Raw genomic sequence first — 55429 nt, forward strand, 5'->3', positions numbered from 1 at the left:
GGTCGGCAGCGGGCGCGGCGGCAGGGGCAGTCTGGCCCCACGCGCCGGGCGCCGCCAGGCACAGCGCGACGGCGGCCAGCGGGGTCAGGCGGACGCCAAGCCGATGCGTCAGGTGTTGCAGAAGATCGTACGTCGGGCGGGCGGATTGGCGCACGGATTGGCGCACGGATTGGCGCGCGGTGTTGCGTTGCAGGGTCGAATTCATGGCTCGCGATGCGAAGAACATCGGGGGGCGATCGGTCGTGATCGGTCACGATGCGTCGTGCACGGCGCGGCCGGCGCAGCGCGGCGCGCCTCGCCGCGATGGCATGGGAGCGCCGGCGTATGACCGGTCAGCGTGAACGAACGTCGGGATCGCCGGGATCGTCGACAACCGGCCGCGGGGCGGCCGGGCTCAGGCGAAGGCGAGCGAAGAGGGCGGGGCGCGCGTCAGGAAACTGCGCTGTGGCGGCAGGTGTGGCCAACGCCAGGTGATGCCGGGCGGCACCAGCGGCTTGCCGTGCGACAGCAGCGGCATCGGCGGTGCGCCGCAGGCGCCGGCGGCTTGCGTGGCGGCGTCGAACAGCACACAGGAGTGAGTCAGCAGGCGCGGGCTGTCCGAGGCATGGCCGTCGGTGCTTGTATCGGCGGCGGCGACAGTATTGGCAGCAGTATTGGCAACGGTATCGGCAAGCCAAGCGTGATCCCGCGCGGCCGGCGCCGTTGCAGCGAGAGCCTGCAATGTCCGGCCGGTCAAAGCCAGGCCGGCAGGCGAGCCACCATAGCCGCCGTGCTGAACGCGGTGAACCAGGCCGGCGTGCTGCGCCAGCAACAGGCACAGCACCAGCCAGACGGCCCACAGCCCGCCGGTCCGGCGGTCCGTGCCCCGGCGCCGCAGCGCGCGCAGCCAATCAGTGCGCATGACCGCCATCGGGATCGCAGTCGCAGGGGCCGCCATCGTGGTGATGGTGCTCGTGATCCCCGTCGTCGAAGGCATCTTCCCAGCTGGGGAACGGATCGTCGTAAGCGGCCCAGACCTCGGGACCGGCCGCCATCTCATCGTCGGTCAGCAGGCAGGCATCGAGCGCCGCCTCGAGCGCGGCGCGGTCCATGTTCTGGCCGATCAGCACCAGTTCCTGGCGCCGGTCGCCATAGGGTGCCGGCGCCCCGTCGACCTGTGAGTCGGCGCGGATCGCCGACAGCGTCTCGTCGTCCTGCGGCCAGTCGGCGGGATCGACCGCCGCCCACCAGGCACCGGCACCGCCGTGGCGGCACACGCCGCCCGCCTGGCTCCAACTGCCGGCCGCGTCCATGCGGCTCGCCAGCCAGAAAAAGCCCTTCGAGCGCAGCACGTTGCCGTGCTGACGCAGCCATTCCGTATGGATCAGATCGGCGAAACGCAGCGGATGGAACGGGCGCCGGCGCCGGTAGACGAAGCTGCCGATACCGTAGGCCTCGGTCTCGGGCACGTGTTCGCCGCGCAGCTCCGCCTGCCAGCCGGGCGCTGCCGCGGCGGCTTCGAAGTCGAAGCGGCCGGTGTCCAGCACCTTGTCGAGCGGCACGCGGCCGAAGCTGGCCGGCACGATCTCGGCGCGCGGGTTCAGCGCATGCAGCAGCGCCATCAGCCGCTCGCGTTCGGTTTCGTCGATCAGATCGATCTTGTTCAGCACGATCACGTCGCAGAACTCGACCTGCTCGATCAGCAGATCGACCACGGTGCGGTCGTCCTCGTCGTCGCGTGCCTGGCCGCGGTCGCGCAGATAGTCGGCCTCGTCGAAGTCCTGCAGGAAGTGCGCGGCGTCGACCACGGTGACGATGGTGTCGAGCCGGGCCAGACTGTCGAGCGCATGGCCGTGCTCGTCTTCGAACGTGAAAGTCTCGGCGATCGGCAGCGGTTCGGCGACGCCGGTCGATTCGACCAGCAGATAGTCGAAGCGGCCCTCTCGCGCCAGTGCGGCGATCTCGACCAGCAAGTCCTCGCGCAGCGTGCAGCAGATGCAGCCGTTGGACAGCTCGACCAGCCGCTCGCCGGCGTGCGCGAGCACGCCTTCGCCGACCAGGCGCGCATCGATGTTGACGTCGGCCAGATCGTTGACGATGACCGCCACGCGCTTGCCTTCGCGGTTGGCCAGCACATGCTGCAGCAGCGTGGTCTTGCCGGCGCCGAGGAAGCCGGCCAATACGGTGACGGGAAGACGGTCGGCCATGGCGATCTGGAGGTGGGGGATGTCGCGCGGCGACGCGACAAGGGCCGCGGTCAGCTTATTGCAACAAGGTTGCGACTGTAGCAGAAATGCGCTGCCACGGCACTCTTGCTGTGGCCTCGCGGCGACGCATCGGGCTTGTGTCGGGCTTGTCGGGCTTGTCGGGCTTGCGTCGGCTGCGCGTCGCGCTCAAAAGCAAAACGGCCCGGTGTTCCGGGCCGTCGTCAGCGCAGAGCGAGGGGCGCAGGCCTCAATCGCCGAACAGCTTCTGGCGCAGTTCGCGGCGCTGCTGCGCTTCCAGCGACAGCGTCGCGGTCGGACGGGCCAGCAGCCGCGGCACGCCGATCGGCTCGCCGGTTTCCTCGCACCAGCCGTATTCGCCCGATTCGATGCGGGCCAGCGACTGTTCGACCTTCTTCAGCAGCTTGCGCTCGCGATCGCGCGTGCGCAGCTCCAGGGCATGTTCTTCTTCGATCGTGGCGCGGTCCGCCGGATCCGGCACGATGACCGTTTCGCGCAGATGTTCGGTGGTCTGGTCGGCGTTCTTCAGGATTTCGTCGCGCAGCTGTTCAAGGCGGTTCTTGAAAAAGGCCAGTTGGGCCTCGTTCATGTAGTCCTTGTCGTCCATCTTCAGGATTTCAGCTTCAGTCAGAAGTTTATTGCTGCTCATGGTTGCTGCTGATTCTCTTGTTGATGCGACCGGCGGCGTCGTGTTCCGCGCGGATGCAGTGTCGGTCCGCTTGCGCGGTTCGACCGTTTCACTCTGGCTGGCTGCAGTCTTGCTGCTTCGCGTGCCTCCCTTTGCCGCTCCGGTACCGGCCTGCGCCGAGCCGTTCCGGGGGGTAGGCGCAGCTTGCTGTCCCTGCGCCTTTGTCGTGTCGGCCGCAGCACCAGCGGTCTTGCTGCGGCTTTCTTTGGTTTTTGCTGCGGCTACCATGGGATCCCTTTCTCGGCGTCGGTCGACATCGGTCGGCGTCGTTGCCCCAGCGGCAACGCCCTGAACGTTGCGGCACGAGATCCCGCGCGTCGACGGCCATCGCACGAGCACAGCGGCCGCACCCGAGGACGGCCGTCTGATGCTGACGACAACCGCCGTCCTGCATACGACACGGGCGGCGGCAAGACCGCGCTGCCCGCATCACATCCGGCTTATTGTACTTGAACAAATTACCAGGAGATACGGTGGAAAACCGGACCGGATATTCGGTGTTTCACCGAGCGGCGCGCCCCGCGTATGACCATGCGGCAGCGGCGCCGTGTCACCCGTCCGGGTGCCGCAGCGCGGCAAGCAGGCCGCCCGCATGGCCGGAACCGAGGCCCGGAGCGGGTCTGCGGCGGTCACCGATAATCAGGCGAGGCAGTTGGCCAGGCCCTTGAGAATGGCGTCCTTGGGCAGGTCGACGCCGATGAACACCATTTTGGTGCCGGGCGTTTCGTCTTCCCATTTGCCGCCGATGTCGCTGCCCATCAGCTGGTGCACGCCCTGGAATACCACCTTGCGGTCGACCCCTTCCATATAGAGCACGCCCTTGTAGCGCAGCAGCTTCTCGCCGTAGACGGTCAGGATCCCGGACAGGAATTCCTCGAGCTTGCCGTAGTGGAACGGCTTGTCGCTGCGGAAGACGAACGAGCCGATGCGGTCGGTGTGGTGGTGGTGATGGTGGTGGTTGTGCGCGTGACCGTGGTCGTGTCCATGGTCATGGTTGTGGTCATGATCGTGGTCATGGCCGCAGTCGGTGCCGCAGTGCTCGCCATGCTCGTGGTCATGGTCGTGCTCGTGCTCCTCGGCGCGCAGGAAGTCGGGGTCGATCTCCAGCTTGGCGTTCAGGTTGAAGCCGCGCAGGTCGAAGATCGAGTCGATCGGCGCCTCGCCGAAATGCGCGGTGCCGATCGGCGCGCGCGGATTCATCTGCAGCAGGCGGTGGCGCAGGTCCGCCAGCTCATGCTCCGAGACCAGATCGGCCTTGGTGATGAAGATCGCATCGGCGAAGCCGACCTGGCGCTGCGCCTCTTCCTGCTTGTCGAGCTGCTGGTTGCCGTGCTTGGCATCGACCAGCGTGACCACCGCGTCCAGCAGATAGCGCGAGGCGATCTCGTCGTCCATGAAGAAGGTCTGCGCCACCGGGCCCGGATTGGCCACGCCCGTGGTTTCGATGACGACCCGATCGAAATCGATCTCGCCGGCGTCGCGGCGGCCGATCAGGTCCGACAGCGCCTGCACCAGATCGCCGCGAATCGTGCAGCAGATGCAGCCGTTGCTCATCTGCACGATCTGTTCGCGGCCGTCCTGCACCAGGATCTCGTTGTCGATGTTTTCCTCGCCGAACTCGTTTTCGATCACGGCGATCTTCATGCCGTGCTGTTCGTTGAGGATGCGCTTGAGCAGCGTGGTTTTGCCGCTGCCGAGAAAGCCTGTCAGGATCGTGACCGGGATCAGTTTGGACATGTTGGTTCTCCGGGATTGGGGGAAGCGTCAGCGGCACGGTCAGTGCCGCCATCGGCGGCACCGTGCGCGGGCGCATCGGCCACGGTGTGCGCACCGCATTCGGCGCAGATGCCGTTGACGGTCAATTCGACGTGTTCGACCGCGAAGCCGCTCGGCACGCGCGGCGCGGCCTGTCGGGGCGGCGCGCTTTCCGCGTCGAGGCAGAAGGTGCGGTCGCAGCGGCTGCAATGGAAATGGCTGTGCCGCCGATGGACCTCGGCGCGCGCCGCCTCATGTTCGATCAGGCTGAAGCGGAAGACGCGGTCGTTGCCGGCGCGCTTCTGCGCCAGCCCCTGCTCGACCAGCCAGTCCAGCACCCGATAGACGGTGACGCGGTCGATCGCGTCGGCGCCGCCCGGAAGACGGTCGATCACGGCCTGATGGGTCAGCGGGAGGCCGCTGTCGATCAGGCACGCCAGGATGCAGACGCGCGGTTGCGTGACGCGCGCACCCAGCGCCCGGAGGCGCTCCTGTGCCGCATCGACGGCGGCCGGCAGGCTGGGAGTGGGCGTAGACATGGGGGCGATTTAACCATAGTGCCCACGGAGATGCAATTCAGTTGCGACAACGGGCGACCCAACAGACGCGCGACGGCCGTGCCGACGCCTCGTCGCGCCCTGTAGTTTTGACAAGGCTGCCGAACCGGTAATGGCAAATATGGGAAGCGGCGACCCCGCTTCATGGCATGCGCGCGGGCATGCGCCGTGCTCCGCACCATCGTTTCCACACGGGAGTGCCGCACGCCATGTCCAATCACACCATCAGCGAAGGCTTGCCGTTTCCCCTGGGCGCCACCTGGGACGGCGACGGCGTCAACTTCGCACTGTTCAGCGCCCACGCCACCAAGGTCGAGCTGTGCCTGTTCGACCAGAACGGAGAACGGGAGATCGAGCGCATCGCGCTGCCCGAATACACCGACGAGGTCTGGCACGTCCGCGTGCAGGGACTGGCGCCGGGCGCGGTCTACGGCTACCGCGTGCACGGGCCGTACGATCCGGCCAACGGCCATCGCTTCAATCCGAACAAGCTGCTGCTCGACCCGTATGCCAGGGCCTACGTCGGCGAGCTGCGCTGGGACCCGGCGGTGTTCGGCTATGAAATGGGCCAGGACGACCTGAGTTTCAGCGAGAGCGACAGTGCGCCCTTCATGCCCAGGTGCCAGGTCGTGGACCAGGCCTTCACCTGGGAGCACCCGTTGAGTGTGCGCGTGCCCTGGGAGCGGACCATCTTCTACGAGACCCATGTGCGCGGCTATACCAAACGGCATCCGGCGGTGCCCGAGGCGATGCGCGGCACCTTCGAGGGGCTGGGCCAGCGCGCGGTGATCGACCATATCAAGGCGCTGGGCGTGACCTCGGTCGAGCTGCTGCCGATCCATGTCTTCCTGAACGACAGCCACCTGCTCGACAAGGGCCTGACCAATTACTGGGGCTACAACACGATCGGCTTCTTCGCGCCCGATCCGCGCTACTTCGCCCGCGGGCCGGGCGCCGTGGCCGAGCTCAAGCAGATGATCGACCGCTTCCACGAGGCCGGGCTCGAGATCATCCTCGACGTGGTCTACAACCACACCGCCGAAGGCAGCGAGCTGGGCGCGACGCTGTCGTTCCGCGGCATCGACAACCTGTCCTATTACCGGCTGATGCCGGACGAGAAGCGCTACTACATCAACGACACGGGCACCGGCAACACGCTGAACCTGTCGCATCCGCGCGTGCTGCAGATGGTGATGGACAGCCTGCGCTACTGGGTCACCGAGATGCAGGTCGACGGTTTCCGCTTCGACCTGGCCACCATCCTCGCGCGCGAGCCCGGCGGCTTCGACTACGGCAGCGGCTTCCTGAAGGCCTGCCGCCAGGATCCGATCCTGTCCAGCGTCAAGTTGATCGCCGAGCCGTGGGACTGCGGCCCCGGTGGCTACCAGGTCGGCGGCTTTCCGCCCGGATGGGCCGAATGGAACGACAAGTTCCGCGACACGGTGCGCGACTTCTGGCGCGGCGAGGAGGGCGTTGCCCCGGAACTGGCGGCGCGGGTGACTGCCTCCGGCGACAAGTTCAACCACAGCGGGCGCCGGCCCTGGGCCAGCGTCAACTTCATCACCGCGCACGACGGCTTCACGCTGCACGACCTGGTCTCGTACAACGACAAGCACAACGACGCCAACGGCGAGGACAACAACGACGGCACCAGCGACAACCGCTCCTGGAACTGCGGCGCCGAAGGGCCGACCGACGACCCCGACATCGGCGAGCTGCGCGAGCGCCAGAAGCGCAATCTGCTGGCCACGCTGCTGTTCTCGCAAGGCACGCCGATGATGGTGGCCGGCGACGAGTTCGGCCGCACCCAGCAGGGCAACAACAACGCCTACTGCCAGGACAACGAGATCAGCTGGGTCGACTGGGAGATCGACGAGCGCGGCCGCGCCCTGATCGAGTTCGTGCGCAAGCTGACCACGCTGCGGCGCGCGCTGCCGGTGCTGCGGCGGGGCCGTTTCCTGACCGGCGAGGTCGACGAGGAACTGGCCATAGCCGACGTCAAGTGGATCAGCGCCGCGGGCGACGAACTGACGCCGGAACACTGGGACGATGCCTCGATGCGCTGCTTCGGCCTGGTCATCGACGGCCGCGCGCGGGCCACCGGCATCCGCCGGCCGGCCTCGGACGCGACGCTGCTGCTGGTATTCAACGCCTATCACGACATGGTCGAGTTCACCTTGCCGCAGATTCCCGGCAGCGACCAGTGGACCTGCCTGATCGACACCAATATGCCGGTGCGCGAGGAACTGCCGGAGTTCTCGTCCGGGGACGTCTACCAGGTCACGGGGCGCTCGCTGCTGCTGTTCGCCCTCGAGGCGCGCGGCGCGACGCGGCGGGTGTTCGAGCGGCTGGAAGGCGTGCTGACCGAGGACGTCGAGCCAGGCCGCGGTACGCAATGACATCGATCCGGGGCCGACTCGGGGAGCCGGCGTGCGACCCGCTTCGGCCCTGCCTCGGCCTTGCCTTGGCCCTGCTTCGGCCTGTTTGGTCCTGATTCGCCCCTGATCTGGTCCTGATTCGCCCCCGCTTTGGCTGTCGTTCCGTACCCGCTTCGGCCCCGCTTCGGCCCCGCTTCGGCCCGGGTATTTCCTGATATTTCGGGTAAGTCGCCGTTGATAGCATGGCGGCTCCAAGCCGCGGCCTCCGGTGAGGCGGCCCACGCCGCCACGGTGGCTGGGCGGCATGGCAGTCTGCACGACGGGAAGTCGGGGAAATCAGGAGAAATAATGAAACACGTTGCAAAAACCGTGGCCGCCGCCCTCGCGGCCGCCGCATTGGGTCTGCCTGGCGTGGTACAGGCGCAGGATTACCCGGGCAGCCGGCCGGTCTCGGCCGTGGTGCCGTTCGCCGCGGGCGGCCCGACCGACAAGGTGGCGCGCGAGCTGGCGCAGGTCATGTCCAAGCATCTGGGCGCGACCATCGTGATCGAGAACCTCGGCGGGGCCGGCGGCACGATCGGCGCGAAGAAGGTGGCCCAGTCGAAGAACGACGGCCACACCGTGCTGATCCACCATATCGGCATGTCGACCGCCCCGGCGCTGTACCGCAACCTGGGCTTCGATCCGCTGAAGGACTTCGAGTACATCGGCGAAATCGCCGACGTGCCGATGGTGCTGGTCGGCAACAAGAACCTGCCGCCGAACACGCTGAAGGACCTGCTGCCGTACATCAAGGCCAACGCCAGCAAGCTCTCGCTCGCCAACGCCGGCATCGGCTCGGCCTCGCACCTGTGCGGCCTGCTGTTCCAGAGCGCGATCCAGACCGAACTGACCACGGTCCCGTACAAGGGCACCGCGCCGGCGCTGACCGATATCCTGGGCGGCCAGGTCAACCTGATGTGCGACCAGACCACCAACATCGCCGGCCAACTCAAGGCCAATGCGCTCAAGCCCTATGCCGCGATGCAGCCGCGCCGCGTCGAGGCGTTCAAGGACATCCCGACCGCTGCCGAGCAGGGCCTGTCGAACATCGAGGTCAAGATCTGGCACGCGATGTACGCACCCAAGGGCACGCCGCAGCCGGTGATCGAGAAGCTGTCGGCGGCGCTGCAGAAGTCGGTGACCGACCCGGGCTTCCGCGCCAAGATGGCCGAGCTGGGCGCCGAAGCGGTACCGGCCCAGCGCGCCACGCCGGATTCGCTGAAGACCTTCCTCGGCAACGAAATCAACAAGTGGACCCCGGTGATTCGCAAGGCCGGCGTCTATGCGGACTGAGTCGAGGCGACGCTGACCGATTCGCCGCCGCTGCGTTCCGCGCAGCGCGGCGGCGGAACGGCATCCGAGGCCACGCGGCAGCGCGTGGCCTTTTTGTTTGCCCATCTCGCCGATTGCGCTACAAGCCGAGCTCGCTATGTGAGCCGAGCCGGACCAGCTGCAGCGTATCGTCGTCGGGCTTGCTGTAGATCAGCACCAGGTCCGGGCGGATGTGGCAATCCCGAAAATCCTTCCACTGGCCGGTCAATGCGTGGTCCCGATGTCTGGCGGGCAACGATCGGTCGTTTGCCAGCGCTGTGACCACTTCCTCGAAATCCGCATCCAACGTCGCGCGATACGGACCTCTCTTCTCTCGCTTGAAATCCCGTTTGAACTGCCCTGTCAGCTCAATCGTCCTCATTCTCCAAATCCGCCATCAATGCCTCGACGGACGAGAATTTGCGCAGGCCACGAGCCCGCGCTTCCTTCATCGCCGCGATCGTCGTCGGGTTGGGCGTCACCAGTTCGAAGGGAAGGGCCTTGTCATGCGCGACGCGGGTCAGCGTCATGCGGACGACGTCCGAAACGGACAGTCCCATTGCTTCCAACACGATCGAGGCTTCCTCTTTGATATCCGCGTCGACGCGAGCGCGGACAAACGTAGTGCTTGCCATGGTGGTTTCCCTTTGCTGCTTGGTCGTCGGTAACGGAATCCCTCGGAATAGATAGGGATGAAGTCGAAAGAAGCCAGGTGCGGCGATGGATCGACGGGGATTCCTGAGGCGCAGTGTAGCTCAATTGAGCAACAAGGCAAGGGAAGTTGGGCGGAGCCGCCGCGGGCTTGGGATCACACTTTGCGCCACAGGACCGGCGTCTATATTGGTGGAACCCACCCGGCGCCCGCCTCTTGAATTCGACGACGGCGCCGCCAAGTAGCTGCCTGAAACCAACTCAGAAGCCACCATGGAACAGTATCACGGCACTACCATCGTCAGCGTCCGGCGCGGCAACCAGGTTGCCCTGGGCGGTGACGGCCAGGTCACTCTCGGCAATATCGTGATGAAGGGCACCGCGCGCAAGGTGCGCCGCATCTACAACGGCAAGGTCCTGGTGGGCTTCGCCGGCAGCACCGCCGATGCGTTCTCGCTGCTGGACCGCTTCGAGGCCAAGCTGGAGAAGTACCAGGGCAATCTGACGCGCGCCGCGGTCGATCTGGCCAAGGACTGGCGTTCCGACCGCGCGCTGCGCCGGCTCGAGGCGATGCTGATTACCGCCGACCGCGACACCACGCTGGTGATCACCGGCAACGGCGACGTGCTCGATCCGGAAGGCGGCATCGCGGCGATCGGCTCGGGCGGTGCCTATGCCCAATCGGCCGCCAAGGCGCTGGTCGAAAACACCGAGCTGCCGCCCAAGGACGTGGTCGAGAAATCGCTGCGCATCGCCGGCGAACTCTGCATCTACACCAACACCAATTTCGTCATCGAGACGCTCGAGTGAGCGTTCGCATGACGCTTCACGCGCGTGAGGCAGGCCTGGCGCACCACCGCGCGGCAGTGCGCCGTGGCGGCGCACCGACCGGCCTTCATTGAACGGATACCCGGATACCGAGACCCATGTCCCACACCATGACTCCGTCGGAAATCGTTTCCGAGCTCGACAAACACATCATTGGCCAGAACAAGGCCAAGAAGGCCGTGGCGGTGGCATTGCGCAACCGCTGGCGGCGCCAGCAGGTGGCCGACCCGCTGCGCCAGGAAATCACGCCGAAGAACATCCTGATGATCGGCCCGACCGGCGTCGGCAAGACCGAGATCGCGCGGCGCCTGGCCAAGCTGGCCGACGCGCCCTTCATCAAGATCGAGGCCACCAAGTTCACCGAGGTCGGCTATGTCGGCCGCGACGTCGACACCATCGTGCGCGATCTGGTCGAAATGGCGATCAAGCAGACCCGCGAGTCCGAGATGAAAAAGGTGCGGACCAAGGCCGAGGATGCCGCCGAGGACCGCCTGCTCGACGTGCTGCTGCCGCCGCCGCGCGACATCGGCTTCGCTCAGCCCGAGGAAAAGGACTCCAACACCCGCCAGGTCTTCCGCAAGAAGCTGCGCGAGGGACAGCTCGACGACAAGGAAGTCGAGCTCGAGGTTGCTGCCGCGGTGCCGAGCCTCGACATCATGGGCCCGCCGGGCATGGAAGACATGACCGAGCAGCTGCGCAGCATGTTCGCCGGCCTGGGGCAGGGCAAGAAGCTGCGCCGCAAGATGAAGGTCAAGGAAGCGTTCAAGCTGCTGATCGACGAGGAAGCGGCCAAGCTCGTCAACGATGACGATCTGAAGCACAAGGCGCTGGCCAATGTCGAGCAGAACGGCATCGTGTTCCTCGACGAGATCGACAAGATCGCCAGCCGCAGCGAACTGGGCGGCGGCGAGGTGTCGCGCCAGGGCGTGCAGCGCGATCTGCTGCCGCTGGTCGAAGGGACCACGGTCAGCACCAAGTACGGCATGGTCCGGACCGACCATATCCTCTTCATCGCTTCGGGCGCGTTCCACCTGTCCAAGCCGAGCGATCTGATTCCCGAGCTGCAGGGCCGCTTCCCGATCCGCGTCGAGCTCGAATCGCTGTCGGTGGCCGACTTCGAGGCGATCCTGACGCAGACCGACGCCAGCCTGACCAAGCAGTACCAGGCGCTGCTGGCGACCGAACAGGTCGAGCTGGTGTTCGCGCCGGACGGCATCCGCCGTCTCGCGGAGATCGCCCACTCGGTCAACGAAAAGGTCGAGAACATCGGCGCGCGCCGGCTGTACACGGTGATGGAACGGCTGCTCGAGGACCTGTCGTTCCACGCCACCCGCTCGAGCGGCGAAACCGTGACGATCGACGCCGCCTATGTCGATGAACGGCTGGGCGATCTGTCGGCCAACGAGGACCTGTCGCGCTACGTGCTGTAACCGCGACGGGCGGGCCGACCTGAAGCCCGCTCCAAAGTCGCTCCATGAGGTAACGCGATGAAGTGCGCCTTCTCAGCAATGAGAAGGCGCATTTTTTTGTCTGTTCCGCTCGCCAGTGACGAGTTCTACCCATGTGGGAATCGTCTTACTCGCCTTTCGGAAGCCCCCGCCTGCTTGCAAAAGCGCACCGCACATAACCTTCATATACGACGAGACAGCAAGGCGAACGTCGTCGTCGTCCTTGCGAACTCAAACCGATCGACAACGACAGGAGCGCGACATGATGAAGAAATGGCTGTCTGCTGCAGTGTGTTCGATGATGGTTGCCGCACCGGCAGGCTTTGCGCTGGCGCAGAGCGCGCCGTCGGGTGCCCGCGCCGACTATGACGCCGCCGTTTCGCGGGCGGACGCGGACTACAAGAATGCGAAGACGAAGTGCGATGCCCTGAAGGACAACGCCGAGGACGTCTGCGAGGCCGAGGCGAAGCGCGATCGCGACGTGGCGAAGGCCGAGGCCGAAGCGCGCCGCGACGGTACCGAGGCCGCCCGCGCCAAGGTGCTCAAGGTCAAGGCCGACCGCGAATACGAAGTCGCGAAGGAACGCTGCGACGACAAGAAGGGCAATGACAAGGACGTCTGTGTGAAGGAAGCCAAGACGGCGCACGAGAAGGCGCTGGGCGAGGCCAAGACGACCCGCGCGGCTGCCGGCGGCGGTACGCGCACCGACGTGGCGGAAGCACGCCGCGAGGCTCGCAAGGACACCAGCGACGCCGCCTACAAGGCGGACAAGGAGAAGTGCGACGCGATGTCGGGCGACGCCAAGGACCGCTGCGAGGCCGACGTCAAGGCGAAGTACAACCGCTGATGCATTCCGGCCGCGGCTGATGCGGCCGGCTGTAGCGATGGCGAGCAGTGGGCGCGCAGGCGTTGCGAAGGCTCCCGCGCGCTCCCATCGCCTTGTCCATCGACGTATCCATCCAGATTGAGGAGCAGATCATGAACTGGGACCAGATCGAAGGGAAATGGGAGCAGGCCAAGGGCAAGGTCAAGGAGAAGTGGGGCCAGCTGACCGATGACGATCTCACGCAGATCAACGGCAAGCGCGATCAGCTCGCCGGCAAGATCCAGGAGCGCTATGGCTACACCAAGGAGCGCGCCGAAGAGGAAATGCGCGAGTGGGAGCGGGATACCCGCTGGTGACACCGGCCGGCGACATCGGCCGGTGGTGACATCCGTTGACGGCAGGTAAGCCAGGTAAGCGTTGGTAAGCAGGCTGGCACGGTCGCCGCGACGATGAGAAGCTTGCGCCTCGTTAGCGGCTGCAGGATGGCCGTGAGAGCAGGAGGTCCAAAATGAAGCATATCGGGTTGATGTCGGCAGCCGTTCTGGGCGGGCTGGCCGCGGCAACAGCGTTCCTGTGCGCCGTGCCGGATCGCAGCGAGGCCACGCGAATCGACGGCACCGCGGCCGACGGCACCGTCAAGGTCTCGCATGCAGTGTTCGTCAGCGAGTCAGCCGAGTACGGCGCACGCTCGAACCGGCATGCGTTCGACGCGCTTCGGGTTGGCACCACCGGCGCGGCTGGCACGATCGGCACGACCGGCATCGCCAATCGTGCGGCCAACGACGGCGACGACCTCGGCTGGGACTACGTGCAACTGCGCCTGTGAACCGGCGGGCGGCGATGGCCGCGATGCGATGCAAGAAGGGCCTGCGATTGCAGGCCCTTTTTTCGTCCGCTCGATGCCCTAGCGCGACACCGGCCGCTTGGCGAGCTTGCGTTGCAGCGTGCGCCGATGCATGTTCAGCGCGCGCGCCGTCGCCGAGATATTGCCGCCATGTTCGGCCAGCACGCGCTGGATATGCTCCCACTCGAGCCGCGGCACCGATAACGGCAGCGGATCCTCCAGCGCTGCCTCGGCAGCAACCTCCGACACGCCCGACTTGAGCGCGGCAAGGATCGAATCGACATTGGCCGGCTTGGCCAGATATTCGTCGGCCCCTTGTTTGACGGCGGCCACCGCGGTGGCGATGCTGGCGTAGCCGGTCAGCACCAGGATGCGCGCCCTTGGCAGCATCGCGCGCAGCGGCGCCACCAGCTGCAGGCCGGAGTCCGCCGGCGCGGTCACGCCGGCCGCGGGCGCGGCGGCCAGATGCAGATCCAGCGTGACATAGTGAAACGCCGTCTTCTCGGCCATCGCCAGCGCCTGCTGGCGATGGTGTGCGACCTGGACCGCGAAGCCGCGACGCGACAGCGCGCGTGCGAGCGTGTCCGAGAACACGGGGTCGTCGTCGATCACCAGGAAGGGCGCGCCGGCGTCGCTATTGTCGGCGGGGACAGCAGGGGAAAGGGAAGCGCTCGATGTCAGGCTCATGCCGCATGCTCCGATGCATCGGGGTTTGCCGGTAGCCGCAGCTCGGCCACGGTGCCGCCTTCGGGGCGATGCTGCCACAGCAGCCGCCCGCCCATCTGGCGCGCCACGCTCTGCGCCAGATAGGCGCCGATGCCCTGGCCGCCGTGCGTGCTTGCCACCGGCGCCTCCCCCAGCCGCGCGCGCAACGCTGCGGGCATGCCGGTGCCATGGTCGATCACCCGCAGCACCAGTTCGCCGGGTTCGCCGCTCGGTTCCCGCGCGATCGACAGGCGCAACGGCAGATCGCCGCGACCGGCGGCCTGCTGGCTGAGCGCCGCATTGTCGAGCAGGATGGTCAGCATCTGTCCGGTCCGCGCGGGCTCGATCGGCACATATGCGGCCTCCGCGGCGATCGCGGTCTCGACCCGCACCTGCGGATGGCGCAACTGCCAGCCGTCGGCAAAGGCGGGCAGCCACTGCCCTACCGGCTGCAGGGCACTGGCGCGGTTCGCTTCGCGCAGGCGCGCCAGGATGTCGCGGCATAGCGCCAGTTGCTGCTCGACCGTATGCAGGTCGGGCAGGTAGTCGCGTATCGCGGTATTGCCCCGCGTCGGATCGGCGGCGTCGGCGCGCAGCTCGCCGGCGATCACGGCCAGCGTTGCCAGCGGCGTGCCGATCTCGTGCGCGACCGTCGCCGCCTGCGCGTTCAGCGACTCGACCCGCGCCTCGCGCAGCAGCCGCTCGCGCGCGTCGGCCAGTTGCCCTTCGCGCTCGCGCAGCACGCCCGACAGCCGCGCGACGAACAGTGCGATCATCACCGCGCTGGCCACGAAATTGAGCCACATGCCGACCAGGTGGTAGACCACCGCATTGTCCGGGTCGTGCAGATGCAGGGGCACGTATTCGAACAGCATCAGCGAATAGCAGGCCAGCGCGTACAGCGCCAGCGCGACCACCTGCCGCCACGGCACGATCGCTGCGGCCAGTGCCAGCCCGGGCAGATAGAAGGAGACGAAAGGGTTGGTGGCGCCGCCGGTGAAGAACAGGATCGCCGACAGCGCGGTCAGGTCGACCAGCAGCTGGCCCATCAGCTCGGCATCGCCCGGCACCGAGCCGGCGCGCGCATGTTGGCGCAGCCGCCACGCGGTCAGCAGATTGAAGACCGCCTGCAGCACGAAGATCGACAGCAGCGGCCGATAGGGCAACTCCAGCCCGGCCAGCGTTTCGGCCCAGACCAGCAGCAGCCCCTGTCCGCTGAGGATGGCCCAGCGCAGCCAGTACACCCGGCGCAAGCTCAGCAGGCCGTCTCTGCCGGGGCCGGGTGCTCGGGGGGCATGGCCGTCGGAGGCGGCGGCGTGGGCGGCAGCGTGGGCAGGCATCGTCATGCCGCGAGTGTAGCAACGGTGCTGCCCCCGGCCGCCTCGTGCGACACCATGCCGCATTGGTCGCCGCGCGGGGCACTGCCAGACTGGCGGACTGCGCCGCATGCGCCCGTGCATCGTCCCCGTCCCGGTGCCCGTGGCGCGGTGGCCCCGTGGCGGTTCATGTTCTAATCCCGTTTCTACGCGGACTTCCTGCTGCCGCTGGACCGTTTTTCGTTTGAACGAATTGCACCGAGAAAGGATAGAGATGCAAGCCAAGCTGTTCGTCGCCGCCGCCTGCTGCGCGCTGTTTTCCACCGCTGCGCTCGCCCAGGTCGACATCCGCAATGCATGGGCACGCGGCACCGTGCCTGCGCAGACGGCCACCGGCGTCTTCATGACGCTGCACGCGCACCAGAACGCGCGCCTGGTCGGCGTGTCGACGCCCGTGGCGGCGACGGCCGAGGTGCACGAGATGAAGATGGAAGGCAACGTGATGCGGATGCGCGCGCTGGATGCGCTGCCGTTGCCGAAGATGGAAGACGTCGAACTGAAGCCCGGCGGCTATCACGTGATGCTGCTGGGTCTGAAGGCGCCGCTGAACGCCGGCGACAAGGTGCCCGTGACCCTGAAGATCGAGCAGGGCGGCAAGCTGATCGAGCAGCGTGTCGAGGCCGAAGTGCGCGGGCTGACCGCACCGGCCCAGGGCGGCGGCGCGGCCGGCAACCACAAGCACTGAAACAGCGAAACCCCCCGGCCCGCGCATCGTGCCGGCATGTGCGCCGGCACGATGCGCCTGCATCAGCGCCTGCATCAGCGCCTGCATCAGCGCCGGCATCACCGCCGGCCGAGCCGCCGCTCAACCGCGCAGGCTGATCGCCTGGTCCAGTCCCTGACCCGCGCCGACCGACAGAAGCCGCTCGCGCAGCCACGCATGGCCCGGATCGGCATCGTTGCGATCGTGCCAGATCGCGCTGAAGGTGAAGCCCGGAAACGCGAACGGCGGCTCGAACACCGCAAAGCGCGGGTCGTCCTCCAGCGCCGCTAGGCTGCGGCGCGCCGTGGTCAGGACCAGATTGGTGCCGGCGATCAACGCCGGCGCGACGCTCCAGTGCGGCACCACGCAGGCGATCTTGCGGCGGCCGCCATGCTTGGCGATGGCGGCATCGATAGGGTCGACCCGGTCGCTGTGGGCGGCCACCAGCACGTGCGAGCGGGCCAGATAGGCGACCTGGTCCAGCCGCCCATGGTCGCGCACCGTCGCGGCATCGACCGCGCAGCCGTACTCCTCGTCGAACAGCGCGGCCATCTTCACGCCCTCCGGCTGATAGACGAACACGCCCAGCGCCAGATCGACCTCGCCATCGGCCACCTGCGCCAACATCGCTTCGCGGCTGCCCTGCGTCACCACCAGCTCGATGCCGGGCGCGGCCTTGCGGACCGCGCGCAGCAGGTTCGGCAGCACCACCATCGCGCCGTAGTCCGACATCGCCAGCCGGAAGGTGCGCCTGGCCGTGGCCGGCTGGAAGCCCGACGGTCCCAGCAGGATGCGCACCTGCGCCAGCGCCTCGGCCAGCGGCCCCGACAGTTCGTGCGCCCGCGCGGTCAGCACCAGGCCGCCCTGGCCGCGCACCAGCAGGGGGTCGTCCAGCAACTGCCGCAGCCGCGCCAGCGCATGGCTGACCGCCGGCTGGCTCAGATGCAGCCGCAGCGCGGCGCGGGAGATATGACGCTCGGCCAGCAGGGCCTCGAGCACGACCAGCAGGTTCAGGTCGACGTTGCGCAGATTATTCATCCGGCGAATATTAAACGTTCGAAACCAGAATTGGAAATCCATCCGGCGTAGGGGCAGACTGGCGCGGTCTCTTTTTTCTCCAACCGACCACGGAGGTCGCGCATGTTGTCTTCGTCCCATCCCGTCGGCCCGGCGCTCGCTGCCGCGCTGCCCGTGCTGATCGCCGCGCTGGCCGGCGCGATGATTCCGCTGCAGGCCGGCGCCAATGCCGCCCTGGCCCGCACGCTCGGACATCCGCTGTGGGCCACCCTGGTGTCGCTGCTGGTCAGCCTGGCGGTGGTGGTGGCGCTGATGCTGGCGCTTCGGGTCGGTCCGCCGCCCACCGGCTGGACCACCGGGCCCGCGTGGATATGGATCGGCGGCGCGCTCGGCGTGTTCTATCTGACCGCCGCGCTGATGCTGGCGCCGCGGCTGGGCGCCAGCGGCTTTATCGCGGCGGTGGTTGCCGGGCAGATGCTCGCCTCGCTGTGGATGGACCATGCCGGCCTTGCCGGCTTTGCGGTGCGCGAACTGACGGCGCCGCGGCTCGGAGGCGCCGTGCTGATCGTGCTCGGCGTGGTGGCAATGCAGTGGAGCGGATCGGCGCGCGTCGCGGGTGCGCTGGATTGACACGGCCGCTGACATGGGCCACTGACGTAATTCGCTCACTCCCCCGCCTGCGCCTGCCGGCGCCGCAGGCAATCCGGACACAGGCAGTGCTGCCCCGGCACGATCAGCCGCGCCGGCAGCAGCGGCATCGTCGCGCACCAGCAATGCGGCAGGCCGGCCGCGTGGCCGCAGACGAAACGCGCGCCGCAGGCCGCGCACTGCTCGACCGGCCGCAAATGGCCGGTCAGCACGGCAGCGGGGCCGGCGCCTGAGTCCGGGCTTTTGCCGGCGCCTTCTCCTGACATCGCAGTGGCTTCCGTTGGCGTGGTTGTTGCATGAAAAGAACGGCCGATGGGCCGTCGGACGCACCGTTGGCGCCCCATGCGGGCCCCGGTCTGCCGTCTCGCTAGCGTGGGACCCCGTTTCTTGTAAAATTCGGGCGCCTGCCGCGGGGCGCCGGATGCGCCGCGTTGCCATGATACCTGTCGAATTTCACGGATTGCCATGACCTCCGATACCTCCGGGCCCACCGCAACCGCAGTGGCCGCCATCGCCCCCGCCCTCAAGGCCGAGATCCTTGCCGAGGCGCTGCCCTATATCCGCAAGTTCCATGGCAAGACCATCGTGGTCAAGTACGGCGGCAATGCGATGACCGAGGAGAAGCTCAAGCACGGCTTCGCGCGCGACGTGATCCTGCTGAAGCTGGTCGGCATGAACCCGGTGGTCGTCCACGGCGGCGGCCCGCAGATCGACGAGGCCCTGAAGAAGGTCGGCAAGGTCGGCACCTTCATCCAGGGCATGCGCGTCACCGACGAAGAGACCATGGAAGTGGTCGAGTGGGTGCTCGGCGGCGAGGTCCAGCAGGACATCGTGATGCTGATCAACCAGTACGGCGGCCAGGCGGTCGGCCTGACCGGCAAGGACGGCGGCCTGATCCGCGCCAAGCGGCTGAAGATGCCGGACCGCGAGAATCCGGGCGCGTTCATCGATATCGGCTATGTCGGCGACATCGAGGCGATCAACCCGGCCGTGGTCAAGGCGCTGCAGGACGACGCCTTCATCCCGGTGATCTCGCCGATCGGCTTCTCCGACGACGGCCAGGCCTACAACATCAATGCCGACGTGGTGGCCGGCAAGATGGCCGAGATCCTCAAGGCCGAGAAGCTGGTGATGATGACCAACATCCCCGGCGTGATGGACAAGAAGGGCAATCTGCTGACCGACCTGTCGGCGCGCGAGATCGAAGAGCTGTTCGCCGACGGCACCATCTCGGGCGGCATGCTGCCGAAGATCTCGTCGGCGCTCGACGCCGCCAAGAGCGGCGTGAACTCGGTGCACATCATCGATGGCCGCATCGAACACTCGCTGCTGCTGGAGATCCTGACCGAGCAGGCGTTCGGCACCATGATCCGCTCGCACTGACGCATCGCAACCAGGCGCGCGCCGTCGCTTCGGCGGCGCGGCGCCTTCCCCTCGTGCCTTCCCACGCCTCCCGCCGCTCCCCCTACCGCCTGCGGCATCGCCCGGCCGGCAACAACGCCGGCGACACGGTCTGGCTGTTCGATCTCGACAACACGCTGCACGACGCCTCGCACGCGATCTTCCCGGCCATCAATGCCGCGATGACCGCGTACGTCGCGCGCGTGCTCGCCTGCGACGAGCCCACTGCCAGCCGCGTGCGGGTCGACTACTGGCAGCGCTATGGCGCGACGCTGCTCGGCATGATCCGCCATCACGGCGTCGACCCGGCCGACTTCCTGCGCGCCGCGCACGAATTCCCCGACCTTGCGCGGATGGTGCGCGTGCGCCGCGGCCTCGCCGCTCGGCTGCGCCGCCTGCCCGGGCGCAAGGTGCTGCTGACCAACGCGCCGCAGGACTACGCGCGCGCGGTGCTGCGCGTCGCAGGCATCGAACACTGTTTCGAGCGCGTGATCGCGATCGAACAGATGTGGGTCCATGGCGATCTGCGCCCCAAGCCCGATCGGCGCATGCTGCGCCGCCTGCTGGCGAAGCTGCGGATCGCGCCGGGCCGCGCGGTGCTGGTCGAGGACACGGTCTCGCACCTGAAGCGCTATGCAGGCCTGGGCATCCGCACCGCGTGGATCACCGGCTATCTGTGTTCGACCACGCCGAGCCGGCCGCATGACGTGCCGGCCGGCGCCGCGCGCGATGCCGCCCAGCAGGCGGCGCTGCGCGCCGAGGCGCAACGCCATGCGCACGACCGCGATGCCGACCACGCGGCCCGGCAGCAGGCGGTGACGCTGGTGGCCGCCGAGAACCAGGCCCCCGCGCCGCGGCTTTCGCCGGAAGCGCAGCAGGCGGCCCGCAACGCGGGTCGCAACCTTGGTCGCCAGCGGGCCCGCATGGTGCACCGGCCCGGCTATGTGGACATAAAAGTACAATCGGTGCATCAACTCCATCGACGAATGCGGAGAAACGGGTCATGACGCAGAGCAACGAGGCAGCCGCGCCGGCCGCGAACGCGGACGAGCGGAGCGGGCAGGGCGAGGGCGGTGGCGCGGCCGAGGCAGTGGTCGCGCGCAAGCGGCCGCGCCCCGGCGAGCGCCGCGTGCAGATCCTGCAGACGCTGGCCAGCATGCTCGAGCACCCGCGCTCCGAACGCATCACGACTGCCGCGCTGGCGGCCCGCCTCGGCGTCTCGGAGGCCGCGCTGTATCGGCATTTCGCCAGCAAGGCGCAGATGTTCGAGGGCCTGATCGCCTTCATCGAGCAGACCGTGTTCGGCCTGATCAACCAGATCACCGCGCAGGAGGAGCATGGCCTGCGCCAGGTGCAGGCGATCGTGCGGATGCTGCTGTCGTTTGCCGAGAAGAATCCGGGCATGACGCGCGTGCTGACCGGCGAGGCGCTGGTCGGCGAGCACGAACGCCTGCAGGAGCGCATCAATCAGCTGGTCGACCGCATCGAAGCGTCGATCCGCCAATGCCTGAAGGTCGCCGCGACGCAGGGCGCGTTTCCGCCCGACGCCGACGTGTCGGCACGCGCCGCGCTGATCGTCGCCACGGTGCAGGGACACTGGCATCGCTACGCCAAGAGCGGCTTTCGCAAGCTGCCCGCGGGGCAGATCGACGCGCAGCTGCGCGTGCTGCTCGGCTGAGCCACGGGGCGGAAGTGCGAGACGGAACCGCGGTCTCGATGTGCCGTTCGAGCGTGCCTTTCGCTGGTGTCTTTCGCTTTGCTCTATAATCTGCCGGTCGCGCCGATTTGATGACTGGCTTGCGGGCGCGCGGCGGGGGAAATCCTCGCCACTATAAATGCGGCTAAAGAGGTTGGTCGGCGCCCCTCTCCGATAGAACCGATAAAACGGATTCCCGGGATGACGCCACCGCGCGGCGGACAGCGAAGCATCCGGCGCGACAACAACCCGACTTGGCTGCGTGATTCCAGACGCAAGACCGGTCGGGTTTTTTTTTATGCCCGCTTCGCGCGGGCCCGCCTACATGACTGACGTTGCCCTGCCGTCCGCAAACGCGGAACCGGCCGCTTCCCCCGCCGACGCTGCCGCCGCGCTGCATCTGCCCCTGCCGCCCGACTCCGTCGGCATCGTGACGCCGCAGCGCATGCATTTCGCCGAGCCGCTGCCGCTGCGCAACGGCTCTTCGCTGGCCGACTACGACCTGATGGTCGAGACCTACGGCACACTGAACGCCGCGCGCACCAACGCCGTGCTGGTATGCCACGCGCTGAACGCTTCGCACCACGTGGCGGGCGTCTACGCGCACGATCCGCGCGACGTGGGCTGGTGGGACAACATGGTCGGCCCCGGCAAGCCGCTCGACACCAATCGCTTCTTCGTGATCGGCGTCAACAATCTGGGCTCGTGCTTCGGCTCGACCGGTCCGATGAGCCTCAACCCGGCCACCGGTCAGCCCTTCGGCGCGACCTTCCCGGTGGTCACGGTCGAAGACTGGGTCAATGCGCAGGCGCGCGTGGCCGACGCCTTCGGCATCGAGCAGTTCGCCGCGGTGATGGGCGGCAGCCTCGGCGGCATGCAGGCGCTGGCCTGGAGCCTGATGTATCCGGAGCGGCTGCGCCATTGCATCGTGGTGGCCTCGACGCCGAAGCTGTCGGCGCAGAACATCGCCTTCAACGAGGTCGCGCGCAGCGCGATCCTGTCCGACCCCGACTTCCACGGCGGCAACTACTACGCGCATGGCGTCAAGCCCAAGCGCGGCCTGCGCGTGGCCCGGATGATCGGCCACATCACGTACCTGTCCGACGAGGACATGGCGGCCAAATTCGGCCGCGAGCTGAAGGCCGAGGACATCCGCTTCTCGTTCGATGTCGAGTTCCAGGTCGAGAGCTATCTGCGCTACCAGGGCGACAAGTTCGCGGAGTATTTCGACGCCAATACCTATCTGCTGATCACGCGCGCGCTCGATTACTTCGACCCGGCGCTGACCTTCGGCGGCGACCTGACGCGCGCGGTCGCGCATACCAAGGCCAGCTTTCTGGTCGCGAGCTTCACTACCGACTGGCGCTTTGCGCCGAGCCGCAGCCGCGAGCTGGTCAAGGCGCTGCTCGACAACAAGCGGCCGGTCAGCTACGCCGAGATCGATGCCCCGCACGGCCACGACGCCTTCCTGCTCGACGATCCGCGTTATCACAATCTGATGCGCGCCTACTACGAACGCATTGCCACGGAGATCGGCGCATGAATGCCAAGTCCATCACCGAAGCGGCCAACGGCGTACTGGCACGGCGGCCGGATTTCCGCGCGATCGCACGCTGGATCGAACCCAATGCGACCGTGCTCGATCTGGGCTGCGGCGACGGCAGCCTGCTGCGCGTGCTGCAGGACGAGCTCGACGTGCAGGCGTACGGCATCGAGATCCGCGACGAGGGCGTGCTGGCGTGCGCGCAGAAGGGCGTGCATGTCATCCAGCAGAACCTGGAGGGCGGCCTCGCGCTGTTCGAGGACAAGAGCTTCGATACCGTGATCCTGTCGCAGACGCTGCAGACCATCCACAACACCGCGCAGGTGCTGCGCGACACGCTGCGGGTCGGGCGGGAGTGCATCGTGTCGTTCCCGAACTTTGGCTACTGGCCGCACCGGCTGTCGGTGTTCCGCGGCCGCATGCCGGTGTCCGAGTCGCTGCCTTACCAGTGGTACGACACGCCGAACGTGCGCGTGCTGACGATCAGCGACTTCGAGGCGCTGGCGCCCAAAGTGGGCTTGCGCATCCTCGATCGCGTGGTGATGCACGAGGGCATCACGGTGAACTGGGGCGTCAACTGGCGCGGCAGTCTGGCGGTCTATCGGGTCTGCTCGGCCTGATCCGTTCGGGCTGATCCATTCGGCTTGGTCCGTTCGGGCTGAGGATGGCTTCGGAAAGGACGGCCGGCACTTGACGAGCGGCCACCCGGGCGACTACCGTACGGAAATTCCGAACGATCGTTCGCTTTTTCGGCGAGGCCACATGTCCGCGACATCCGAGCTGCATCCCTTCGACGACGCGATTGCGTTGACGCCCGCCGGCGAGCACCGCTATGCCGGCCGCACCACCGAGTCGTACTGGAACATGATCGGGCCGTACGGCGGCATCACCGCGGCGACGCTGCTGCAGGCGGCGCTGCAGCATCCGCAGCGGCTCGGCGACCCGATCGCGCTGACCGTCAATTTTGCGGGACCGATCGCCGAGGGCCCGTTCACGATCGAGGCGCGGCCCACGCGTACCAACCGCTCGACGCAGCACTGGTCGCTGGAACTGGTACAGAACGGCGAGGTGGCGACCACTGCCAGCGCGGTGTTCGCGGTGCGGCGCGATACGTGGGGCTGCGGGGAGGCCGTCTTTCCCGACGTGCCGCCGGCCGACGCAATCGCGCCGCTGCCGACCGGCTTTGCGCCGGTGCGCTGGCTCAAGTCCTACGACATGCGCCCCGTGCGCGGCGCCAAGCCCGCCACCGCCGAGCCGGGCACCGAGCATCCGGACAGCCTGACGCAGTTCTGGCTGCGCGACCATCCGGCGCGCACGCCTGACTTTGCGTCGATCGCGGCCTGGTGCGACAGCTTCTATCCGCGCATCTTCCTCAAGCGCGCCGGCTTCGTGCCGGCCGGCACGGTGTCGCTGACGACCTATTTCCACGCGGATGCTGCCACGCTGGCGGCGCTGGGCGAGCGCCACGCGCTGGGCAGCGCACGGGCCCAGGTGTTCCGGCAGGGTTTCTTCGACCAGAGCGCGCAGCTGTGGAGCCCGGACGGCGAACTGCTCGCGAGCTCGCATCAGATCGTCTACTACAAGCAGTAGCCGCCCCGCTGCCCTCTCCCCGGCCCTCTCCCGCAAGCGGGAGAGGGAGCAAACCGGCAGTGCTGGCAGTGGTAAAGAGGTTGGCCATCGGCTCCCCTCTCCCGCTTGCGGGAGAGGGGTTGGGGGAGAGGGCTGCGGCGCCCGCTAACCCACTACCGCATCAGCCCTTCCGAACACCGTTGCGCTCTCCCCGGCCCTCTTCCGCCAGCGGGAGAGGGGGAACACTGCCGGCCTGCACGGGCGTCGTGCGCGTCTGGTTCTCGTAGCGCTCGACGGTGCCGCGCATCGCGCGCAGCAGGAACAGCCCCGGCAGCGCGACCAGAACCGTGCCGAGATAGAACGGCGCCCACCCGTACGATTCGACCAGATACCCAGAGGTCGGCCCGACATAGACGCGCCCGACCGAGGCCAGCGCCGACAGCAGCGCGTACTGCGTCGCCGAGAAAGAGCGGTTGCACAGCGCCATCAGCAGCGCGACGAAGGCGGCGGTGCCCATGCCCCCGCACAGGTTCTCGACCGCGATGGTCGCGCCCATCGACCACAGATGGGCCGGGGTCACGGCCAGCAGCCAGTAGCCGAAGTTCGAGACGGCCTGCAGCACGCCGAACAGCATCAGCGAGCGGTACAGGCCCAGCCTGACCATCAGCGTGCCGCCGAACAGCGCGCCGATGATGGTCGCGGCCAGGCCGAGCGTCTTGTTGACGAGCCCGACCTCGCCGGCGGAGAAGCCGACGCCGCGGATCAGGAAGGTGGTCGACAGGCTGCCGGCGAAGGCATCGCCGAGCTTGTACAGCACGATCAGGCCCAGCAGCCACCAGGCGCCGGTGCGCCCGAAAAAATCACGGAGAGGGCCGACCACCGCCTCTTCCAGCGAACGCGGCGCGCGCGGCGGCGATTCGGCGCGCGGCGCCCACGGCAGCGTCAGCAGGCCGACGGCCATCAGCGCCGCCATCAACAGATACATCTGCTGCCAGCCCAGCACGCGGTCCGCCAGCCACAGCGCCAGGCCTCCCGACACCAGCATCGCCAGCCGGTAGCCAAGCACCTTGACCGCCGCGCCGGCGCCGCGCTCGGCGGGCCGCAGCACGTCGGTGCTGTAGGCGTCGAACACGATGTCCTGCGAGGCCGACAGGAAGGCCACCAGCGTGGCCAGCCCCGCCAGCAGCCACAGCGCCTCGCGCGGCGGGCAGAACGCCATGCCGGCGATGCCGAGCACCAGGCCGATCTGCGTCAGCAGCAGCCAGCCGCGCCGCCGGTCCAGCAGCGGCGGCGTGTAGCGGTCCATCAGCGGTGCCCACAGGAACTTGAAGATGTACGCCTGGCCGACCAGCGAGAAGAAGCCGATGGTCTTGATGTCCAGCCCTTCGACCGTCATCCATGCCTGCAGCGTGCCCGAGGTCAGCGCCAGCGGCAGCCCCGAGGCGAAGCCAAGCGTCAGCATGGCGCCGATGCGGCGGTTGCGGAAGATATCGAGATAGTCTTGGAAGGTCATGAAGGCGGGAGCAGGGGCCGGGCCGGAACAGGTGCCGGAGTCGCCATAGGGCGCCGTGTATTATTGCATCAGCCTTCGTGATGTCTGTCGCATTCTCGTTGAAACGATGTCCCTCCCTTTGCGTCTGGCCATGTCCGCTCCCTCCGTTGCCGTTACCTCATCGTGTTCGCTTGCTGTCGCCGCGCCGCTGCGCCGGCTGACGCTGGCAGTGCTCGGCGCCGTTGCGCTGCTGGGCTCGCCGGCCATACAGGCACAGTCGGATGGCATCAATGTGCAGCGCGGCGGCGGCATGGTGCGCGAACTGGTGCCGGCCGATGCGATCGAGCAGCAGGCCTCGCAGGAATACGAGCAGATCAAGCAGGAGGCGCGCGCCAAGGGCGCGCTGGCCCCGTCCAGCGATCCGCGCCTGGCGCGCCTGCGCACCATCACCGAACGCATCCTGCCGCAGACCGGCCGCTGGAACGACCGCGCCCGCAACTGGAAGTGGGAGATCAATCTGATCAAGGCCAAGCAGGTCAACGCGTTCTGCATGCCCGGCGGCAAGATCGCGGTCTACACGGGCTTCCTCGATCAGATCAAGCCGACCGACGACGAGCTGGCGATGGTGATCGGCCACGAGATCGCGCACGCGCTGCAGGAGCATGCGCGCGAGCGCGCCGCCAAGGCGGAGATCACCAACCTCGGCGCCAACGTGATTTCACAGCTGTTCGGCTTCGGCAATCTCGGCAATCTGGCGCTGGGCACCGGCGCGCATCTGCTGACGCTGAAGTTCTCGCGCTCGGACGAGACCGAGGCCGATCTGGTCGGCATGGATATCGCGGCCCGCGCGGGCTACGATCCGCGCGCCGCGGTGACGCTGTGGCAGAAGATGGGCAAGGTGTCGCAATCGTCGGCCGCCGGTGCCAGCATGGATTTCCTGTCCACGCACCCGTCGGGCCAGTCGCGCATCGCCGAACTGCAGCGGCATCTGCCTGAGGTGCTGCCGCTGTATGCGCGCGCGATCGGGACCACGGTCGAGCGGCTGCCGGCGTACCGGACCAATATGGGGGGCCTCGCCAACGCGCCGGTCGACCGCGGCGACGAGGACAAGCAGCAGCCGCTGAAGCGGTAGCGGCTGTCGTTGCCGCGCAGGCGGGAATCGCGCGTGCTGCGAAGTCCCTGGGTCCCGCACTCGTGGGGACGACAAAGCGGTGCACAAAAGAAAACGGCCCCTGATCGGGGCCGTTGCGCGTTCTGCAGGAAGGCGTCAGGCCGTCAGCCCGGTGGCCTCGTCCGCGCCGATATGCACGTTCATGCATTGCACCGCGGCGCCGGCGGCGCCCTTGCCGAGGTTGTCCAGCCGCGCGATCAGCACGATGCGCTCGGCCGAGCCGAACACGAACAGGTCGACGCGGTTGGTGTCGTTGTTGGCCTGCACGTCGAAGAAGCCGTTGTCCAGATGCTCGTCGCTGGCGGCCGGCATCACGCGCACGAACTGCTCGCCCTCGTAGTGCTTGCGGTAGATCTCGGCGACTTGCTCCGGCGTGACCTTGCGCGCCAGGCGATCCGGGAACACCGGCACCGTCACGGCCAGGCCCTTGTAGAACTTGCCGACGATCGGGCTGAAGATCGGCGCCTGTGCGAGGCCGGTCTGCACGCGCATCTCGGGCAGATGCTTGTGCTCGAGCCCCAGCGCGTAGGCGCGCGGGCTGTCGAGCTTCGGATTGCCGCCCGCCTCGAAGTCCGCAATCATCTTCTTGCCGCCGCCGCTGTAACCGGTCAGCGAGAACGCGGTGACCGGGTAGTCGGGCTGCATCACGCCGGCATCGACCAGCGGACGCACGGCCAGCACGAAGGCGCTGGCGTGGCAGCCCGGCACGGCGATGCGTTTGCTGGCGCGGATCTTCTCGCGCTGGCCGCGCACCAGCTCGGGCAGGCCGTAGGCCCAGTTGTCGGCGGTGCGGAACGCCGTACTGGCGTCGATCACGCAGGTATTCGGGTTGGTTACCAGCGACACCGCTTCGCGCGAGGCCACGTCCGGCAGGCACAGGAAGGCCACGTCGGCGGCGTTCAGGAAGCGTGCTCGCTCGGCCGGATCCTTGCGCTTGTCTTCCGCGATGCGCAGCAGTTCGACATCGGAACGGCCGGACAGATAATCGAGCAGCCGAAGGCCGGTGGTGCCTTCCTGGCCGTCGACGAACACTTTGAATGCCATGGTGGACTCGCTTGGTAATACGGTGAGTGGTGCATTGTAGCGAGGAAGCTCAGGCACCGCAGCGGCAATGCGCCCCGGCGCCGGGCGTCCCCGTTACAGCGGGAAGTCGTAGTCGATCGACAGCGGCGCGTGGTCGCTGAACTTCTCGTCCTTGTAAATCGAGCAGGCCTGGGCAGTGTCCGCGATCCTGGGCGTGGCCAGGTGGTAGTCGATGCGCCAGCCGACGTTCTTCGCGTAGGCCTGGCCGCGGTTGCTCCACCAGGTGTATTGCTCGGGCCGCGGGTCCAGCTTGCGGAACACGTCGACATAGCCGTGCACGTCGAACAGTTCGCCGATCCAGGCGCGCTCCTCGGGCAGGAAACCGGAGTTCTTCAGGTTGCCCTTCCAGTTCTTGATGTCGATTTCCTTGTGCGCGATGTTGACGTCGCCGCACAGCACGATCTCGCGCCCGCTGGCCTTGAGTTGCAGCAGATGGGGCAGGAAGGCCTCCATGAAGCGGTACTTGGCCATCTGCCGCTCCTCGGAGCTGGAGCCCGACGGCACGTAGACCGAGATCACGGCCAGGTGCGGGTACTGCACTTCGACATAACGCCCCTCGCTGTCGAACTCGGCATTGCCGAAGCCGGTGATCACGCGCTCCGGTTTGTGGCGCGTGTACAGCCCGACGCCGCTGTAGCCCTTCTTCTCGGCGTAATGGAAGTAGCCGTGATAGCCATGCGGGGCCAGAAAGGCCTCCGTCATGTCCGCGGCCTGGGCCTTGAGCTCCTGCACGCAGACCATGTCGGCGTCCTGCTTGCCCATCCAGTCGAAGAAGCCTTTCTTGGCCGCTGAGCGGATGCCGTTGAGGTTGGCACTGATAATCCGTAACATCTCGGGAAATTTTTGGAACAGAGAGAAAAGATGACGCAGCAGACCACGCCGGCGGCGGACGACCTCAGCCAGACCTTCATCCGCTTCGCGCTGGACGCGGGCGTGCTGTCCTTTGGCGAGTTCGTCACCAAGGCGGGACGGAAATCGCCGTATTTCTTCAACGCGGGACTGTTCAACCAGGGCGCCACGCTGGGCCAGGTGGCGCAATTCTATGCGAAAACCCTGCTGGCCTCGGGTGTCGCATTCGACATGCTGTTCGGGCCGGCCTACAAGGGCATCACGCTGGCGTCCGCCACCGCGGTGGCGCTGGCGGGCATGGGCCGCAATGTCGGCTTCGCCTACAACCGCAAGGAAGCCAAGGACCACGGCGAGGGCGGCACGCTGGTCGGCGCCAGGCTGCAGGGCAAGGTGGTGATCGTCGACGACGTGATCTCGGCCGGCACCTCGGTGCGCGAGTCGGTGCAGATGATCCGCGCCGCCGGCGCCGAGCCGGCCGCGGTGCTGATCGCGCTGGACCGGATGGAGAAAAGCGGCACCGCCGAGCAGATCGGCCAGCATTCCGCGGTGCAGGACGTGCAGCGCGAATTCGGCGTGCCGGTGATCGCGATTGCCTCGCTGGCCGACCTGCTGGCGTATCTGGACGCCGGCAAGGATCCCGCGCTGTCCGCCTCGCGCGATGCGGTGGCGGCGTATCGCCAGCGCTACGGGGTCTGATTCCCCGGGCCCCTTCGACGGGCCCACCTCTGGCGGGCTACTCGACCTGCAGCTTGTCCAGCCCCGGCGCGGACGGCGGATATGCCGGCTTGAGCCGCGCGAAGGTCTCCCGCAGGATCTCCGCGACCATCAGATTGCGGTGCGTCTTCGAATCGGCGGGAATCACGTGCCAGGGCGCGTCCGGCGTCGCCGTCGCGGCGATCGCGTCCTGGTAGGCGTCCATATAGGCGTCCCAGTGCCGGCGCTCGGCCAGGTCGTTGGGGTCGAACTTCCAGTGCTTCTGCGGATCGGCAAGCCGCGCCTCCAGGCGCGCCTTCTGCTCGTCCTTCGAAATATGCAGGAAGCATTTGACCAGCGTGGTGCCGGTCTCGGCCAGCAGGCTTTCGAAGTGGCGGATCTGCCGGTAGCGGCGTTCGCACTCGGCCGCGTCGATCCAGCCGTGCACGCGCGTGATCAGCACGTCCTCGTAGTAGCTGCGGTTGAACACCGCGATTTCGCCGGCGCGCGGTACCTGGGCATGGACGCGCCACAGGTAGTCGCGCGCCTTCTCCTCCGAGGTCGGCGCCTTGAAGCCGACCACGCGCAGCCCCAGCGGATCGAAGCTGCGGAACACGCCGCGCACCGTGCCGTCCTTGCCGCTGGTGTCCATGCCCTGCAGGATCACCAGCAGCTTGCGCGAACCTTCGGCATAGAAGATGTCCTGCTGCTCGTCCAGATGCGTCGACAGCTCGGTCAGACGGGCGCGGTCGCTGGTCTTGTCGCCGCTCGAGAACGGCTTGGCGCCCGCATCGAAGCGGTCCAGGCGAAAGCCGTTGCCATTGGCGATGCAGTAGGGGTCGAGCGGCGTGGCCGGCATGGGCGCTTCTCCTGAAAAGCGCTGGAATCAGCCGCGCGGCTGCAGCGCGTCCAGATCGATCGAGCCTTCGAATACCGTGGTGGCCGGGCCCGTCATCCGCACCGGCGCGCCGTCGCCGTCCCAGGCGATGGTCAGATCGCCGCCGTGCGTATGCACCTTGACCGGCGAATCGAGCAGGCCGCGCCGGATGCCGGCGACCACCGCCGCGCAGGCGCCGGTGCCGCAGGCCAGCGTCTCGCCGGAGCCGCGCTCGAACACGCGCAGCCGGATCGTATTGCGGTCGACCACCTGCATGAAACCGGCATTGACCCGCTTCGGGAACGCCGCATGGTGCTCGATCACCGGGCCGTCCTCGCGCACCGGGAAGCGCTCGGTGTCGTCCACCACCTGCACCGCGTGCGGGTTGCCCATCGACACGGCCGAGATCCACACCGTGCGGCCGTTGGTCTCGATGCCGTACAGCGTGTCGTTGCCCTCGGTGCGGCTCGGCAGGCCCTCGGGCAGGAACGGAATGCGCGCCGGCTCGAACTCGGGTGCCCCCATGTCGACCGTGACCTGGCCGTCGTCGTTCAGCGTCAGCGTGATGACGCCGTTCATCACCTCGACGCGGACCGAGCGCTTGTCGGTCAGGCCGTGGTCGGTGACGAAGCGGACGAAGCAGCGCGCGCCGTTGCCGCAGTGCTCGACCTCGCCGCCATCGGCGTTGAAGATCCGGTAGCGGAAGTCGACGTCGGGCCGGGTCGGCTTTTCGACGATCAGGATCTGGTCCGCGCCCACGCCGAAATGCCGGCTTGCCAGTGCGCGCCACTGCTCGGTGCTCAGGTTCAGGGTCTGGTGGATGCCGTCCAGCACGACGAAGTCGTTGCCGGCGCCGTGCATCTTGGTGAACTGGATCTTCATGGCGCGGGTCGGGAAAAGCCGGGAACCGATCAAGACCGGAAACCGGGAGGCCGCGGGCGGCCGGTGTCAGTGTTTCTGGGTTTGCGGCCGCCGATATGTCGGCCGAACGTCAATATATCTCGGGTTCGCCTGGCGGGCGATGCTTGAAGCGTTTGTGCACCCAGTAGTACTCGGCGATGCGCGGGCGGATGCAGTCCTCGAAGAAGGCGTTCATCCGGCGCGTGTCCCCGCTCACGCTGTCGCCGGGGTAGTTGTCCCAGGCGGGCAGGATCCGCAGCACATAGCCGCGGTAATTGGGCAGCTGTTCGGTGTACATCGGCACTACCTTGGCGCCGGTCAGACGCGACAGCCGCGACACCGAGGTCAGTGTCAGCGCCTGCGCGCCGAAGAAGGGCACGAACTCGGAGTCGCGCTCGCCGAAGTCCATGTCGGAGATCAGCTGCAGCGCCTCGCCCTTCTTCAGGCAGCGGATGATGTCGCGCACGCTGTCGTTGCGGGCGATCATGTTGGCGCCGAAACGACCTCGGGCCTGCTTCAGGAAGCCGTCGAACAGCGCGTTCTTCTGCTTGGTGTACAGCGACGCTCCCGAGCGGCCCACGTGGTCGCGCAGATAGATCGTCAGCCGGATGGCACCGGCCTCGACGCCGGACAGGTGCAGCGTGACCAGGATGTGCGGCTCGCCGTCGAGCGCGACCAGGTTGGCCTGGTCGTCGATCTGTACCCAGCGGCGCATCTGCGCCTCGCTGCCGGTCCAGAAGATGCCGCGCTCGGCGAAGCTGCGAAAGACCGAGCGGAACGACTGGCGCGCCAGCTCGGCGATCTCGGCGTCGGACTTTTCCGGGAAGGCCACGCGCAGATTGGCCTGGACCACCTGCCGGCGGCCGCTGGGGAACAGATACAGCAAGCTGCCCAGCCCCTCGCCGAAGCGGGCGACCAGGGGATAGGGCAGTTTGCCGAGCACGGTCAGCAGGCCGATGCCCAGCCAGGTGAAAAGACGGCTCATGAGTGCGAAGTCGGGGAAGTCGGTTCCGTGGCGGAGATGTCGGCGGCCCCCGCGGCCGTGGCGGCGCGCGATGCCGGCGGGGCGGGCAGCGTGGCAGGCGGGGGCGCCTTGGGCGGCCACGGCGGCGGCAATTCGGCGCCGGCCGGATGCTTGTAGCGGTTGTAGCCCCACAGGTACTGGGTCGGTGCCAGCCGTACCAACTCCTCGACCACGCCATTGATCACGGCGGCGGCGGCGGCCGGATCCTCCGGCAGCGGTTCTTCAATCACACGGAGAAAGGCACGATAGCCGCCACCGCGCGGCAGCCGGATCGAGGCGACGATGGCGACCGGCGCGCCGCTCCATTGCTGCAGCCGCTGCACCAGCGTCATCGTGTACGCCGGACGGCCGAAGAACGGCGCCCACGTGCCCTCGCCGCCGATCGGCACCTGGTCGGGCAGGATGCCGATGGCCTCCTTGCGCTTGAGCGCCTTCACCAGCATGCGCACGCCGCGCGGGTTGGCCGGCGCGCTCGTCATGTTGTGGCGGTTGCGCATGCGTTCGACCCAGTCGCGCAGCCAGGGCTGGTGCGGCGGCTTGAACAGCACCGTGACGGGCCGGCGCATCGCATACGACTGCGGCAATACCTCGAAGCAGCCCAGGTGCGGCGTCAGCACGATCACGCCGCGCCCCTGGTCCTGCAGCCGGTCCAGCGCCGGCCAGACCACCTCGTTGAAGTCGTACAGCTTCGCCTTGATGGTGTGCCGGGTCCAGAAATAGGGCATCTCCAGGATCATGCGTCCCATCGAACGCGCCGCCTCGTTCACCATCTCGTCGGTGGCGTCGGGGAAGGCGTGGCGGAAGTTCTCGGTCAGGCGCGTCCCGTAGCGGCCAGGCATCTTGGCGGCCAGCAGGCCCAGCGCGCCACCGATGGCCTGCAACCAGGCCAGCGGCAGGCGGGAAATCAGCCAGAACAGGTAAGTCATCGCAATCTGTCACGCGGCTTGGGGCGGCAGCTCCGCACCCGCCGGGTGCTTGTAACGGTTGTAGCCCCACAGGTATTGGGTCGGCGCTTCGGCGACCAGCGATTCGACCGTGCGGTTGAGCACGGTGGCGGCCTCGACGGGGTCGTCGGGCAGCTTGTCTTCCAGCACGCGCATATGGGCGATATAGGTGGCCCCCTGCGCGGTGCGCTCGGCGAAGACCATCGCAATCGGCGCGCCCGTCAGTTGCTGCAGGCGCTGCACCAGCGTCATCGTGTACGCCGGCTTGCCGAAGAACGGTGCCCATACCCCTTCGCCGCCCTTGGGCACCTGGTCGGGCAGGATGCCGATCGACTCGCCGCGCTTGAGCGCCTTGACCAGCGTGCGAACCCCCCGCGGCGTGGCGGCTGCCATCACCAGATTGGGGCGCGTGCGCATGCGCTCGATCCAGTCGCGCAGCCATGGCTGGTGCGGCGGCTTGTACAGCGCGGTCACCTTGTGGCGCAGCGCGTACGCCTGCGGCAGCACCTCGAAGCAACCCAGATGGGGGACCAGCATGATCAGCCCGTTGCCCTTGCCCAACAGCCGGTCGAGTTCCGGCCAGGTGTGCTCGGAGAACCCGGCAAGCCGCGCCTTCAGCGTCTTGCGGCTCCAGAAATACGGCATCTCCATCACCATCCGGCCGGTGGAGCGGGCCGCCTCGGCCAGCATCGCGCCGGTGGCGTCCGGATAGGCCTGGCGGAAATTCTCGGTCAGTCGCCTGCCATACCGGCCCGGCAGGCGCGCGGCCAGCAGGCCGAGCACGCCGCCAATGGCTTGCAGCCATGCCAGCGGCAAGCGGGCAATCAGCCAGAACAGGAAGGTCATGGAGTCCCAACTAGGGGCCGGCCCCGGGGCCGGCGTGTTTCATTCTTCCGCGGTCATCGTGTCGCGGCATGTGTCGCGGCACGTATCGCGGTACGTTCGCGGCAGCGGCCGCCAACCGCAGCGAGGTCCGGTGGCATCGGCACACCGTCTGCGGCGGGGCGTGTGCCGCGCCGCGCAGGCGCGTATAATACCGCGCATCGCCGAGTTAACTGACAACTTGCGGGGCGATACCGTCCCATTCGGACGCGCTAAAAATACCGCTAAAGCGTCGCCGCCCGGACTAAGCATGGTTGGCGCGCAATAGCTAACCTGGAGAAAAAGTTCGTGGCAAACGACTTCCTCTTTACTTCGGAATCCGTCTCCGAAGGCCATCCCGACAAGGTCGCCGACCAGATTTCCGACGCCGTTCTGGACGCCATCCTCGCCCAGGACAAATATGCGCGCGTCGCCGCCGAAACGCTCTGCAATACCGGGCTGGTGGTATTGGCCGGTGAAATCACCACCACGGCCAACGTCGACTATATTCAGGTCGCGCGCGAAACGATCAAGCGCATCGGCTACGACAACACCGATTACGGCATCGATTACAAGGGCTGCGCGGTGCTGGTGGCCTACGACAAGCAATCGCCCGATATCGCGCAGGGCGTCGACCGTGCCTCCGACGATTATCTGAACCAGGGCGCCGGCGACCAGGGCCTGATGTTCGGCTATGCCTGCGACGAGACGCCGGAACTGATGCCGTTCCCGATCTACTACTCGCACCGCCTGGTCGAGCGCCAGTCGCAGCTGCGCCGCGACGGCCGCCTGCCCTGGCTGCGTCCGGACGCCAAGTCGCAGGTTACCGTCCGCTACGTCGACGGCCGCCCGCACAGCGTGGACACCGTGGTGCTGTCGACCCAGCACGCGCCGGACATCACCCAGGCGCAGATCCGCGAGGCGGTGATCGAGGAGATCATCAAGCCGGTGCTGCCGCCCGAGATGCTCAAGGACACCAAGTATCTGGTGAACCCGACCGGCCGCTTCGTCATCGGCGGCCCGCAGGGCGACTGCGGCCTGACCGGCCGCAAGATCATCGTCGACACGTATGGCGGCGCGGCGCCGCACGGCGGCGGCGCGTTCTCGGGCAAGGATCCGTCCAAGGTCGACCGCTCCGCTGCCTACGCGGCCCGCTACGTGGCCAAGAACGTGGTGGCCGCGGGTCTGGCGCGCCAGTGCCAGGTGCAGGTCAGCTACGCGATCGGCGTGGCCCGCCCGATCAACGTGACGGTGTACACCGAAGGCACCGGCAAGATCTCCGACGAGGCGATCGCCAAGCTGGTGATGGAGCACTTCGACCTGCGGCCCAAGGGCATCGTGCAGATGCTGGACCTGCTGCGTCCGATCTACGAAAAGACCGCCGCCTACGGCCACTTCGGCCGCGAGGAGCCGGAATTCTCGTGGGAAGCGACCGACAAGGCTGCGGCACTGCGCGCGGCGGCCGGGCTGTAATTCGCCTGGGTGCGGGGAGAGGGGGAAAGACCACCTCCTCTCCCCGACCCTCTCCCTTATGGGGGGCGAGGGGGAAAGGCCTCCGCTCTCAGATCTGTACACCCGCCTGGGGGAGAGCGGCCGGGGGAGAGGGCAGCGGCGGCCGGCGCCACCGCCGCCTTCTCCCTCACCCCACCTTCACTTACCCCACCTTCACTTCAATTCGCCGCGGCTGCGCTTCGGCCTGCTTCGGAATCCGCAGATTCAGCACGCCGTCTTTCAGCACGGCGGAGATCGCGCTGCTGTCCAGCTCGCGGCTGAGCGTGAACACGCGCTTGTAGCGCGCGATCTGCACTTCGGCATAGACCGGCTCCAGCCCTTCGGGCATCTCCTGGCGAATCTCGCCCTCGATGGTCAGGCTGTCGCGGTCGGCGCGCACATGCAGCGTGTCGCGCGACACGCCGGGCAGGTCCGCCAGCAGCGTGATGCCGGTCGGATCCTCGCTCACGTCCACGCGCGGCAGCAGCGTCGCATTGCCGTTGTTGCGGTTGTCGGTGCTCTTGCTGCTGTCGCCGTGCCCGCTGACGTTCGCATTGACGTTCCGGTCCTGGTCGGTCCGGGTGACGGCTTGATCGTTCATGATGAACCTCCTGCTCGGTGCAAACATCGGATCAGTTCACGGTGATCCGGCGCGGCTGGGCCGATTCCTGACGAGCGATCGAGATCCGCAGCAGCCCGTCGCGATAGGTGGCATCGATCCTCGCGGTATCGACATCCTCGGGCAGCGAAATCACGCGCCGGAAGGTCCCGTAGAAGCGCTCGCGCACATAGACGTTGGTGTCGTCGCCAAGGGTCGACGTGCCCGCGGCGGCCTGGCCCTGACCGGCTTGCTGATCCGTCGGCTGTCCGCTGCGCTCCGTCTGTGCGGTGCGCTGTCCCGCGATGGTCAGCAGGCCGCGGTCGACGCTGACGTCCAGCGTGGACGGATCGATACCGGGCGCGAAGGCATAGACCTCGACGCTGGACGGCGTCATGCCGATATTGACGGCCGGAAAGGCGCCACGCGCGACCGCGCGGATGCTGCTCGGCGTCGAGAAGACCTGTTGCAACTCGCGCTGCAGCCGGTCGAACTCGGCAAACAGGCTGCCCGGAGAACTCAGCAACGATGCGTACATGGCATTACCTCCTGCTCCTAGCTACTCCTTGCTACTGGTGCACTCGGGCCAGCGCGGCCGGCCCGCCGCGTGCCGGACCTGGCCGGCGCGCTTCGACACGAATGTAGTGTCGGACGTCGTCGGTTCAAGAGTCGGATGCGGGACAAAACGCCGGCGAGCGAAAGCTCCGGCGGTGCGGCGGTAGAATCGCGCCATCAGGCGTGGCACACGCCAGCATGCCGAGGAATCCCATGTCCGTTCAAACCGCCGTCCCTCCCGCCGCGCCTGCCACCGGCGCGATACCGTCCGCTGCGTCCGCTGCGTCCGCTGCGTCCGCCGGGTCCGCCACCACGGGCGGGCTCGACCTGATCCGCCCGCAGCCCTATACCGACTGGGCGCCGCAGCTGCGCGCCGAAACGGCCGCGGGATTGCGCCGCGAGCTCGAGCAGGGCGCCGTGCTGTATTTCCCCGATCTGCGTTTCCGGTTCGAACCGGGCGAGGAGCGTTTTCTCGACAGCCGCTGGTCCGACGGCAAGTCCAAGAACATCAATCTGCGCGCCAACGACACCGCGGTGCGGGGCGCGGTGGGCAGCCCGAAGGACCTGGCCGACCTGTACGAACTGATCCGCCGCTACGCGGAGTACAGCGAGCGCCTGGTGCTGTCGCTGTTTCCCGAATACGGGCCGCATCTGGAGCGCGCCGGCACCTCGCTGCGGCCCAGCGAGATCGCCGGGCGTCCGGTCAGCTGGCGCAAGGACGACACGCGGCTGCACGTGGACTCGTTCCCGTCCAACCCGCTGCACGGCAAGCGCCTGCTGCGCGTGTTCCACAACATCGACCCGCAGGCCCCGCGCGTGTGGCGCGTCGGCGAGCCGTTCGCCGACTTCGCCGCGCGTTTCGTGCCGCGCACCAAGGGCATGTGGCCGGGGCAGGCCTGGCTGATGAAGCAGCTGCATATCACCAAGCGCGAGCGTTCGGAATACGACCACCGCATGCTGCAACTGCACGACATGGCCAAGGCCGACCTCGACTACCAGGCCAAGGTGCCGCAGCAGGAATTCCACTTCCCGCCGGGCTCCACCTGGATCGTTTTCAGCGATCAGGTGCTGCACGCGGCCATGCGAGGGCGCGCGATGATGGAGCAGACCTACTATCTCGATCCGCGCGCGATCTCCGACCACACTCACTCGCCCGAAGCCGTGCTGTCGCGGATGCTGGGCAAGCCGATGCTGAAGTCGTAATCCTCGCCACAAGAGCAGGGCGCGCGCGGGCGCGCCTTGCCTCCTCCCCGCCGTCTTCCGGGCGTCTGCGGCCGCTGCGTTCCCCTCCTTCCCCCTTCACAAAGCGCCTACACTGGGCAGCATAGACCGCGCTCGCGCCCCGTCCGCCGGCCCTCCGTGGCAGCCGGACGCGCGAACAAGCGGCGCGCCGACTTGCCATCGTGCGAGGGGACAAATGGAAACCAGTTTCGATTACATCGTGATCGGGGGCGGCGCGGCGGCGTGCGCGCTGGCCGGCAGGCTGGCCGACAGCGGCAGCGAATCGATCGCACTGCTCGAGGCCGCCTGGCATGACGATGACGCGCCGGACTGGGGCCCTTATCTGCGCGGTGCGCCATCGGATTACGACAGCTGGGCCGAGGCCGGCTGCGATGGCTGGTCCTGGGACGATGTCCTGCCGTGCTTTCGCCGGGCCGAATGCAATACCCGCGTGATGGGCCGCGACGACGACCCCTGGCATGGCGGCAACGGTCCGCTGCATGTCGGCGATCCGCCCGCGCCTTCGCCGCTGGCGCGCTACTTCGTCGAGTCCGCCGCGCACGCCGGCCATCCGCGCAACGACGACTTCAATGGCGCCAGCCAGGAGGGCGTCGGCTGGTTCCAGAGCGCGCGCCATCGCGGCGAACCGTGGAGCGCGGCGCGTGCCTATCTGCATCGCGGCGTCGGCGGCAATCTCCAGGTCCTGAGCGGCATGCAGGCGCAGCGCGTCCTGTTCGAAGGACGGCGCGCGGTCGGCGTGCAGGCGTTGCGCCACGGTCGGACGATCCAGCTGCGCGCCCGGCGCGAGGTAGTGCTGGCCGCCGGCGCGATCGGCTCGCCCCAACTGCTGATGGTCTCCGGTATCGGCCCGGCCGATCATCTGCGCGAACATGGCATTGCCGTCGTGCAGCATCTGCCTGGCGTGGGCCTGAACCTGCAGCAACCGGTCGGCATGCTGCTGCACAAGCGCGGCCCGACGCCGCCGTCGCTGCGGCAATCATTCGGTCCGCGGTTCGTCGGCGCGGACTCGTGGATCGGCCGATCGTTCGCTGCGGCATGGCAATGGCTGCGGCATGGCGCCGGGCTCGCCGGACGGCGCGGCGCGCCGATGCAAGCCGAGCCGATCAGCGCCGGTGCGCTGCTGAAGAGCCAGGCCGAGCTGTCCGAACCGGATTTGCAACTGCGCTTCGTCGTCGGACCGGGCCATGCGCGGGGCGACGGTGCCGCGCACGGCCAGAGCTACGGTTGCCGCGTGCTGTTGCTGCGTCCGCGCAGCCGTGGCCAATTGCGGCTGTCTGGCAGCGATCCGCAGCGCCGCCCGCTGATCGACATCGGCCTGCTCGGCGATGCGCAGGACGTGCGCGACCTGGTCGCGGGCGTGGACCTGGTGCGGCGTATCCTGGCGCAGCCGCCGCTGGCCGCGTTCGGCGGCAAGGCGCTGTACTGCGGCGGGATGCGTGCCGACCCTGGCGACGACGCGGCCATCGATGCGCTGGTCCGCGCCCATGCAGAGCCGGCGGAGCGGCCGGCCGGCACCTGCCGCATGGGCATCGATGCGCTGTCGGTGGTCGATCCGCAATTGCGGGTGCGTGGGGTCGAGGCGCTGCGCGTGGCCGATGCCTCGATCATGCCGACGCTGGCCGGCGGCGATGCCGATGCGCCGGCGATCATGATCGGCGAGCGCGCGCACGACCTGATCCGCCACGGCCCGCGCGTGCGCTTGCGCGCGCTCGAGACCTTGCTCGCGCGCGTGTGAGCCGTCACCCCGGCCGGTGCCGGGGCGGCCCTTTGCCCGTTTTTGCGGATTTCCTTTCCATTCCGGACGGCCCGACGCCGACCATCGGCAACGTGGCGGCGCCGAGCCATTACGCTGAGCCCTTCGCCAACCACGGAGAGGCACAGTGCAAGGTACAAGACCCGCCATGCCGCGTGCGGCCGCGTACGGCGCTTTCGCCAGCGGACCATCGTCGGCCACCCGGAACGCGAATCCCGCCTCCGCCTCCGTGCAAGGTTCGGTGCATCGCTTCGACGCGAACCTCGAGCAAGGCGATGCGGTCGACCGGTTCTTCTACAGATTGTTCACGTGCACGTCCCCGCGGCTGAACGCCTGCATGCAGTGGACCGTTCGCATCGCACGCGCGCCGCAGGGCCCCCCTGTCGTGATCGGCGCAATGGCCGGCGCCGTCGTTGCGCTGCCGCTGACGATCGCTGCAGCGGTCCTGCTGTCCCGGCCAGATCCGGCCTCGCGGGATGTGGGCTCCGACCTGATCGTGTCGGCGGCGGTGATCTGGGCAGTCATCTGCATCGCCGTGCTGGCGATCCGCCTTCCCATTCCGACCGTCGAAGGCGAACGCGTCTGACCGCGGCCATCCGCAAAGGGAGATCGATCATGGAATGTGCTCCAGCACTGGGCCGACCGCCTGCCGCCGAATCGGCTGGCCCGCAGCACGTGGTCCGGCCGGGGACGTCGGGCTCGCTGTCGGCACACCGCATCGAACACGACGCACAGCGTGGCGATTGCCTGGACCGGGGCTGCGAACGAGCGTGGAGCGCGGTCTGCCGCGCGCTGACCCGGCATCGAACCGCCAGCACCGCGGCCGTCGCCACATTGATCGCCGCGCCCGTGGCGATCACCGGCCTGGTGTTCCTCGCCAAGGGAGATGTAACGGTCGGCCTGAGCCTGACGATCCCGGCGGCCGGCTCGGCGTTGATCGTCTGGAGCGCCCTGTGTTGCGTGTGCCATTGCGCCCATCTGCCCAGCCGCGGGCCGCGATCGCGCTATGACCCGCTTTGATCGGAGCTCAACGATCGGGTCTCAACGATCGGGCCCCAACGATGTTCCAAGGAGAGAGAACCATGCGAGCCGCAACACCTGCCGATCGTGCCATGCCTGCCGGCGCGCCTTCGGCCCACTCGCACGGCGGCCATCCGTCCAATGCCGCCACCGGCTTGTTGTCGTCATATCGGATCGAGCAACGCGGCGTCGCGGATAGCGACAGCGCATGGGACCGCTGCGCCGGCGCATGGGAGCGCGCGTGGGCAATCGGCGGGCCGTGGATGGACCGGCATCGCGCCGTGACGGCGGCAGCGATCACCACGGCGCTTACCCTGCCGCTCACCGTGGCGGGCATTGTCGTGCTGGCGCGGGGTGGCGAGGGATCGCTGGACCGGGGCCTGACGCTGACGTTGGCGGGCGCCGGGATGTGGCTGGGCAGCTGCTGTTTCGTATCCCTGGTGAACCATCGCGTCGCCGAGGGCGGTGCGCCGGTCCGCAACGCATAGCGATAACCCCCTTGCAAGGAGAGACAGGATGAGAGCAAACCAGAGTTCGGCCCAAGCGGATCCGATGATGCAGTTCATGGAAGCGCTGCTGCGCGAGAGCCTGTACATGGCGGCCGAGAGTGAAGAGGACGCGCCGGCTTCTTCGGTGCGGCCCGCCGGGCGTCACGTTGTCGAACTGGCGCCGGATGACGAGGGCGACTGTTGCGACCGGCGCTGTGTTAGCTGGATTCGGCAGATCGGCCGATTCTTCGATCGCCACAGGATGTTGTGCGGCGTCACGGCGGGAAGCTTGCTGACGTCCCCCGCGACCTTGATCGGCATCGGCTTTTGGGCGGGGTCCGAGGCAACGCGCGAAGTCGGCATGGGCCTGGCGCTCAGCGGCTTCGCACTCGGCGTCGCGCTCGGTCCCGTGATATTTTGCGCGCGGCATCTTCTCGGTCAAGACTCACCGCCACAGCCCGCCACCGGCTACGGTACCTACGCCTGAGCGCAACGCGGTCCGAGCGCTCGAGAGCGCTCGGGAGCGCTCAAGCCGGCCAGGCCCGGTCGATCAGCCGTCCCAGTTGCCCCGCGTTGCCATCGAGCGTGCCGAACACGCGCCCATGCTGCCGCTCCAGCCGGCTGGCGACGAAGCGCTCGGCGCTGTCCGCATCGGCGTGCGCCAGCATCAGCGCCGCCTGCGCGGTCAGCACCAGCCCCTGCGCAAAGCGGCGCGCGCATGTTTCCTGTTCTTCCGGCGCGGCGCGCAGCATCGCCTGCAGCGAAGCCAGTTCGGCGCGCACTGCGGCGTGCCCGCCGGCGCGCTGGCCGAGATCGTGCAGCAGTCGCAGCGCATCGTCGGGATTGCGCTGGATCGCGCGCAGCACGTCCAGGCACATGATGTTGCCCGACCCTTCCCAGATCGAATTGACCGGCGCCTCGCGGTAGAGCCGCGCCATTGGCCCTTCCTCGACGTAGCCGTTGCCGCCCCAGACCTCCATCGCCTCGCCGGTCGCCTCGATCGCGCGCTTGCAGATCCAGAACTTGGCGGCGGGCGTCACGATGCGCTTCCACGCACCGGCCAGCGGGTCGGTGTCCGCATGTTCGAACGCATGCGCGAGCTCCATCAGCAGCAGCGTCGCCGCCTCGCTCTCGAGCGCGAGATCGGCCAGCACATTGCGCATCAGCGGCTGATCGGCGAGCAGCTTGCCGAAGGCGCTGCGGTGGCGCGCATGGTGGATCGACTGCACCAGCGCGGTCCGCAGCAGCGCGGCGCTGCCGATCACGCAATCGAGCCGGGTGTTGGTCGCCATCTCGATGATGGTCGGAATGCCGCGTCCCTCCTCGCCGATCAGGATGCCGCTGGCGCCGCGGAATTCCACTTCGCTGCTGGCGTTGGAGCGATTGCCGAGCTTGTCCTTGAGCCGCTGGATATGAATCGCGTTGCGGCTGCCGTCGTCGCGAAAGCGCGGCACGAAGAAGCACGACAGCGGCCCGTCGTCGGCGCCCATGCGGGCCACCACCAGATGCGCGTCGCACATCGGCGCGGAGAAGAACCACTTGTGGCCCGTCAGCGCGTACTCGGCGCCGCGGCCCTCGCCGCGCACCGGCCGCGCCACGGTAGTGTTGGCCCGCACGTCGGAGCCGCCCTGTTTCTCCGTCATGCCCATGCCGATCATCGCCGCGCGCTTGTCGCGCCAGGGCCGATCATCGGGATCGTGCGCCGTGGCAAAGAGGCGCGGCGCCAGTTCGCTGAACAGCGCGGCCTCCTTCTGCAGGACCGGGATGCTGGCGAAGGTCATCGTCGCCGGGCACAGCGAACCCGATTCGAGCTGCGCCTGCAGGAAGTAGCCGGCCGTGCGCGCGGCCCAGGCGCCCGGACGCGGCTGCGCGAACGGCAGCGCATGCAGCTGGCGGCTGCGCAGCAGCGACAGCAGCGCATGCCAGCTCGGATCGAAGCGGACCAGATCGATCCGTTCGCCGGTGCGGCTGTGGGTGTGCAATTCGGGCGGATGGCGGTTGGCCTGGTCGGCCCAGGCCTGGACCTCGGGCTGGCCCAGCGTCGCGCCGAAGTCGCGCAGCTCGCCGGCATGCCAGCCGCCGCCCAGGCGTTCAAGCGCGGCGCCGAGCGCGGTGTCGATCGCGAACAGGTTGTGGTGCGCCAGGTCGGGGACCTGGTTGAAGACGCGGTGGGTGGCGGCGTCGCTGGTGCTCATGGTGTCTCCTGTGGCGGACGTTCTGGTCTCTGCCCATGCCCATGCCCTTCGCCGTTGCGGTTGCGGTTGCAACCATCGGCGGCCGGCGCGCGCGCATGACGCGCGCTGTCTGCATGGTAGAGCAACGCGCGACGCCGTGGCTTCGGGTGACGGGGGCGTCCCTCTGGACCCCGCCGAAGTGGCGATCCGATACCGCAGCGCATCACAGTGCGAATGAAACAAGGCTGGCGCAGCCTGTTCCCTTGTGCTTAAATTGGCCCCGTTGGATGAAACAGGGGTGCCGTACGGATTGGCCGTGCGGCTGAGAGAGTCCCTTCGAACCCGATCCGGTTAGTACCGGCGTGGGAAGTTTCACTGAAGACCGCAGTTCCCGCCGGCGCGCATTTCAGCCGCGCCAGCATGGTCCCCGAGGGACATGCTCACAGGACTCCTGGTTTCGTCCATCCCCAAAGAGAGAGGACGATATCCATGGCCCGCAATAACGCTGCCCCCGCCGCATCTTTCGAATCGCTCGCCAGCGATCTCGACCAGAAGTTCGCCTACCCCGCATCGAACAAGACCTATCTGACCGGCAGCCGTCCGGACATCCGCGTGCCGATCCGCACCATCCTGCAGACCGCCACGCGCACCGAGCAGGGCGAGATGCCGAACCCGCCGATTCCGGTCTACGACACTTCCGGTCCGTACAGCGACCCCGACGTGCGCATCGATCTGAAGGCCGGCTTGCCGCCGGTGCGGGCCAAATGGATCGAGGAGCGCGGCGATACCGAGGTGCTGCCGGGCCTGTCGTCCGAGTACGGCCGCGCGCGCGCCAACGATCCGGCCACCGCGCACCTGCGTTTCGCGCAGCTGACCAATCCGCGCCGTGCCAAGGCCGGCGCCAATGTCACGCAGATGCACTACGCCCGCCGCGGCATCGTCACGCCGGAGATGGAATACATCGCGCTGCGCGAATCGCTGAATCTGCAGGCGCTGTACGACAAGCCCGAGTACAAGGCACTGCTGCGTCAGCATCCGGGCAATGCGCTGGGCGCCGGGCTGCCGCTGCGTCCGGAGGACATCACGCCGGAATTCGTGCGCCAGGAAGTGGCCGCGGGCCGCGCGATCATCCCCGCCAACATCAACCACACGGAACTCGAGCCGATGATCATCGGCCGCAATTTCCGCGTGAAGATCAACGGCAACCTGGGCAATTCGGCGGTGACGTCGTCGCTGGCCGAGGAAGTCGAGAAGATGGTCTGGTCGATCCGCTGGGGCGCCGACACCATCATGGATCTGTCCACCGGCAAGCATATTCATGAGACGCGCGAATGGATCCTGCGCAATTCGCCGGTGCCGATCGGCACGGTGCCGATCTACCAGGCGCTGGACAAGACCGGCGGCATCGCCGAGGACCTGACCTGGGAGATGTTCCGCGACACGCTGATCGAGCAGGCCGAGCAGGGCGTGGACTACTTCACGATCCACGCCGGCGTGCTGCTGCGCTATGTGCCGCTGACCGCGGACCGCGTGACCGGTATCGTTTCGCGCGGCGGCTCGATCATGGCGAAGTGGTGCCTGACCCACCACAAGGAAAACTTCCTGTACACGCACTTCGACGAGATCTGCGAAATCATGAAGGCCTATGACGTGTCGTTCAGCCTCGGCGACGGCCTGCGTCCGGGCTGCATCGCCGACTCGAACGACGAGGCCCAGTTCGGCGAACTGCGCACGCTGGGCGAACTGACCGCCAAGGCGTGGAAGCACGACGTCCAGGTGATGATCGAGGGCCCGGGCCACGTGCCGCTGCAGCGCATCCAGGCCAATATGGACGAGGAACTGAAGCACTGCTACGAGGCCCCGTTCTATACGCTCGGACCACTGGTCACCGACATCGCCCCCGGCTACGACCACATCACCAGCGGTATCGGCGCGGCCAATATCGGCTGGATGGGCACGGCGATGCTGTGCTACGTCACGCCGAAGGAGCATCTGGGCCTGCCCGACAAGGAAGACGTGCGCGAGGGCATCATCACCTACAAGATCGCCGCGCATGCCGCCGATCTGGCCAAGGGCTGGCCCGGCGCGCAGCTGCGCGACAACGCGCTGTCGAAGGCGCGCTTCGAATTCCGCTGGGAGGATCAGTTCAATCTGGGCCTCGATCCGGAACGCGCGCGCTCGTTCCACGACGCGACGCTGCCGGCCGAAGGCGCCAAGATCGCGCACTTCTGCTCGATGTGCGGTCCGAAGTTCTGCTCGATGAAGATCACGCAGGACGTGCGCGACTATGCTGCGTCGCTGAAGTCCGAGGATGCCGCGGCAGCAGAGCGCGGCATGCAGGAAAAGTCGATCGAGTTCGTCAGCAAGGGCGGCAAGATCTACTCGTAAGCGTGCGTTTGTCGTTCCCGCGAACGCGGGAATCCAGCGGCTTGATTCGGCCGAACGAGAATCAGGACGCTGGGCCCCCGCCTGCGCGGGGGCGACGAAGCTGCCGCCTCGCGAAACCGACGTTCGCGGGCCCGCCACGGCCGGGCTGGCACAATACACCCCATGAAACAGCAGTTTGACGTCGCCATTCTCGGCGCCGGCCTGGCCGGACGCCTCGCCGCCTGGCGCCTGGTCCGCGGTGGCCTGCGCGTGGCCCTGGTCGAACGCGCCGGTCCCGACGGCGCGGGCGCGGCTGCCCATGTCGCCGCCGCGATGCTGGCGCCGCTGGCCGAATCGGCCATCAGCGAGCGCCGCATCGTCGAGCTCGGCATCGCCAGCGTGGACCTGTGGCGCGCATGGGTGGCCGAGCTCAATGCCGAGCAGAACGCCGAACAGGCGGACGCGTCCACCGCGGTCGACCCCGTCTTCTTCCAGCAGGATGGCACGCTGGTGGTCTGGCACGCCCACGACCGCGGCGAGATGCCGCTGTTCACCAGCCGCATCCGCGCGGTGTCGCCGCCCGAGCTGGTCGCCGAACGGCTGCGCCGGCTCGACGCGGCAGGCATCGGCGCGCTGGAGCCGGCGCTGGCCGGGCGCTTCCAGCAAGGTCTGTTGCTCGAGGGGGAGGGCCAGCTGGACAACCGCGGCACCTTGCGCGCGCTGCTGGCCTGCGCCGTTTCCGCGGGCGTGCATTGCGTCTGGGAAGCGGGCGCGATCGACGAGCGCGATCTGCCGCGGCTTGGCATCGATGCCCGTGTCGTGCTCGATTGCCGCGGCCTGGGCGCGCGTGCCGCCTGGCCTGCCGAGGGGGCCATCAGCGGGGGAGGGATGCCGGGCCTGCGCGGCCTGCGCGGCGAGGTGGTGCGGGTGTTCGCGCCCGAGGTCTCGCTGCACCGGCCGGTGCGGCTGCTGCATCCGCGCTATCCGATCTATATCGCCCCCAAACCGAATCATCTGTACGTGATCGGTGCCACCGAACTGGAAAGTGAGGACGATTCGCCGATGAGCGTGCGCTCCGCGCTGGAGCTGCTGTCGGCCGCGTATTCGCTGCACCCGGCCTTCGGCGAGGCGCGCGTGCTGGAGCTGAACGTGCAGCGCCGGCCCACGCGTCCCGATCATCTGCCCGCGGTGCGGGTCGACGAGCAGGCGCGCGTGGTGCGCCTCAATGGCTTGTACCGGCACGGCTTTCTGATTGCGCCGGCGGTGGTCGAGGCGGCCTGCGAGGTCGTGCGGGCGCTGGCCGATGGCGATCCCGCCGCGCACGCGGTGCCCGCCTCGGCACGCTGGCCCGGCATGATCGCGCCGGTGCATGGCGCCGCGGTGCTGCATTGATGCCCGCATCGATGCCCTCCCGCGCGACGCCATCCCGCGCCGCTGAATCCGACGCCACCGCCCAAGGCGCTCGTTCGTCGAACGTCGCCTTGCCCGGTTCGTCCCAACCGATGACACACGCGCTGAACACCATGGAAATCCTGCTCAATGGCAAGCCGCTGGCGCTGAACGCGCCCGCCACGCTGGCCGACGCGGTGGCCGCGGCGCAGATCCCGCCACCGTTCGCCGCCGCGCTCAACGGCCGCTTCGTGCCACGCGCGGCCCATGCGGAGACGCCGCTGTCCGCCGGCGACCGTATCGATCTCGTGCAACCCGTAACCGGAGGCTGATCCCATGACCTTCCCGACCCAGGATGCCGTGCGCGATCCCTTCGTGCTCTACGGCGAATCGTTTTCCTCGCGCCTGCTGCTGGGCACGGCGCGCTATCCGTCTCCGGCGACGCTGCAATCCGCGGTCGAGGCCGCGCGGCCGGCCATGCTGACCGTGGCGCTGCGCCGCCAGGGCGCAGTCGGCGACGGCGAGGGCGGCCAGGCCTTCTGGCAGATGCTCAAGTCGATGCAGGTGCCGGTGCTGCCCAATACCGCCGGCTGCATGGCGGCGCAGGAGGCGATCACCACCGCGATGATGGCGCGCGAGGTGTTCGAGACCGACTGGATCAAGCTCGAACTGGTCGGCGACGATTACACGCTGCAGCCCGATACGCTGAACCTGCCGGCGGTGGCCGAGACGCTGATCAAGGAAGGCTTCAAGGTGCTGCCGTATTGCACCGAGGATCTGGTGCTGTGCCGCCGTCTGCTCGACGCCGGCTGCCAGGCGCTGATGCCCTGGGCCGCGCCGATCGGCACCGGCAAGGGGGCAGTCAATCCGCACGCGATGCGCGTGCTGCGCGACCGCCTGCCCGACACGCCGCTGATCGTCGACGCGGGCCTGGGCCTGCCGTCGCACGCGGCGCAAGTACTCGAGTGGGGCTACGACGGCGTGCTGCTGAACACCGCGGTGGCGCAGGCTGCGTATCCGATCGAAATGGCGCGCGCCTTCGCGCGCGCGGTCGAGGCCGGGCGCCTGGCCTATCTGGCCGGGCCGATGCCCGAGCGCGAGATCGCACAGGCCAGCACGCCGGTGGTCGGCATGCCGTTCTGGCACGCACAGGAGCACGCATGACGCGCCAACCGACGCCGATGCCGGTCGATGCCGCGCTGCAATCCGCGCTGGTCGCGCGCCATGGCGAGACCTTCGGCGTGGCCGACCGTGGCTGGCGCGCCTGGCGGCTGCAGGACACGCTGACGACCGATGCCGCCGAAACGCTGGGCCAGGCGGATCTGCTGCTGGCCGATGGCGAGGTCGATGCCGAAACGCTGGAACGCGTGGCCGCGCGCGGCGCGATGCTGATCCAGACGGAGCGCGAAGGCGGCCAGTGGATCGACACGGTGCGCTCGCCGATGGGGACCTGGGTGTTCGCCACGCCGGCGGACGCCAACGACGATGCCGCGCAATCGCCGGCCTTCGTCGCGGCGCTGCTGGCCACCTTGGCGCTGCATTTCCCCGCGCACGACGCGCTGTGCCTGGCGCGCGCCTGGCAACCCGGCACGCTGGACTGGCCCGCCGGGTTCGCCCGCTTTCCGCGCGTGCGCCACGCCGCGCTGGTCGCGCCCGAGCAGTCGGCCGAGCCGTTCGTGCCATGCCCGGCGCGGCTGGGCCTTTACGCCGTGGTGCCGACAGCCGACTGGATCGAACGGCTGGTACCGCTCGGCGTCCCGACGCTGCAGCTGCGCTTCAAGTCCGACGACGCGGCCGCGGTGCGCGAGCAGATCGCCCGCTCGGCGGTGGCCGCAGCCGGCAGCCGCAGCCGGCTCTTCATCAACGATCATTGGCGCGCCGCGCTGGACTACCACGCCGCGCACGGCAACGACAGCGCGGCCAGCGGCATCTACGGCATCCATCTGGGCCAGGAAGACCTGGACGAAGCGGACCTCGACGCGCTGCGCGCGTCGGGCCTGCGGCTCGGCGTTTCCACGCACGGCTACGCCGAGATGCTGCGCGTCGCGCCGCTGCGTCCCAGCTATCTGGCGCTCGGCGCCATCTTTCCGACCACCACCAAGGTGATGCCGACCCAGCCGCAAGGACTGGGACGCTTTTACGCCTATGCCCGCCTGATGCGCGAGCAGGTGCCGGCGCTGGTCGGCATCGGCGGCGTCGACGCCGGCAATCTGCCGCAGGTGCTGGAAGCGGGCGTCGGCAGCGCGGCCGTGGTGCGCGCGATCACCGAGGCGGCCGACGTGCCGGCGGCGGTGGCGCAGCTGATGGCGGCGTTCGGGCAGGCGGACTGACGCCACACCGGCGTCGTGCTTCCCCGGCGAGCTCGTCGCCGGGGTGAATGCCGCATGGGTCTATGTCATTGGATTAGATCGTGTTCGGAAAATAAACCAAGAGGTGAATCCCATAGGGCAGATCCAATCAGCCATACCCGTTGGTCCAATTGGACATGCACGGCGTTGGCAGGGGCGGATGCTGATCTCGCCGCCGGCATATCCTTGGAGTGGCGCCCGTCGGCTCCGGGTGTGCCGCACTTTTAGATGTTTTACGGAGCGGGTGTTAAGCAAAGTCTAGAGGAGGCGCGTAACGTCTTCGGCGTTTCACGTTCCCCTCACTCGGCGTGCGAATCGGCGACGCGCCCGAACCTCGTTGGTGCCTTGAAGGTCCAGGCCACTGCGCCCGCTGTGGTCGGCGACAGAGCGCACCATCATGACGCGCTGGTGCGGTTGGACATCCCAAAGAAAAAAGGCCCTGCAACGCAGGGCCTTCAAGAATTGGGGGCTTGAGCCGATCAGTCTGGGCAGTTGAACTGCCGCCTCCTCTCGGGTCGCGCCCCACCTAGACAGTGGGCCAACGCTGTGTTGGCCGATCCGCAGACGATAAGCCGCATGCTCGCACTTGTCAACCCGCTCGAGAAGATCGCTGTCGTAAGACTTCTGGAATTCCTCTCCGACCGAAAACCTTGGTTTCGATCCCTTTGGGGCGTTGGAGTCGTATTGGCTATGGAAGAGCTGTACGAGGCCTGTGCTGCCATGAGACAGGGTCATTTGAGCGAGGGCGCAATCAAGCGAATGGCCTCTTCGCTTCAGAAAAGAGTCGGCGCGCATCCGGCCTTTACTGAGGCGGAGAAACTGTTCCTTCGACAGCAACTGCAGCAAGTGCCGCGGCCCGACGGCCCAGCGCATTTCGGCGTTCGAGAACTGTCGACTCGCGTTTCCATCGACTACCTGGCGCGGTGGGGAAGGGCCGTCGCTGCCGGCAAATTCACTGTCGAACATTTTTCTCGCAGCGTTGCCGCTCACCTGCTGGACGCCGGATTTGCCGGCCGATACCTGCACGACTTCATCAAGGCCAGGCTGACTTCGCCCGAACGCATTTCCTTGCCACAACTGTGCGATGCGTTGCAGGCCGAAATGTCGGCGAGTCCCCGGCGCGAATTCGAGGTTTTGCTGGCGTTCACCAGCGTTCCGAAGCTGGTGAATGGCGTGCCCCAGGCATGGCTTCAAGGTCCTGCCATTACGGGTTGGCTAAAAGAAAACGGTTTTGATACGGCCGGAGTACGTTCGCCTGTGGCGATGGTATTGACCGTGTTGGCCAGAGATGCCATCGGCGCCGCACGGGCAGCACGAGGGGAGGCCGATCGTTACGCGGCCCGAGCGTTGATCGCTACTGGCGAGGCGCTGAACCGTCTTCCGATGCTTTGGGTGAAAGGCACGGCTGCACCGGCGTCCATGAAGGAAGATTCCCGCGGCGTTGGAGTGAGGGAATTGTTCCGCGAGGACCGTGTATTTTCAACTGAGGCGAATCAGAGCGTAGACGCGGCGCTTGAGTTATTGGCCCACCTGGAGGGAAGTTCTCCGCCGGCAGCAGTGGCGGGAGGGTGGGCAGCGATCGAAGGATTGCTCGCCGACCCAAATGATCGGGCAAGTGCCGCCGACAATCTCGCTACCTTGGTCACCTGCTCTTTTCCGCGTGCCGAACTTACCGCGTTGTCGTATCGCGTACAGCGCACGCATCCCGACGACTGTTTGGAGCTCGAAGATGCGCAAACGAACCGCGAGCGTTCTCGCGTCGTGGCAAAGATGATTATCGAGGGCCGCATGCCCAAGATGGCAGGCGTGGCCGACCAGGCGGCAGTCGCCCGCTTAAGAAAGCTGCTGTCGAATCCTGGCCCCGAGTTGCAGACCATTCGGGAAGCCATCGGGGAGTCGTTTCACCGGCTTTATCGGCAGCGTAACCTGATCCTTCATGGAGCCCGGCTCGACAGTGTGGCGCTTACTGCGAGTTTGCGGACGGCGGCAAAGCTGGCGGGCGCTGGGATGGACCGTATCACGCACGGGCACTATGTCCAAAAGCTCAGACCCCTCGAACTCGTCGCAAAGGCCAATCTCGCCCTGGCGCTCGTTAGCCGCGAGTCGCCATTGGCATGCGTGGATCTGCTCGAAGTTTGTTGAGCCGCTCAGCGCGGATCGCTATTCGCGCCATCGCGGCGCGCCGCGATAGTGCCCGTCCCCGCCCCCCCGCGCCAGCAACGTGTACAAATGCGAGCGCGAAATCCCCAGCGCCTGCGCGGCGCGTTTCTTGTTGCCGCCGTGGTCGGCGATGGCCTTGAGCGCCGCTTCATAGGCCAGTTCCCGCAGCGCGGCGGGACGGGAAGGCGGCGTGGTCGCAATGGCCGTCGGTGTCTCGCCGCGCAGCTCGTCTTCCCCCTCGTGTTGGGCATAGCTTCGCGCCAGCGGGTGCGGCGTCGCGTCGGCCGCCAGGACCGCTGCCGCGCTTTCGTCGCCGCGGGCGAAGTCGGCTACGCGCAGGCGGCCGCCGTCGCAGAAGACCAGCGCTTCCTCGATCTTCTGCCGTAGTTGACGGATATTCCCGGGCCACGGCCGTTCGGCCAGATGCCGTGGCACCGCGCTGTCGATGGCGGGCACCGGCACATTGTTGCGTTGGCAGAAGCCCTGCACAAAATGCTGCAGCAGGGCCGGGATATCTTCGCGGCGCTGGCGCAGTGCCGGGATGCGCAGCACCACGCCGCTGAGGCGGTAGTACAGGTCCAGGCGAAATCGGCCGGCGTCGATCAGCGCCTGGATGTCGCGATTGGTGGCCGCCACCAGCCGGAAGTCGATGCGGCGCGCCTGGCGGCTGCCGATGCGTTCGACCAGGTGGTCCTCCAGCACGCGCAGCAGCTTGACCTGCATCTCCATCGGAATATCGGCGACCTCGTCAAGAAACAGCGTGCCGCCGGCCGCCTGTTCCAGCTTGCCGGACTGGCCCTGGCGGCGGCTGCCGGTGAAGGCGCCGGGAGCGTGGCCGAACAGTTCGGATTCGATCAGCGTGGCCGGCAGCGCGGCCAGGTTCAGGCTGACCAGCGGCTTGCCGCCCCGCGTTTCGCCGCCGTCGTCCCGCTGGCTTGCCTCATGGATCGCGCGTGCGACGAGTTCCTTGCCGGTGCCGCTCTCGCCCAGGATCAGCACCGGGACGTCGAGCCGCGCGACGGTTTCGATCTCGCGCCGCAGCCGCTGCATCGGCGCGCTGTCGCCGATCAGCCGGCCCGGACCGCCGCGCAGATCGTCCAGCGCCCGCCGGTAATGCGCGACCTGCGAGCGCAGTTCGCTGACCTCCTTGTGCATGCGGGCGATCGCCTCGGGCTCCTTGAACAGGACCTGGCCGATCGCGCCGACCACCTCGCCGTGCTGGACGATGGGGATGCGGTTGACCACGCGGGTGACGCCGTTCATCCGCTGCAGCTGGCCGATCTCGGCCTTGCCGGTGGCCGCGACCTGGGGCAGCCGCGAATTCGGAATCACGCGCTCGGCCGGCTGGCCGATGCCCTCGCCGGTGCGCAGCCCCAGAAAGCGCTCGTGCACTGGGCTGATATAGCGCATGCGGCCGTCGCGGTCGGCCACGGTGATCGCCTGGTACGGGTTGGTGATGAAGTGTTCGAGGATGGCGCCGGCAAACGGCACGGCGCCGAGGAAATCGAACAGCGCGGTGGCGGCCCCGGGCCGGTGCAGCAGCACCAGCGTCGTGGTGCCGTCTTCCAGTGCCAGTGCGATATGGCGCGTGGCGTCGGTGCCGGGCGGCGTCACCTCGAACAGGCGAGGACGAATGCCCCCGTCCTTGTCGACGGGTGTGCCGGCGGCCGGGATGTCGGCGGTGGAAAGCTCTGCCAGCGCGGCCGCCACGGCGCGGGCCAGCGCGTCGTCGCGCGCGATGCCGGTTGCCGCGACCACCTGTCCGCCGCCGTCGATCACCAGCGCGCCGAGTGCATCCGGCGAGGCGGCCGACGCGTCCGCATGTGTCTTCAGTGACGACAAGATCTGTCTCCGATGCGGACACTACCGTGTCCTGATATGTCGTTATGGCGGACACCCTAACAGCCGCCGATGTCTCGCGCAAGGTTTTCCTCAAAAGAATCAACGGCTTGCTGCTTTCGCTTCCGCTGGCACGGTTGCTGCGCTGGTTGTCCCCACAGCAAACAAGCAACAGGAGACAACGCGTGTCGTGGCAACCCGAAATCGATGAACTGGCCTACCGCCGCCAACTGGCGGCCCAACTCGGTGGGCCGGACAAGGTCCAGCGGCACAAGGACGCCGGCAAGCTGACGGTGCGCGAACGCATCGATGCGCTGGCCGACCCGGGCTCCTTCCATGAGGTCGGCAGCCTGACCGGCAGCGGCCAGTACGACAGCAACGGCCGGCTGGTCGGCTTCACGCCGGCCAATCTGGTGATGGGGCGCGCCCGCGTCGACGGCCGCCCGGTGGTGCTGGTCGGCGACGACTTCACCGTGCGCGGCGGCGCCAACGACGGCGCGGTCGGCGACAAGCTCGTGCACGCCGAGAAGATGGCGCGCGACCTGCGGCTGCCGATGGTGCGGCTGGTCGACGGCACCGGTGGCGGTGGCTCGGTGCGCAATATCGAGACCAAGGGCCATACGTTGATTCCGACCATGAAGGTGTGGCAGCACGTGGTCGAGAACATGTCGCTGGTGCCGGTGGTGTCGCTGGCGCTGGGCTCGGTGGCCGGCATGGGCGCGGCGCGGGTTGCCGCCAGCCACTACTCGCTGATGGTCAAGGAGACCTCGCAGCTGTTCAACGCCGGCCCGCCGGTGGTCGCGCGCATCGGCCAGCATCTGACCAAGAACGAGCTGGGCGGCAGCCATATCCACACCCGCAATGGCGTGGTCGACGACGAGGTCGCCAGTGAAGAAGAAGCCTTCGCCCGCGCGCGTCAGTTCCTCTCGTACCTGCCGACCTCGGTGTTCGAGCTACCGCCGCGCGCGGAGCCGACCGACGATCCGGCGCGGCGCGACGAATGGCTGCTGTCGGCGATTCCGCGCGACGGCCGCGCGGTCTACAAGATCCGCCCGATCGTGCAGACGCTGGTCGACTCGGGCTCGTTCTTCGAGATCGGCCGGCATTGGGGCCGGGCGATCGTCACGGGTCTGGCGCGCGTCGACGGCTGGCCGGTCGCGGTGGTGGCCAGCGACCCGTACTACTACGGCGGCGGCTGGGACAGCGCGACCGCGGAGAAATTCACGCGCTTCGTCGACATGGCCGAAGCCTTCCATCTGCCGGTGATCAATCTGGTCGACATCGCCGGCTTCCAGATCGGGCTCGAGGCGGAGAAAGCCGGAACGATGCGCTACGGCGTGCGTGCGCTGGCCGCCGTCTACCAGGCCACGGTGCCGTGGTGCTCGGTGATCCTGCGGCGCGCCTACGGCGTCGCCGCCGCCGCGCACCAGCATATGGGCCGCTTCAACTTCCGCTATGCCTGGCCTTCGGGCAACTGGGGCTCGCTGCCGATCGAGGGCGGGCTCGAGGTCGCCTACAAGGCCGAGATCGAGGGGGCCGACGATCCGGTGCAGAAGCGCGCCGAGATCGAGCAGCGCGTGCGCAGTCTGACCTCGCCGTTCCGCAGCGCCGAGGCCTTCGTCATCGAGGACATCATCGATCCGCGCGATACGCGGGCGCTGCTGTGCGAATTCGCCAACCTGGCGGCGCCGCTGCGCGAGGCCGGTGTGCGCAAGTTCGGCATCCGGCCATGAGGAACGGCTGCTGCGAAGGATCGGCAAGGACAGCGGCAAGGACAGCGATCACGACAACCACGACCACAACGACAACAACAACGACAACAACAACGACAGCCAACATCAAGGAGACCATGATGAATCGAACCCATCGACCGATGCGCCGCGCCACGCTGGCGCTGGCCGCCCTCGGCGCCATCGCCGCC

Annotated in this window: 56 protein-coding genes and 1 riboswitch (1 of these 57 cut by a window edge); of the genes, 32 read left to right on the top strand and 24 right to left on the bottom strand. The window is 67.8% G+C overall.

Annotated elements, in window-relative coordinates; all coding sequences use genetic code 11:
- The 6 genes from HTY53_RS16135 to HTY53_RS16160 all read right to left on the bottom strand — a co-directional run.
- The coding region (locus tag HTY53_RS16135; protein WP_174107618.1) for a hypothetical protein at positions 1 to 205 on the bottom strand (205 nt) is incomplete at its 3' end.
- Positions 206 to 394: 189 nt separating this feature from the next.
- Positions 395 to 901, bottom strand: a complete 507-nt coding sequence (locus tag HTY53_RS16140; RefSeq protein ID WP_174107619.1) for a hypothetical protein — start codon at positions 899 to 901, stop codon at positions 395 to 397.
- Complete coding sequence (gene zigA / locus HTY53_RS16145; protein WP_174107620.1) at positions 891 to 2186, bottom strand: zinc metallochaperone GTPase ZigA; 1296 nt, start codon at positions 2184 to 2186, stop codon at positions 891 to 893. The genes HTY53_RS16140 and zigA overlap by 11 nt, the downstream gene beginning before the upstream one ends.
- Positions 2187 to 2433: 247 nt before the next feature.
- On the bottom strand, positions 2434 to 2853 hold the full coding sequence (gene dksA / locus HTY53_RS16150; protein ID WP_144833041.1) for an RNA polymerase-binding protein DksA: 420 nt from the start codon (positions 2851 to 2853) through the stop codon (positions 2434 to 2436).
- Positions 2854 to 3531: 678 nt separating this feature from the next.
- Positions 3532 to 4629: a CobW family GTP-binding protein gene (locus HTY53_RS16155; protein ID WP_174107621.1), complete on the bottom strand. Its 1098-nt coding sequence runs from the start codon at positions 4627 to 4629 to the stop codon at positions 3532 to 3534.
- Positions 4617 to 5186: a Fur family transcriptional regulator gene (locus HTY53_RS16160; RefSeq protein WP_174107622.1), complete on the bottom strand. Its 570-nt coding sequence runs from the start codon at positions 5184 to 5186 to the stop codon at positions 4617 to 4619. Before HTY53_RS16160 ends, HTY53_RS16155 begins: the two co-directional genes overlap by 13 nt.
- A 227-nt stretch (positions 5187 to 5413) precedes the next feature.
- On the opposite strand from HTY53_RS16160, the gene glgX reads away from it, so the two are divergent.
- Both glgX and HTY53_RS16170 read left to right on the top strand, forming a co-directional pair.
- Entirely contained in the window at positions 5414 to 7603 is a 2190-nt protein-coding gene (gene glgX / locus HTY53_RS16165) for a glycogen debranching protein GlgX (RefSeq protein ID WP_174107623.1), read from the top strand.
- 327 nt (positions 7604 to 7930) lie between these two features.
- Entirely contained in the window at positions 7931 to 8917 is a 987-nt protein-coding gene (locus tag HTY53_RS16170) for a tripartite tricarboxylate transporter substrate-binding protein (RefSeq protein WP_174107624.1), read from the top strand.
- Positions 8918 to 9035: 118 nt separating this feature from the next.
- On the opposite strand, the gene HTY53_RS16175 is transcribed toward HTY53_RS16170, so the two are convergent.
- The gene (locus tag HTY53_RS16175) at positions 9036 to 9317 is read right to left on the bottom strand and encodes a type II toxin-antitoxin system YafQ family toxin (RefSeq protein ID WP_174107625.1); all 282 of its coding nucleotides are present in this window, start codon (positions 9315 to 9317) and stop codon (positions 9036 to 9038) included.
- Positions 9304 to 9570 carry a type II toxin-antitoxin system RelB/DinJ family antitoxin gene (locus HTY53_RS16180; protein ID WP_174107626.1) on the bottom strand — a complete coding sequence of 89 codons (267 nt, stop codon included), beginning with the start codon at positions 9568 to 9570 and terminating at the stop codon, positions 9304 to 9306. The genes HTY53_RS16175 and HTY53_RS16180 overlap by 14 nt, the downstream gene beginning before the upstream one ends.
- A 289-nt stretch (positions 9571 to 9859) precedes the next feature.
- On the opposite strand from HTY53_RS16180, the gene hslV reads away from it, so the two are divergent.
- From hslV to HTY53_RS16205, 5 genes are all read left to right on the top strand, one after another.
- On the top strand, positions 9860 to 10396 hold the full coding sequence (gene hslV, locus HTY53_RS16185; RefSeq protein WP_174107627.1) for an ATP-dependent protease subunit HslV: 537 nt from the start codon (positions 9860 to 9862) through the stop codon (positions 10394 to 10396).
- A 116-nt stretch (positions 10397 to 10512) separates the two neighbouring features.
- Positions 10513 to 11844 (top strand): ATP-dependent protease ATPase subunit HslU, encoded by a 1332-nt coding sequence (gene hslU / locus HTY53_RS16190; protein WP_174107628.1) that lies wholly within the window; start codon positions 10513 to 10515, stop codon positions 11842 to 11844.
- Positions 11845 to 12124: 280 nt separating this feature from the next.
- Entirely contained in the window at positions 12125 to 12709 is a 585-nt protein-coding gene (locus HTY53_RS16195; protein WP_174107629.1) for a hypothetical protein, read from the top strand.
- 131 nt (positions 12710 to 12840) lie between these two features.
- On the top strand, positions 12841 to 13044 hold the full coding sequence (locus tag HTY53_RS16200) for a CsbD family protein (RefSeq protein WP_023264984.1): 204 nt from the start codon (positions 12841 to 12843) through the stop codon (positions 13042 to 13044).
- Between the two features lie 152 nt (positions 13045 to 13196).
- Complete coding sequence (locus HTY53_RS16205) at positions 13197 to 13514, top strand: hypothetical protein (RefSeq protein WP_174107630.1); 318 nt, start codon at positions 13197 to 13199, stop codon at positions 13512 to 13514.
- A 78-nt stretch (positions 13515 to 13592) separates the two neighbouring features.
- Here the strand turns inward: HTY53_RS16205 and HTY53_RS16210 are convergent, their stop codons facing one another.
- Both HTY53_RS16210 and HTY53_RS16215 read right to left on the bottom strand, forming a co-directional pair.
- A complete protein-coding gene (locus HTY53_RS16210) occupies positions 13593 to 14219 on the bottom strand; it encodes a response regulator transcription factor (RefSeq protein WP_174107631.1) in 627 nt (208 codons plus the stop codon).
- Positions 14216 to 15583, bottom strand: a complete 1368-nt coding sequence (locus HTY53_RS16215; protein WP_174107632.1) for an ATP-binding protein — start codon at positions 15581 to 15583, stop codon at positions 14216 to 14218. Before HTY53_RS16215 ends, HTY53_RS16210 begins: the two co-directional genes overlap by 4 nt.
- Before the next feature lie 244 nt (positions 15584 to 15827).
- Between HTY53_RS16215 and HTY53_RS16220 the strand changes: the two genes are divergently transcribed.
- Positions 15828 to 16298 carry a copper chaperone PCu(A)C gene (locus HTY53_RS16220; protein ID WP_174107633.1) on the top strand — a complete coding sequence of 157 codons (471 nt, stop codon included), beginning with the start codon at positions 15828 to 15830 and terminating at the stop codon, positions 16296 to 16298.
- 120 nt (positions 16299 to 16418) lie between these two features.
- Here the strand turns inward: HTY53_RS16220 and HTY53_RS16225 are convergent, their stop codons facing one another.
- Entirely contained in the window at positions 16419 to 17354 is a 936-nt protein-coding gene (locus HTY53_RS16225) for a LysR family transcriptional regulator (RefSeq protein WP_174107634.1), read from the bottom strand.
- 102 nt (positions 17355 to 17456) lie between these two features.
- On the opposite strand from HTY53_RS16225, the gene HTY53_RS16230 reads away from it, so the two are divergent.
- Positions 17457 to 17963 carry a DMT family transporter gene (locus HTY53_RS16230; RefSeq protein WP_174107635.1) on the top strand — a complete coding sequence of 169 codons (507 nt, stop codon included), beginning with the start codon at positions 17457 to 17459 and terminating at the stop codon, positions 17961 to 17963.
- A gap of 35 nt (positions 17964 to 17998) precedes the next feature.
- On the opposite strand, the gene HTY53_RS16235 is transcribed toward HTY53_RS16230, so the two are convergent.
- A complete protein-coding gene (locus HTY53_RS16235) occupies positions 17999 to 18247 on the bottom strand; it encodes a cysteine-rich CWC family protein (protein ID WP_174107636.1) in 249 nt (82 codons plus the stop codon).
- Between the two features lie 199 nt (positions 18248 to 18446).
- On the opposite strand from HTY53_RS16235, the gene argB reads away from it, so the two are divergent.
- The 6 genes from argB to HTY53_RS16265 all read left to right on the top strand — a co-directional run bounded on the left by argB (position 18447) and on the right by HTY53_RS16265 (position 24211).
- Positions 18447 to 19364 carry an acetylglutamate kinase gene (argB, locus tag HTY53_RS16240; RefSeq protein WP_006579752.1) on the top strand — a complete coding sequence of 306 codons (918 nt, stop codon included), beginning with the start codon at positions 18447 to 18449 and terminating at the stop codon, positions 19362 to 19364.
- A 53-nt stretch (positions 19365 to 19417) separates the two neighbouring features.
- Positions 19418 to 20389 (top strand): pyrimidine 5'-nucleotidase, encoded by a 972-nt coding sequence (locus HTY53_RS16245; protein ID WP_174107637.1) that lies wholly within the window; start codon positions 19418 to 19420, stop codon positions 20387 to 20389.
- A complete protein-coding gene (gene slmA / locus HTY53_RS16250; RefSeq protein WP_174107638.1) occupies positions 20386 to 21060 on the top strand; it encodes a nucleoid occlusion factor SlmA in 675 nt (224 codons plus the stop codon). The genes HTY53_RS16245 and slmA overlap by 4 nt, the downstream gene beginning before the upstream one ends.
- 343 nt (positions 21061 to 21403) lie before the next feature.
- Positions 21404 to 22621 (top strand): homoserine O-succinyltransferase MetX, encoded by a 1218-nt coding sequence (metX, locus tag HTY53_RS16255; protein ID WP_174107639.1) that lies wholly within the window; start codon positions 21404 to 21406, stop codon positions 22619 to 22621.
- On the top strand, positions 22618 to 23241 hold the full coding sequence (gene metW, locus HTY53_RS16260) for a methionine biosynthesis protein MetW (RefSeq protein WP_006577582.1): 624 nt from the start codon (positions 22618 to 22620) through the stop codon (positions 23239 to 23241). Before metX ends, metW begins: the two co-directional genes overlap by 4 nt.
- 142 nt (positions 23242 to 23383) lie before the next feature.
- A complete protein-coding gene (locus HTY53_RS16265) occupies positions 23384 to 24211 on the top strand; it encodes an acyl-CoA thioesterase (protein ID WP_174107640.1) in 828 nt (275 codons plus the stop codon).
- Between the two features lie 160 nt (positions 24212 to 24371).
- On the opposite strand, the gene HTY53_RS16270 is transcribed toward HTY53_RS16265, so the two are convergent.
- Positions 24372 to 25703 carry a muropeptide transporter gene (locus tag HTY53_RS16270; protein WP_254599984.1) on the bottom strand — a complete coding sequence of 444 codons (1332 nt, stop codon included), beginning with the start codon at positions 25701 to 25703 and terminating at the stop codon, positions 24372 to 24374.
- A gap of 130 nt (positions 25704 to 25833) precedes the next feature.
- Between HTY53_RS16270 and HTY53_RS16275 the strand changes: the two genes are divergently transcribed.
- Positions 25834 to 26814, top strand: coding sequence for a M48 family metallopeptidase (locus tag HTY53_RS16275; RefSeq protein WP_238509877.1), 981 nt, complete (start codon positions 25834 to 25836; stop codon positions 26812 to 26814).
- 135 nt (positions 26815 to 26949) lie between these two features.
- On the opposite strand, the gene argC is transcribed toward HTY53_RS16275, so the two are convergent.
- Together argC and HTY53_RS16285 are read right to left on the bottom strand one after the other, a co-directional pair.
- Positions 26950 to 27897: an N-acetyl-gamma-glutamyl-phosphate reductase gene (argC, locus tag HTY53_RS16280; protein ID WP_174107641.1), complete on the bottom strand. Its 948-nt coding sequence runs from the start codon at positions 27895 to 27897 to the stop codon at positions 26950 to 26952.
- 93 nt (positions 27898 to 27990) lie between these two features.
- On the bottom strand, positions 27991 to 28767 hold the full coding sequence (locus HTY53_RS16285; RefSeq protein WP_174107642.1) for an exodeoxyribonuclease III: 777 nt from the start codon (positions 28765 to 28767) through the stop codon (positions 27991 to 27993).
- Between the two features lie 30 nt (positions 28768 to 28797).
- On the opposite strand from HTY53_RS16285, the gene pyrE reads away from it, so the two are divergent.
- A complete protein-coding gene (gene pyrE / locus HTY53_RS16290; protein WP_174107643.1) occupies positions 28798 to 29481 on the top strand; it encodes an orotate phosphoribosyltransferase in 684 nt (227 codons plus the stop codon).
- Between the two features lie 37 nt (positions 29482 to 29518).
- Here pyrE and HTY53_RS16295 read toward each other — a convergent pair whose 3' ends face one another.
- The 5 genes from HTY53_RS16295 to HTY53_RS16315 form a co-directional block, all read right to left on the bottom strand.
- Positions 29519 to 30337, bottom strand: coding sequence for a polyphosphate kinase 2 family protein (locus HTY53_RS16295; RefSeq protein WP_174107644.1), 819 nt, complete (start codon positions 30335 to 30337; stop codon positions 29519 to 29521).
- A gap of 27 nt (positions 30338 to 30364) precedes the next feature.
- Positions 30365 to 31237: a diaminopimelate epimerase gene (gene dapF / locus HTY53_RS16300; RefSeq protein WP_174107645.1), complete on the bottom strand. Its 873-nt coding sequence runs from the start codon at positions 31235 to 31237 to the stop codon at positions 30365 to 30367.
- A gap of 109 nt (positions 31238 to 31346) precedes the next feature.
- Complete coding sequence (locus HTY53_RS16305) at positions 31347 to 32240, bottom strand: lipid A biosynthesis lauroyl acyltransferase (protein WP_174107646.1); 894 nt, start codon at positions 32238 to 32240, stop codon at positions 31347 to 31349.
- Positions 32237 to 33205, bottom strand: a complete 969-nt coding sequence (locus tag HTY53_RS16310; protein WP_174107647.1) for a lysophospholipid acyltransferase family protein — start codon at positions 33203 to 33205, stop codon at positions 32237 to 32239. The genes HTY53_RS16305 and HTY53_RS16310 overlap by 4 nt, the downstream gene beginning before the upstream one ends.
- A 9-nt stretch (positions 33206 to 33214) precedes the next feature.
- Positions 33215 to 34069, bottom strand: a complete 855-nt coding sequence (locus tag HTY53_RS16315; RefSeq protein WP_174107648.1) for a lysophospholipid acyltransferase family protein — start codon at positions 34067 to 34069, stop codon at positions 33215 to 33217.
- A gap of 324 nt (positions 34070 to 34393) precedes the next feature.
- On the opposite strand from HTY53_RS16315, the gene metK reads away from it, so the two are divergent.
- Positions 34394 to 35557, top strand: a complete 1164-nt coding sequence (gene metK, locus HTY53_RS16320; RefSeq protein WP_023264748.1) for a methionine adenosyltransferase — start codon at positions 34394 to 34396, stop codon at positions 35555 to 35557.
- A 181-nt stretch (positions 35558 to 35738) separates the two neighbouring features.
- Here metK and HTY53_RS16325 read toward each other — a convergent pair whose 3' ends face one another.
- Both HTY53_RS16325 and HTY53_RS16330 read right to left on the bottom strand, forming a co-directional pair.
- Positions 35739 to 36176, bottom strand: a complete 438-nt coding sequence (locus tag HTY53_RS16325; protein ID WP_174107649.1) for an Hsp20/alpha crystallin family protein — start codon at positions 36174 to 36176, stop codon at positions 35739 to 35741.
- 31 nt (positions 36177 to 36207) lie between these two features.
- Positions 36208 to 36711 carry an Hsp20/alpha crystallin family protein gene (locus tag HTY53_RS16330; protein WP_174107650.1) on the bottom strand — a complete coding sequence of 168 codons (504 nt, stop codon included), beginning with the start codon at positions 36709 to 36711 and terminating at the stop codon, positions 36208 to 36210.
- Between the two features lie 230 nt (positions 36712 to 36941).
- On the opposite strand from HTY53_RS16330, the gene HTY53_RS16335 reads away from it, so the two are divergent.
- The 6 genes from HTY53_RS16335 (at position 36942) to HTY53_RS16360 (ending at position 41718) form a co-directional block, all read left to right on the top strand.
- Positions 36942 to 37931 carry a Kdo hydroxylase family protein gene (locus tag HTY53_RS16335; protein WP_174107651.1) on the top strand — a complete coding sequence of 330 codons (990 nt, stop codon included), beginning with the start codon at positions 36942 to 36944 and terminating at the stop codon, positions 37929 to 37931.
- Between the two features lie 214 nt (positions 37932 to 38145).
- Positions 38146 to 39705, top strand: a complete 1560-nt coding sequence (locus HTY53_RS16340; RefSeq protein WP_174107652.1) for a GMC family oxidoreductase — start codon at positions 38146 to 38148, stop codon at positions 39703 to 39705.
- A 166-nt stretch (positions 39706 to 39871) separates the two neighbouring features.
- Positions 39872 to 40309: a hypothetical protein gene (locus HTY53_RS16345; protein ID WP_174107653.1), complete on the top strand. Its 438-nt coding sequence runs from the start codon at positions 39872 to 39874 to the stop codon at positions 40307 to 40309.
- A 29-nt stretch (positions 40310 to 40338) separates the two neighbouring features.
- Entirely contained in the window at positions 40339 to 40743 is a 405-nt protein-coding gene (locus HTY53_RS16350; protein ID WP_174107654.1) for a hypothetical protein, read from the top strand.
- A 62-nt stretch (positions 40744 to 40805) separates the two neighbouring features.
- Positions 40806 to 41231: a hypothetical protein gene (locus HTY53_RS16355; protein ID WP_174107655.1), complete on the top strand. Its 426-nt coding sequence runs from the start codon at positions 40806 to 40808 to the stop codon at positions 41229 to 41231.
- 28 nt (positions 41232 to 41259) lie between these two features.
- A complete protein-coding gene (locus HTY53_RS16360; RefSeq protein ID WP_174107656.1) occupies positions 41260 to 41718 on the top strand; it encodes a hypothetical protein in 459 nt (152 codons plus the stop codon).
- A 40-nt stretch (positions 41719 to 41758) separates the two neighbouring features.
- On the opposite strand, the gene HTY53_RS16365 is transcribed toward HTY53_RS16360, so the two are convergent.
- Positions 41759 to 43426: an acyl-CoA dehydrogenase family protein gene (locus tag HTY53_RS16365; protein WP_174107657.1), complete on the bottom strand. Its 1668-nt coding sequence runs from the start codon at positions 43424 to 43426 to the stop codon at positions 41759 to 41761.
- 263 nt (positions 43427 to 43689) lie between these two features.
- Positions 43690 to 43791: riboswitch (TPP riboswitch) on the top strand.
- 103 nt (positions 43792 to 43894) lie between these two features.
- On the opposite strand from HTY53_RS16365, the gene thiC reads away from it, so the two are divergent.
- The 6 genes from thiC (at position 43895) to HTY53_RS16395 (ending at position 51651) form a co-directional block, all read left to right on the top strand.
- Positions 43895 to 45793 (top strand): phosphomethylpyrimidine synthase ThiC, encoded by a 1899-nt coding sequence (gene thiC / locus HTY53_RS16370; RefSeq protein ID WP_174107658.1) that lies wholly within the window; start codon positions 43895 to 43897, stop codon positions 45791 to 45793.
- A gap of 162 nt (positions 45794 to 45955) precedes the next feature.
- The gene (locus HTY53_RS16375) at positions 45956 to 47164 is read left to right on the top strand and encodes an FAD-dependent oxidoreductase (RefSeq protein ID WP_174107659.1); all 1209 of its coding nucleotides are present in this window, start codon (positions 45956 to 45958) and stop codon (positions 47162 to 47164) included.
- 131 nt (positions 47165 to 47295) lie between these two features.
- A complete protein-coding gene (thiS, locus tag HTY53_RS16380) occupies positions 47296 to 47493 on the top strand; it encodes a sulfur carrier protein ThiS (protein WP_174107725.1) in 198 nt (65 codons plus the stop codon).
- 4 nt (positions 47494 to 47497) lie between these two features.
- Positions 47498 to 48325: a thiazole synthase gene (locus HTY53_RS16385; RefSeq protein WP_149317238.1), complete on the top strand. Its 828-nt coding sequence runs from the start codon at positions 47498 to 47500 to the stop codon at positions 48323 to 48325.
- Positions 48322 to 49491: a thiamine phosphate synthase gene (locus HTY53_RS16390; protein ID WP_174107660.1), complete on the top strand. Its 1170-nt coding sequence runs from the start codon at positions 48322 to 48324 to the stop codon at positions 49489 to 49491. The genes HTY53_RS16385 and HTY53_RS16390 overlap by 4 nt, the downstream gene beginning before the upstream one ends.
- A 594-nt stretch (positions 49492 to 50085) precedes the next feature.
- On the top strand, positions 50086 to 51651 hold the full coding sequence (locus HTY53_RS16395; protein ID WP_174107661.1) for an integrase: 1566 nt from the start codon (positions 50086 to 50088) through the stop codon (positions 51649 to 51651).
- Positions 51652 to 51669: 18 nt separating this feature from the next.
- Here the strand turns inward: HTY53_RS16395 and HTY53_RS16400 are convergent, their stop codons facing one another.
- A complete protein-coding gene (locus HTY53_RS16400; RefSeq protein ID WP_438820969.1) occupies positions 51670 to 53511 on the bottom strand; it encodes a sigma-54 interaction domain-containing protein in 1842 nt (613 codons plus the stop codon).
- A 182-nt stretch (positions 53512 to 53693) separates the two neighbouring features.
- On the opposite strand from HTY53_RS16400, the gene HTY53_RS16405 reads away from it, so the two are divergent.
- The gene (locus HTY53_RS16405; protein WP_174107662.1) at positions 53694 to 55241 is read left to right on the top strand and encodes a carboxyl transferase domain-containing protein; all 1548 of its coding nucleotides are present in this window, start codon (positions 53694 to 53696) and stop codon (positions 55239 to 55241) included.
- Positions 55242 to 55357: 116 nt separating this feature from the next.
- Positions 55358 to 55429 carry the beginning of a tripartite tricarboxylate transporter substrate binding protein gene (locus tag HTY53_RS16410; protein WP_254599985.1) on the top strand. Its footprint extends 936 nt past the window's final position, so the window shows 72 of its 1008 coding nt (coding positions 1–72); its start codon is at positions 55358 to 55360; its stop codon lies beyond the right edge, outside the window.

It is taken from the genome of Cupriavidus gilardii, assembly GCF_013314895.1.
Classification (GTDB): domain Bacteria; phylum Pseudomonadota; class Gammaproteobacteria; order Burkholderiales; family Burkholderiaceae; genus Cupriavidus; species Cupriavidus gilardii_C.

Coding starts and splice junctions, on each gene's coding strand:
- HTY53_RS16140 (WP_174107619.1), bottom strand. CDS start 901: ATGCGCACTGATTGGCTGCGCGCGCTGCGGCGCCGGGGCACGGACCGC.
- zigA (WP_174107620.1), bottom strand. CDS start 2,186: ATGGCCGACCGTCTTCCCGTCACCGTATTGGCCGGCTTCCTCGGCGCC.
- dksA (WP_144833041.1), bottom strand. CDS start 2,853: ATGAGCAGCAATAAACTTCTGACTGAAGCTGAAATCCTGAAGATGGAC.
- HTY53_RS16155 (WP_174107621.1), bottom strand. CDS start 4,629: ATGTCCAAACTGATCCCGGTCACGATCCTGACAGGCTTTCTCGGCAGC.
- HTY53_RS16160 (WP_174107622.1), bottom strand. CDS start 5,186: ATGTCTACGCCCACTCCCAGCCTGCCGGCCGCCGTCGATGCGGCACAG.
- glgX (WP_174107623.1), top strand. CDS start 5,414: ATGTCCAATCACACCATCAGCGAAGGCTTGCCGTTTCCCCTGGGCGCC.
- HTY53_RS16170 (WP_174107624.1), top strand. CDS start 7,931: ATGAAACACGTTGCAAAAACCGTGGCCGCCGCCCTCGCGGCCGCCGCA.
- HTY53_RS16175 (WP_174107625.1), bottom strand. CDS start 9,317: ATGAGGACGATTGAGCTGACAGGGCAGTTCAAACGGGATTTCAAGCGA.
- HTY53_RS16180 (WP_174107626.1), bottom strand. CDS start 9,570: ATGGCAAGCACTACGTTTGTCCGCGCTCGCGTCGACGCGGATATCAAA.
- hslV (WP_174107627.1), top strand. CDS start 9,860: ATGGAACAGTATCACGGCACTACCATCGTCAGCGTCCGGCGCGGCAAC.
- hslU (WP_174107628.1), top strand. CDS start 10,513: ATGTCCCACACCATGACTCCGTCGGAAATCGTTTCCGAGCTCGACAAA.
- HTY53_RS16195 (WP_174107629.1), top strand. CDS start 12,125: ATGATGAAGAAATGGCTGTCTGCTGCAGTGTGTTCGATGATGGTTGCC.
- HTY53_RS16200 (WP_023264984.1), top strand. CDS start 12,841: ATGAACTGGGACCAGATCGAAGGGAAATGGGAGCAGGCCAAGGGCAAG.
- HTY53_RS16205 (WP_174107630.1), top strand. CDS start 13,197: ATGAAGCATATCGGGTTGATGTCGGCAGCCGTTCTGGGCGGGCTGGCC.
- HTY53_RS16210 (WP_174107631.1), bottom strand. CDS start 14,219: ATGAGCCTGACATCGAGCGCTTCCCTTTCCCCTGCTGTCCCCGCCGAC.
- HTY53_RS16215 (WP_174107632.1), bottom strand. CDS start 15,583: ATGACGATGCCTGCCCACGCTGCCGCCCACGCCGCCGCCTCCGACGGC.
- HTY53_RS16220 (WP_174107633.1), top strand. CDS start 15,828: ATGCAAGCCAAGCTGTTCGTCGCCGCCGCCTGCTGCGCGCTGTTTTCC.
- HTY53_RS16225 (WP_174107634.1), bottom strand. CDS start 17,354: ATGAATAATCTGCGCAACGTCGACCTGAACCTGCTGGTCGTGCTCGAG.
- HTY53_RS16230 (WP_174107635.1), top strand. CDS start 17,457: ATGTTGTCTTCGTCCCATCCCGTCGGCCCGGCGCTCGCTGCCGCGCTG.
- HTY53_RS16235 (WP_174107636.1), bottom strand. CDS start 18,247: ATGTCAGGAGAAGGCGCCGGCAAAAGCCCGGACTCAGGCGCCGGCCCC.
- argB (WP_006579752.1), top strand. CDS start 18,447: ATGACCTCCGATACCTCCGGGCCCACCGCAACCGCAGTGGCCGCCATC.
- slmA (WP_174107638.1), top strand. CDS start 20,386: ATGACGCAGAGCAACGAGGCAGCCGCGCCGGCCGCGAACGCGGACGAG.
- metX (WP_174107639.1), top strand. CDS start 21,404: ATGACTGACGTTGCCCTGCCGTCCGCAAACGCGGAACCGGCCGCTTCC.
- metW (WP_006577582.1), top strand. CDS start 22,618: ATGAATGCCAAGTCCATCACCGAAGCGGCCAACGGCGTACTGGCACGG.
- HTY53_RS16265 (WP_174107640.1), top strand. CDS start 23,384: ATGTCCGCGACATCCGAGCTGCATCCCTTCGACGACGCGATTGCGTTG.
- HTY53_RS16270 (WP_254599984.1), bottom strand. CDS start 25,703: ATGACCTTCCAAGACTATCTCGATATCTTCCGCAACCGCCGCATCGGC.
- HTY53_RS16275 (WP_238509877.1), top strand. CDS start 25,834: ATGTCCGCTCCCTCCGTTGCCGTTACCTCATCGTGTTCGCTTGCTGTC.
- argC (WP_174107641.1), bottom strand. CDS start 27,897: ATGGCATTCAAAGTGTTCGTCGACGGCCAGGAAGGCACCACCGGCCTT.
- HTY53_RS16285 (WP_174107642.1), bottom strand. CDS start 28,767: ATGTTACGGATTATCAGTGCCAACCTCAACGGCATCCGCTCAGCGGCC.
- pyrE (WP_174107643.1), top strand. CDS start 28,798: ATGACGCAGCAGACCACGCCGGCGGCGGACGACCTCAGCCAGACCTTC.
- HTY53_RS16295 (WP_174107644.1), bottom strand. CDS start 30,337: ATGCCGGCCACGCCGCTCGACCCCTACTGCATCGCCAATGGCAACGGC.
- dapF (WP_174107645.1), bottom strand. CDS start 31,237: ATGAAGATCCAGTTCACCAAGATGCACGGCGCCGGCAACGACTTCGTC.
- HTY53_RS16305 (WP_174107646.1), bottom strand. CDS start 32,240: ATGAGCCGTCTTTTCACCTGGCTGGGCATCGGCCTGCTGACCGTGCTC.
- HTY53_RS16310 (WP_174107647.1), bottom strand. CDS start 33,205: ATGACTTACCTGTTCTGGCTGATTTCCCGCCTGCCGCTGGCCTGGTTG.
- HTY53_RS16315 (WP_174107648.1), bottom strand. CDS start 34,069: ATGACCTTCCTGTTCTGGCTGATTGCCCGCTTGCCGCTGGCATGGCTG.
- HTY53_RS16325 (WP_174107649.1), bottom strand. CDS start 36,176: ATGAACGATCAAGCCGTCACCCGGACCGACCAGGACCGGAACGTCAAT.
- HTY53_RS16330 (WP_174107650.1), bottom strand. CDS start 36,711: ATGTACGCATCGTTGCTGAGTTCTCCGGGCAGCCTGTTTGCCGAGTTC.
- HTY53_RS16335 (WP_174107651.1), top strand. CDS start 36,942: ATGTCCGTTCAAACCGCCGTCCCTCCCGCCGCGCCTGCCACCGGCGCG.
- HTY53_RS16340 (WP_174107652.1), top strand. CDS start 38,146: ATGGAAACCAGTTTCGATTACATCGTGATCGGGGGCGGCGCGGCGGCG.
- HTY53_RS16345 (WP_174107653.1), top strand. CDS start 39,872: ATGCCGCGTGCGGCCGCGTACGGCGCTTTCGCCAGCGGACCATCGTCG.
- HTY53_RS16350 (WP_174107654.1), top strand. CDS start 40,339: ATGGAATGTGCTCCAGCACTGGGCCGACCGCCTGCCGCCGAATCGGCT.
- HTY53_RS16355 (WP_174107655.1), top strand. CDS start 40,806: ATGCGAGCCGCAACACCTGCCGATCGTGCCATGCCTGCCGGCGCGCCT.
- HTY53_RS16360 (WP_174107656.1), top strand. CDS start 41,260: ATGAGAGCAAACCAGAGTTCGGCCCAAGCGGATCCGATGATGCAGTTC.
- HTY53_RS16365 (WP_174107657.1), bottom strand. CDS start 43,426: ATGAGCACCAGCGACGCCGCCACCCACCGCGTCTTCAACCAGGTCCCC.
- thiC (WP_174107658.1), top strand. CDS start 43,895: ATGGCCCGCAATAACGCTGCCCCCGCCGCATCTTTCGAATCGCTCGCC.
- HTY53_RS16375 (WP_174107659.1), top strand. CDS start 45,956: ATGAAACAGCAGTTTGACGTCGCCATTCTCGGCGCCGGCCTGGCCGGA.
- thiS (WP_174107725.1), top strand. CDS start 47,296: ATGGAAATCCTGCTCAATGGCAAGCCGCTGGCGCTGAACGCGCCCGCC.
- HTY53_RS16385 (WP_149317238.1), top strand. CDS start 47,498: ATGACCTTCCCGACCCAGGATGCCGTGCGCGATCCCTTCGTGCTCTAC.
- HTY53_RS16390 (WP_174107660.1), top strand. CDS start 48,322: ATGACGCGCCAACCGACGCCGATGCCGGTCGATGCCGCGCTGCAATCC.
- HTY53_RS16395 (WP_174107661.1), top strand. CDS start 50,086: ATGCTCGCACTTGTCAACCCGCTCGAGAAGATCGCTGTCGTAAGACTT.